The 48,767-nt window shown below is 51.5% G+C and carries 38 protein-coding genes, 1 tRNA gene and 1 riboswitch; of the genes, 21 read left to right on the plus strand and 18 right to left on the minus strand.

Annotated elements, in window-relative coordinates:
* Positions 1-77, plus strand: a tRNA-Asp gene (locus tag Q4551_RS14340).
* A gap of 868 nt (positions 78-945) precedes the next feature.
* Here the strand turns inward: Q4551_RS14340 and Q4551_RS14345 are convergent.
* Positions 946-1,950: an AraC family transcriptional regulator gene (locus Q4551_RS14345; protein WP_303434557.1), complete on the minus strand. Its 1,005-nt coding sequence runs from the start codon at positions 1,948-1,950 to the stop codon at positions 946-948.
* A 3-nt stretch (positions 1,951-1,953) separates the two neighbouring features.
* Positions 1,954-2,718, minus strand: a complete 765-nt coding sequence (locus tag Q4551_RS14350) for a hypothetical protein (RefSeq protein WP_303434558.1) — start codon at positions 2,716-2,718, stop codon at positions 1,954-1,956.
* A 507-nt stretch (positions 2,719-3,225) separates the two neighbouring features.
* On the opposite strand from Q4551_RS14350, the gene Q4551_RS14355 reads away from it, so the two are divergent.
* Positions 3,226-3,390 carry a hypothetical protein gene (locus Q4551_RS14355; RefSeq protein WP_303434559.1) on the plus strand — a complete coding sequence of 55 codons (165 nt, stop codon included), beginning with the start codon at positions 3,226-3,228 and terminating at the stop codon, positions 3,388-3,390.
* A gap of 80 nt (positions 3,391-3,470) precedes the next feature.
* Here the strand turns inward: Q4551_RS14355 and nirD are convergent, their stop codons facing one another.
* Together nirD and nirB are read right to left on the minus strand one after the other, a co-directional pair.
* Positions 3,471-3,815, minus strand: coding sequence for a nitrite reductase small subunit NirD (nirD, locus tag Q4551_RS14360; RefSeq protein ID WP_303434560.1), 345 nt, complete (start codon positions 3,813-3,815; stop codon positions 3,471-3,473).
* A gap of 11 nt (positions 3,816-3,826) precedes the next feature.
* Positions 3,827-6,388, minus strand: a complete 2,562-nt coding sequence (gene nirB, locus Q4551_RS14365; protein ID WP_303434561.1) for a nitrite reductase large subunit NirB — start codon at positions 6,386-6,388, stop codon at positions 3,827-3,829.
* An 801-nt stretch (positions 6,389-7,189) separates the two neighbouring features.
* Between nirB and Q4551_RS14370 the strand changes: the two genes are divergently transcribed.
* Complete coding sequence (locus Q4551_RS14370; RefSeq protein WP_368501404.1) at positions 7,190-10,066, plus strand: molybdopterin-dependent oxidoreductase; 2,877 nt, start codon at positions 7,190-7,192, stop codon at positions 10,064-10,066.
* A gap of 15 nt (positions 10,067-10,081) precedes the next feature.
* Here Q4551_RS14370 and Q4551_RS14375 read toward each other — a convergent pair whose 3' ends face one another.
* The gene (locus Q4551_RS14375) at positions 10,082-10,450 is read right to left on the minus strand and encodes an META domain-containing protein (RefSeq protein ID WP_303434562.1); all 369 of its coding nucleotides are present in this window, start codon (positions 10,448-10,450) and stop codon (positions 10,082-10,084) included.
* A 509-nt stretch (positions 10,451-10,959) separates the two neighbouring features.
* Between Q4551_RS14375 and rsxA the strand changes: the two genes are divergently transcribed.
* From rsxA to Q4551_RS14405, 6 genes are read left to right on the plus strand one after another with little or no spacing between them, the layout of a single operon-like run.
* Entirely contained in the window at positions 10,960-11,541 is a 582-nt protein-coding gene (gene rsxA / locus Q4551_RS14380; RefSeq protein ID WP_303434563.1) for an electron transport complex subunit RsxA, read from the plus strand.
* Between the two features lie 22 nt (positions 11,542-11,563).
* Positions 11,564-12,184 (plus strand): electron transport complex subunit RsxB, encoded by a 621-nt coding sequence (rsxB, locus tag Q4551_RS14385; protein WP_303434564.1) that lies wholly within the window; start codon positions 11,564-11,566, stop codon positions 12,182-12,184.
* Positions 12,181-14,499, plus strand: coding sequence for an electron transport complex subunit RsxC (rsxC, locus tag Q4551_RS14390; RefSeq protein WP_303434565.1), 2,319 nt, complete (start codon positions 12,181-12,183; stop codon positions 14,497-14,499). Before rsxB ends, rsxC begins: the two co-directional genes overlap by 4 nt.
* Complete coding sequence (gene rsxD, locus Q4551_RS14395) at positions 14,499-15,545, plus strand: electron transport complex subunit RsxD (protein ID WP_303434566.1); 1,047 nt, start codon at positions 14,499-14,501, stop codon at positions 15,543-15,545. Before rsxC ends, rsxD begins: the two co-directional genes overlap by 1 nt.
* Positions 15,545-16,213, plus strand: a complete 669-nt coding sequence (gene rsxG, locus Q4551_RS14400) for an electron transport complex subunit RsxG (protein WP_303434567.1) — start codon at positions 15,545-15,547, stop codon at positions 16,211-16,213. The genes rsxD and rsxG overlap by 1 nt, the downstream gene beginning before the upstream one ends.
* A complete protein-coding gene (locus Q4551_RS14405) occupies positions 16,213-16,926 on the plus strand; it encodes an electron transport complex subunit E (RefSeq protein WP_303434568.1) in 714 nt (237 codons plus the stop codon). Before rsxG ends, Q4551_RS14405 begins: the two co-directional genes overlap by 1 nt.
* Before the next feature lie 193 nt (positions 16,927-17,119).
* On the opposite strand, the gene Q4551_RS14410 is transcribed toward Q4551_RS14405, so the two are convergent.
* Positions 17,120-19,246, minus strand: coding sequence for a TonB-dependent receptor (locus tag Q4551_RS14410; protein ID WP_303434569.1), 2,127 nt, complete (start codon positions 19,244-19,246; stop codon positions 17,120-17,122).
* 279 nt (positions 19,247-19,525) lie between these two features.
* On the opposite strand from Q4551_RS14410, the gene Q4551_RS14415 reads away from it, so the two are divergent.
* Together Q4551_RS14415 and Q4551_RS14420 are read left to right on the plus strand one after the other, a co-directional pair.
* The gene (locus Q4551_RS14415; protein WP_303434570.1) at positions 19,526-19,963 is read left to right on the plus strand and encodes a BlaI/MecI/CopY family transcriptional regulator; all 438 of its coding nucleotides are present in this window, start codon (positions 19,526-19,528) and stop codon (positions 19,961-19,963) included.
* A complete protein-coding gene (locus tag Q4551_RS14420; protein WP_303434571.1) occupies positions 19,953-20,861 on the plus strand; it encodes a M56 family metallopeptidase in 909 nt (302 codons plus the stop codon). The genes Q4551_RS14415 and Q4551_RS14420 overlap by 11 nt, the downstream gene beginning before the upstream one ends.
* A gap of 95 nt (positions 20,862-20,956) precedes the next feature.
* Here the strand turns inward: Q4551_RS14420 and Q4551_RS14425 are convergent, their stop codons facing one another.
* The 3 genes from Q4551_RS14425 to Q4551_RS14435 all read right to left on the minus strand — a co-directional run bounded on the left by Q4551_RS14425 (position 20,957) and on the right by Q4551_RS14435 (position 23,291).
* Positions 20,957-21,748, minus strand: coding sequence for a sulfotransferase family 2 domain-containing protein (locus Q4551_RS14425; protein WP_303434572.1), 792 nt, complete (start codon positions 21,746-21,748; stop codon positions 20,957-20,959).
* Between the two features lie 407 nt (positions 21,749-22,155).
* Entirely contained in the window at positions 22,156-22,860 is a 705-nt protein-coding gene (locus Q4551_RS14430; RefSeq protein ID WP_303434573.1) for a cytochrome c biogenesis CcdA family protein, read from the minus strand.
* A 2-nt stretch (positions 22,861-22,862) separates the two neighbouring features.
* Entirely contained in the window at positions 22,863-23,291 is a 429-nt protein-coding gene (locus Q4551_RS14435) for a thioredoxin family protein (RefSeq protein WP_303434574.1), read from the minus strand.
* Between the two features lie 362 nt (positions 23,292-23,653).
* Here Q4551_RS14435 and Q4551_RS14440 point away from each other — a divergent pair, with 362 nt between their 5' ends.
* From Q4551_RS14440 to Q4551_RS14455, 4 genes are all read left to right on the plus strand, one after another.
* Positions 23,654-24,667 carry an amino acid ABC transporter substrate-binding protein gene (locus tag Q4551_RS14440; protein WP_303434575.1) on the plus strand — a complete coding sequence of 338 codons (1,014 nt, stop codon included), beginning with the start codon at positions 23,654-23,656 and terminating at the stop codon, positions 24,665-24,667.
* 67 nt (positions 24,668-24,734) lie between these two features.
* The gene (locus Q4551_RS14445; protein WP_303434576.1) at positions 24,735-25,931 is read left to right on the plus strand and encodes an amino acid ABC transporter permease; all 1,197 of its coding nucleotides are present in this window, start codon (positions 24,735-24,737) and stop codon (positions 25,929-25,931) included.
* A 2-nt stretch (positions 25,932-25,933) separates the two neighbouring features.
* Entirely contained in the window at positions 25,934-27,079 is a 1,146-nt protein-coding gene (locus Q4551_RS14450; RefSeq protein ID WP_303434577.1) for an amino acid ABC transporter permease, read from the plus strand.
* Between the two features lie 17 nt (positions 27,080-27,096).
* Positions 27,097-27,891, plus strand: a complete 795-nt coding sequence (locus tag Q4551_RS14455) for an amino acid ABC transporter ATP-binding protein (RefSeq protein ID WP_303434578.1) — start codon at positions 27,097-27,099, stop codon at positions 27,889-27,891.
* Positions 27,892-28,105: 214 nt separating this feature from the next.
* On the opposite strand, the gene Q4551_RS14460 is transcribed toward Q4551_RS14455, so the two are convergent.
* A complete protein-coding gene (locus Q4551_RS14460; RefSeq protein WP_303434579.1) occupies positions 28,106-28,510 on the minus strand; it encodes an STAS/SEC14 domain-containing protein in 405 nt (134 codons plus the stop codon).
* Between the two features lie 319 nt (positions 28,511-28,829).
* On the opposite strand from Q4551_RS14460, the gene yghU reads away from it, so the two are divergent.
* Entirely contained in the window at positions 28,830-29,690 is an 861-nt protein-coding gene (gene yghU, locus Q4551_RS14465) for a glutathione-dependent disulfide-bond oxidoreductase (RefSeq protein ID WP_303434580.1), read from the plus strand.
* Positions 29,691-29,834: 144 nt separating this feature from the next.
* On the opposite strand, the gene atzF is transcribed toward yghU, so the two are convergent.
* The 8 genes from atzF to Q4551_RS14505 all read right to left on the minus strand — a co-directional run bounded on the left by atzF (position 29,835) and on the right by Q4551_RS14505 (position 42,635).
* Positions 29,835-31,667, minus strand: coding sequence for an allophanate hydrolase (gene atzF / locus Q4551_RS14470; RefSeq protein WP_303434581.1), 1,833 nt, complete (start codon positions 31,665-31,667; stop codon positions 29,835-29,837).
* Between the two features lie 19 nt (positions 31,668-31,686).
* Positions 31,687-35,331, minus strand: coding sequence for an urea carboxylase (uca, locus tag Q4551_RS14475; protein ID WP_303434582.1), 3,645 nt, complete (start codon positions 35,329-35,331; stop codon positions 31,687-31,689).
* A 116-nt stretch (positions 35,332-35,447) separates the two neighbouring features.
* Positions 35,448-36,089, minus strand: coding sequence for an urea amidolyase associated protein UAAP2 (locus Q4551_RS14480; RefSeq protein WP_303434583.1), 642 nt, complete (start codon positions 36,087-36,089; stop codon positions 35,448-35,450).
* A 3-nt stretch (positions 36,090-36,092) separates the two neighbouring features.
* A complete protein-coding gene (locus Q4551_RS14485; RefSeq protein ID WP_303434584.1) occupies positions 36,093-36,809 on the minus strand; it encodes an urea amidolyase associated protein UAAP1 in 717 nt (238 codons plus the stop codon).
* 16 nt (positions 36,810-36,825) lie between these two features.
* On the minus strand, positions 36,826-37,647 hold the full coding sequence (locus Q4551_RS14490; protein ID WP_303434585.1) for an ABC transporter ATP-binding protein: 822 nt from the start codon (positions 37,645-37,647) through the stop codon (positions 36,826-36,828).
* A complete protein-coding gene (locus tag Q4551_RS14495) occupies positions 37,644-38,462 on the minus strand; it encodes an ABC transporter permease (protein WP_303434586.1) in 819 nt (272 codons plus the stop codon). The genes Q4551_RS14490 and Q4551_RS14495 overlap by 4 nt, the downstream gene beginning before the upstream one ends.
* Before the next feature lie 88 nt (positions 38,463-38,550).
* The gene (locus tag Q4551_RS14500; RefSeq protein ID WP_303434587.1) at positions 38,551-39,603 is read right to left on the minus strand and encodes a putative urea ABC transporter substrate-binding protein; all 1,053 of its coding nucleotides are present in this window, start codon (positions 39,601-39,603) and stop codon (positions 38,551-38,553) included.
* A 62-nt stretch (positions 39,604-39,665) separates the two neighbouring features.
* Positions 39,666-39,776: riboswitch (guanidine-I (ykkC/yxkD leader) on the minus strand.
* A gap of 537 nt (positions 39,777-40,313) precedes the next feature.
* Complete coding sequence (locus Q4551_RS14505; protein WP_303434588.1) at positions 40,314-42,635, minus strand: YgiQ family radical SAM protein; 2,322 nt, start codon at positions 42,633-42,635, stop codon at positions 40,314-40,316.
* A gap of 340 nt (positions 42,636-42,975) precedes the next feature.
* Between Q4551_RS14505 and Q4551_RS14510 the strand changes: the two genes are divergently transcribed.
* From Q4551_RS14510 to Q4551_RS14530, 5 genes are all read left to right on the plus strand, one after another.
* Complete coding sequence (locus Q4551_RS14510) at positions 42,976-43,542, plus strand: ANTAR domain-containing response regulator (RefSeq protein WP_303434589.1); 567 nt, start codon at positions 42,976-42,978, stop codon at positions 43,540-43,542.
* 2 nt (positions 43,543-43,544) lie between these two features.
* The gene (locus Q4551_RS14515; RefSeq protein WP_303434590.1) at positions 43,545-44,714 is read left to right on the plus strand and encodes a CmpA/NrtA family ABC transporter substrate-binding protein; all 1,170 of its coding nucleotides are present in this window, start codon (positions 43,545-43,547) and stop codon (positions 44,712-44,714) included.
* A 371-nt stretch (positions 44,715-45,085) separates the two neighbouring features.
* Positions 45,086-46,471, plus strand: a complete 1,386-nt coding sequence (locus tag Q4551_RS14520) for a CmpA/NrtA family ABC transporter substrate-binding protein (protein ID WP_303434594.1) — start codon at positions 45,086-45,088, stop codon at positions 46,469-46,471.
* A gap of 121 nt (positions 46,472-46,592) precedes the next feature.
* Positions 46,593-47,597, plus strand: a complete 1,005-nt coding sequence (locus Q4551_RS14525; protein WP_303434591.1) for an ABC transporter permease — start codon at positions 46,593-46,595, stop codon at positions 47,595-47,597.
* A gap of 24 nt (positions 47,598-47,621) precedes the next feature.
* Positions 47,622-48,410 carry an ABC transporter ATP-binding protein gene (locus Q4551_RS14530; RefSeq protein ID WP_303434592.1) on the plus strand — a complete coding sequence of 263 codons (789 nt, stop codon included), beginning with the start codon at positions 47,622-47,624 and terminating at the stop codon, positions 48,408-48,410.
* Positions 48,411-48,767 lie beyond the last annotated feature (357 nt).

Genomic DNA, 48,767 nt, shown 5'->3' on the forward strand with positions numbered 1-48,767 from the left:
GGACTGGTAGTTCAGTTGGTTAGAATACCGGCCTGTCACGCCGGGGGTCGCGGGTTCGAGTCCCGTCCAGTCCGCCATCTTTTCCGATGTAAAAGGAAATGGAAAGACCACGGATCATACGATCTGAACGTCTCTCTGGTTCGTCAGCTTTACTATTTTACCTGCAATAAACGATTCATCCCGCAAATACGATTTCTCTGAAACGGTTTACCGTTGCTTCCCTCAAAAGACAGAATGATTTCTCGGGCACAATAGCACCGGCCATGTCCGCCGGAATACTGCTACCGCCTGCATTGCCTACGCCTCGTTTTTTAGTTATTGATCTAGTCTGTTTGACGCTGGTTACTGCCTGAGCAGTAGCGCCGTGACCCTGTGCGTCACCCGGTCCTGATGCTGACAACCGACGGTTACAGTCGCTTGTGGTCAGTCATACCCGGCAATCAGAATGCTTCCGTTCACCTTCAGTAATAGCCGAACCAGCCACATCGCTGGCAGCTGTGCCTGAGGAGCCCATCGTCGTCCTGGTCACTTGATACTGGCAACAACACGCCAAAAACCCGGGGATACAAGCCCATGTGGTTATTTATGACACCAGTCTGATAAAACTGCCTTTCTGTGAAACGAGTCATGCACTTGTCACAGACAAAAGCTAACGTCAGCCCTGCTTGAAGAGATGGCAATACGGAACCTTCGCGGTTTCAGTGCATCTTATACAACAAGCAGAGAGTGTCGAAAGGATTTTGGCACACCAGCTGCTTGGTAATTGGTACCACAAACAACAATAAGTCGCTTCTGATTGCAGAGGCATAGTTCGAGTCAGCTAAAAAGAGCTGATCATAAAGGAAAAGGAGAAAGATATGTCGGATTACACAGATGAGCTGCTAGATACCAGCTACGACGAGTACGATGACGACGTCGATGACGCCGTAGAAATGTAAGTCCCGGTTACAACTGCCGATACTGGCGTGGTGTTTCATTCGTCCAACGTTTGAAAGCACGCTGGAAGGCAGTTGCTGAACCAAACCCCGTTAAATAAGCAATTTCCCCCATGGTCAACGGCGTTTCTCTCAGATAACACGTTGCCAATTCCCGCCTTGCCTCATTCAAGACCTCTTGAAAACAGGTATTTTCTGCCGCCAACAAGCGTTTGATCGTCCAGCCGGGTTTCCCCATTTGCGCCGCCACATCCGCCAACTCCGGTGTCTTGCCCTTGAGTAATGGCGAAATCGCCCGAGCCACCTGCTCTGCCATCGACAAACCATGCCGCACTTGCAGTAATTCGGCTTCAGCCAGATCACACAGATAACGAAACTGGGATGCACAAGGATGGCTCAACACTCGTTCAAGGGCGCCATCACGGAGCACCAGCGCATTACACCCCGCACCGAACTGCACCGGACATGGCACAAACCGGCCATAGGCCTCGGCATAATCCGGAGCCTCAAATTCAATACAAAGCGACGCCACAAGCTGATCACCACAGGCCTGGTTCAACACGTTCATCCAGCCCACCAGCACCGAATCAACAACAAAACGATTAAACTCGTTATAGGGGCTGATCGAATAAAACTGTAGCCGCCCTCGCCCCTGCTCAACCACAAATGCCGAACGACCACGGGCATTAAAGCTGAACAATAATTCATAACGCACCAGCGCTTCGCAGGCCTCACGCAAGGTTGACGCACTGTGAGCAATCAAACCCGCCAGCCCCAGATTGGCAGGCCCTGTTAACGACCCCATACGCAGCCCCAGCCAGGGAGCTGCCGACGCCTCAATCAAGGCATGACCAGCACGCATAAAGCGCGGAATACTGACGCGGTTACCGGGTAACGCCAGCCGCGAGGCCGGTAACTGATACCCTTCCAGCACGGCTGTCGGATCAACCCCCTCAGACCGGGCAGCACGGGCGAGTAATTCGACATAGGCGACGGACAGATCTCCCAGCTTCATGATTCAGGCATCAAAGCCATCCGACGAAGAGGACACGACCGGATGATCATTCCCCGACTCAAACGACGTCAGAAAACGGTAGGATAACGACATCATCACCAACGAGATCAGGCTGGTTACATAAGAACCAAAGGCGGCCAGATAATTCAGCAAGGTATTGTCCAGTAAAAACAGCAGCAGGAATGGCCCACTGATCAGTAGCGGCGCAATCCACACCACCATGACCAGCCGCGAACCGTTACCCTTGCTCAGCTTCCAGGCACGCTGGAAACTGGTGGTCTGGCCAACGGCGATTTCAGGCAAGGTTATCGCCAGCCGCGCACTCACATACAAGCCCGTCATAATGGCAAGCGCACCCCCCAGCACCATCATTTGCTGCACTTGCAGCAATGCAAACAGTATTACTATTGGCGTAATCACAACCGAAGTCGCCAGCCCCATCAGCATCAATCGCATCAGATAACGCCACTCTTCCCGACGCCAGATGCCTTTTTGAACCAGACTTTTTTCCGGCATCAGTGTCATCCGATGACAGGCTGTCGCAAACACAACGCCCAACAACATGGAGACCAGCATAAAACCCAGCTGCCCGAATAGATGAGACTCCGACATCCAGGTACTACTGACCCAGTCCAGCCCCGCCAACAACAGCATCACCGGCAAGAATCGAGCGCTGACAATGCCCCGCTTGACCCACAACAATCCTAGTGACTCCTGCACGATATCCATCACCGGCAAGTCTGCATCGAGACCCAGTGGGCTCTTCATTCCTTTCTCCTGCTTGTTATGTCAATAATCACCGTCATCGCCAGTATAACCAAAGCGGATAGGTGGCTCATCTGCATGGCGCCCCGATACAGACCCGGTTTATCCATAAATGACTCCCCGCCCATCGACGGCAAGATGCAATACCCGACGAGATTATCACGACATTGCGATCCCAGGTTCATCGGTGCGGCGGTATCGTTGACCGAACCTTCCGATGATATTCAACTCATAACAAGTCAGGGTGCTCTGCCATAGCGGGAGTTTTCCCCTGTTCTGTGCGGTTGGAGGGTTAGCCTGTCAGTAACCAAAACACAATCATTGCACCAGTCGTCGCACACCGGTAATGATTTGGCGCATTCTTAACCTGTCATTAACCCTTACGCGGTGAGAATAGAATCAATCGAGACAGACACATTCGCAGGAATAACCATGAGACAGGCCAGCCGGTCTGTTGATTGGGTCGGGAAGCTGATTGCACCAGCATTATCACAACCAGAGGAATTTACGATGCGTTTGAAATACAAAAATGTGGCACTGGCCATGGTAACGGCCGTTATGTTGGCAGCTTGCGCAGGCCCTCATCACGGTGGTAGTGGTGGCCACAGTCATGATGGCAAGGCACATGACGGGAAGTCACATAGCAGTAAAGATTACAAGGAAGACCACCGCTAATACCACTGCCATAACGATGCTGGCTCTGTCCATATCCGCGATAACGGACATGGACAGAGCCACAGATATGGACAAATCCGCTAAACGGACAACGCCGCTCCCTGCGCGAGTTCGACCTGTCCTGCAGCAATACGAACCGGATAAGCCTTGACCGTTACTGCGTCATCTTCCAGGCATTCCCCCGTCGCCAGATCAAAATGCTGCTTGTACAGCGGCGAAGCCACTACGTAGCGCTCACCGATAGAGCCAACAATGCCACGAGACAACACATTGGCTCTGCCTATCGGGTCGTAATTGCCAATTGCAAACACCTGTTCAGTCTGGCCAAGACGAAACAGCGCCACCTGCTCTCCCTGATGCAAGGCACACACCCCGGTATCAGGGGCAATATCGGTCAACGCACAAATCTGAGTCCACTGAGTCATGGGATTTTTCCTTATTTGCCAGAATTCAAATCAACGAGTTCGATACGTTCAACATCGGTGGCCGGACGGCGCTGCCCCCGCTCACGGACATACAGCAAGTTATCGTCTGCCGCATCGGCATTGATGTAATGTTGGAAACGCTTCATTTTTTCAGGGCTTTCGATGGTTGTTTTCCACTCGCACTGGTACGTACCCACCACTTTCGTCATGCCGTTTTCCAGCTCATCCGCAATGGCCAGCTTGTCGTCAATCACCACCTGTTTCAGGTAGTCCAGCCCTCCTTCCAGATTTTCCAGCCAGACCGACGTACGCTGTAAGCGATCGGCGGTGCGAATATAAAACATCAGCACCCGGTCGATATAACGAACCAGGGTTTCATCATCCAGCTCGGTCGCAAACAGATCGGCATGGCGAGGACGCATCCCCCCGTTACCGCAGACGTACAGGTTCCAGCCTTTTTCGGTGGCGATCACACCAATATCCTTGGATTGGGCTTCAGCACACTCACGAGTACACCCGGAAACACCGAACTTGATCTTGTGCGGTGAGCGTAACCCCTTGTAGCGATCTTCCAGAGCAACAGCCATCGACACCGAATCCAGCAGGCCATAACGACACCAGGTAGAGCCCACACAGGACTTCACTGTTCGCAGTGATTTGCCATAGGCATGGCCGGTTTCGAAACCGGCATCCACCAGTTTTTTCCATATTTCTGGCAGCTGATGTAGTTGTGCGCCAAACAGATCGATCCGCTGACCACCGGTAATCTTGGTGTACAGATCGTAGTCACGGCCGATTTCCCCCAGAACAATCAACTTTTCCGGAGTAATTTCACCAGCGGCAATACGCGGAACAATCGAGTAGGTACCGTCTTTCTGCATGTTACCGAGGAAAATATCGTTGGTATCCTGCAGGCCAATGTGCTCGTCCTTGAGAATGTATTCGTTGTTGAATGACGCCAGAATCGAGCCCAGCGCGGGCTTGCAGATTTCACAACCGTGGCCCTTGCCATGGCCTTCCAGCACCTGCTGGAAGGTCGTGTATTCTTGCACCCGGACGATATCGGCCAACTCAACACGGGTGTAGGCAAAGTGTTCACAAATATCGGTGTTCACTTCGACGCCCAGTGCTTCCAGCTCGGCATCCATCACCTGCTTGACCAGCGCCGTACACCCACCACAACCGGTTGATGCCTGTGTGGCACTTTTAATATCTCCCATGGTGCAGCAACCGCCTTGCACCGCCTCGCTGATGTCGCCTTTGCTAACGTCGAAACAGGAGCAGATCTGGGCCGTATCCGGCAAGGACGACACCCCCAGCCCAACCGCTTCCTGGCCATCCATCGCAGGCAGAATCAAGGCTGCCGGATTACCGGGAATATCCATGTCGTTCAGCATCAGCTGCAACAAGGTACCGTAGGCTTCGGAATCCCCAACCAACACGGCTCCCAGCAGTTTTTTTCCATCCTCAGAAACCACCAGTCGCTTGTAGACTTCGGTGACATCGTCACTGAACACATAACTGTGCGATCCGGCCGTGCGGCCGTGGGCATCGCCGATCGAAGCGACTTCAACTCCAAGCAGTTTCAGCTTGGTGCTCATATCCGCACCCTGGAAGGCGCTGGTGGCCGGTTCATGGGTTACGAGCTGGCTGACAATATGCCCCGCCGTCACCTTGGCCATCGCGTAACCCGGAGCGACCAAGCCATAGATTTTGTTATCCCACAGTGCACATTCGCCAATGGCGTAAATATCGTCTGCCGAAGTCTGGCAATAATCATTAATAACGATGCCGCCGCGCTCACCGATTTCAAGATTGAACTGGCGCGCCAGTTCGTCTTGCGGGCGAATACCGGCCGAAAACAAAATCATGTCGGTTTCCAGAAAGGTACCGTCCACAAAATTCATGCGATAGCGGCACTCTTCACCGGCCACAATCTCTTTGGTGTTTTTCTCGGTATGTACCTGGACACCCAGGCTTTCGATTTTGCGCCGTAACAGCTTGCCGCCGCTTTCGTCCAGCTGCACCGCCATCAGGCGTGGGGCAAACTCGACAACATGGGTTTCCAGGCCGGCAGCTTTCAAGGCATTGGCCGCTTCCAGACCCAACAAGCCTCCTCCCACAACCACACCGGTCTTGCTGACTTTGGCGGCAGCAGAAATTGCTTCCAGATCTTCAATAGTGCGATAAACCAGACAGTGAGGCTGGTCTTTACCGGGAATCGGCGGCACAAACGGATAGGAACCGGTTGCCAGTACCAGCTTGTCGTAGCCTTCTTTGCGGCCACTGGCGGTGGTAACGGTTTTTTCGTGGGCATTAATCTCCACCACCTTGTCGTTCAGCGTGTAAATAACACCCTGGGACTGGTAGTCAGATTCGGTGGTCAAGGCGAGGTCTTCAGCGCTGGAGCCGGAGAAATACTTGCTCAGCTGCACCCGGTCATAGGCCAGACGCGGTTCTTCTGAGAAGGTAATAATATCGAATTCGGAGGAATGTTCTGAGGTGGCCAGTGTGTTGATAAAATTATGACCGACCATGCCGTTGCCAACAACGACGACGCGTTTCTTGCTCATGAGGGGAATCTCTCTATCTCATCATACGGATATGTGTCTCCTGTGTGCGTCGTTGCTCTGACCTTCTTTTTGCTCCATTGCAAAAAAAGGCATCGATTCAAAACAGCAATTAGGGTGCCAAGTCATAATAACGACCTGCTGTCTTCATAACCCAGTAGCCCGCCTGCTGGCAGCACCGCCACCTGCAATCCGCATAGTGAGTGCTTGAACACCCGACCTTCTCCTGCATCATGGTTGTAGTGATCAGCATAAACAGCTCCCGATACAGCGACCCCTCACTCTCCTTTTCCCGTAATCAGACACCTTGTCTCGCACCATCAGCAAACACTGACAACCCCAAATGCGCCATGAGCGTGCAAGAATTCTCCCTGATTGGCTTGTCAGCCAGCAATATCTGGCACCACTGCCCCGCCGCCTCTTTTCTACCCTCGTATTCCCTGCTTTCTCCTCTATCAACCGCCGGAACCCCAGCCTGCTGACCCATAGGGGGCATCTATTTAATCCGGTGCTCACTCTGGGCTACCGGATGGTTTCGAATCACGAAGCCGACTTGCAGGCCTGACGGGTCAAGTCAAAAGTCGGCGACACCGAGTCGAGATCATCCGGCAGCCCCCGAAGGGCGCGGGTTGCCGCCGTCCAGTGCAGTGTTGACGAATTTGAAAAGGACTCGTCATTTCGCTGCATTCATCGCCTTGCCCTGAACAACGGCAACACTCGCGCAGAGCCGTGCAGGATTAAATGGATGTCCCCCATAGGCCGCTTCTTCACACCTCACCAAGCGCGCCACCAGCATCACGATTTATGGCAATTCAGAATGATCAGACAGCCGTTGGCATTTTTCTTGAATGTTTACTTTCTGAAATCTGTCGACGCTTTGGCTCGACCATGTGCATTGCCGGTACCAGCGTAGGTACCGCTCATCATTGTTTTACTGTTGTGCAAACAGAGCATTGGCGCTCACTGACTTATGTCAGTGGGCGCTTTTTTTTTGCGTATTGGAAAGCCTTTATGACCCAGACTCACAGCACCGCCAGCATTACCCACACCACTTGCCCCTATTGCGGCGTAGGCTGTGGCGTAACCGTCCGTCAGCATGGCAATGTGCTCTCACCGGTATCCGGTGACATACAACATCCTGCCAATGCTGGCCGCCTGTGCGTCAAAGGGTCTTCATTACATGAAACCGTCGACCAGATTGACCGGCTGCTTTATCCCACGGTATTGGGTAAACGTACCAGCTGGGACAACAGCCTCAATCTGGTGGCCGACAAAATGCAGCAAGTCATTCATGATCACGGCCCGGATGCCGTAGCCATTTATGCGGCCGGACAAATCCTGACGGAAGACTATTACGTTGCCAACAAACTGATGAAGGGGTTTATCGGCAGCAGCAACCTGGATACCAATTCCCGCCTTTGCATGGCATCTGCCGTGGTTGCCCACAAGCGGGCTTTTGGCTCCGATACCGTGCCCGGCTGTTACGACGATCTCGAAGAAGCCGACCTGTTGATTCTGGTCGGCAGCAATGCCGCCTGGGCACATCCGATTCTGTTTCAACGTATCGCCGCCGCCAAGCAGGCCCGCCCCGAGATGAAAGTAGTGGTCATTGACCCACGCCGCACCGCCACCTCTGACCTGGCCGACTTGCAGTTATCGCTTCGTCCCGGCAGCGATGCCCTGCTGTTTAACGCCCTGCTGTGCTGGCTGAGTGATCACGATGCCCTCGACCACGATTTTATCCAGCAACACTCGGAAGGCTTTGCCAGTACATTACAAGCGGCTCACGACAGCACCCCGGACTCATTGCAGGAATGCGCCCAACAACTGGGCCTGGACAAACACGATCTGGAAACGTTTTTTCAATGGTTTGCCAGCACCGCCAAAACCGTCAGCGTTTTTTCACAAGGCATTAACCAAAGCAGCAGCGGCGTCGACAAGGGTAATGCCATTATTAATGCCCACCTCGCCACCGGACGGATCGGCAAACCCGGCGCCACTCCCTTTTCCGTCACCGGGCAGCCCAATGCCATGGGCGGCCGTGAAGTCGGTGGTCTGGCCAACCAGCTGGCAGCGCATATGGACTTTTCTGCCCCGGAGGTCGACCGGGTACGGCGCTTCTGGCAGGCTCCCAACGTTGCCACCCGCCCGGGCCTTAAAGCCATTGAGCTGTTTGATGCCGTCAAGCGCGGCGATATAAAATTCCTCTGGATCATCTCCACCAACCCGCTGGTCAGCATGCCGGATGCCGATGACGTCAAGGCCGCCCTGGCCCGTTGCGAACTGGTGGTCGTCTCTGACTGCATGGCCAATACCGACACCACGGCCGCCGCCCATGTGTTATTACCCGCCGCCAGCTGGGGAGAGAAAAACGGCACCGTCACCAATTCCGAACGCTGCATCTCCCGCCAGCGCAGTTTCTTGAGCCCTGCCGGGGAAGCCAAACCGGACTGGTGGATACTGGCCCAGGTCGCTCAGCGCCTGGGATTCGAAAAAGCCTTTGACTACCAGCACCCAGCCGAGATTTTTGACGAATACAGCCGCCTGACCGGCTTTGAAAATAACGGTGAACGCGACCTCGACCTGTCTGGCCTGAGCGGCCTGAGCCGGGACCAGTACGATGCCATGGCCCCCACACAATGGCCGGTCAATCGCCAGTACCCACAAGGCCGCAAACGCTTTTTTGACGACCAGCGGTTTTACACCCCCAGCCAGAAGGCCCAATTTATTGCGATCACCGCGGCACTGCCCGCCTCCCGCCATCAGGATGGCAGCCTGATCATGAACACCGGCCGGGTACGCGACCACTGGCACACCATGACCCGCACGGCAAAATCAGCCCGACTGGCGCAACATATTCGGGAACCTTATGTGGATATTCATCCAGACGACGCCAAGCGCCTGACATTGGTCGATGGTGCCCTGGCCCGCATCAGCAATCATCGGGGGAAAATACTGCTGCGCACCAATATCACCACTAACCAGCGAGCGGGAGAAATCTTTGTTCCGATGCACTGGACCAGCCGCTACGCCAGCGCCGCCCGCATGGGCGTATTAATCGATAAAAGCTGTGACCCGTTTTCCGGCCAGCCAGAACTGAAATACACCGGTGTCGAAGCCGAACCTTTCCCGACCGCCTGGCAGGGCATGATACTCAGCCGCCATGACCTCGGCGCCGTTCCTTGTGACTATTGGGTGTACGGCCTCAACGACGGCTGTCACGGCTATGAAATCGGCGGCAACCAGCCTCTTGAACAGATACAAGACTGGGCACAACAGCAACTCCCCGACGCCGAATGGCTGACCCTGCATGACCCGGACACCCAACATATGCGGCTACTGGCGATTGTGGATCAACAACTGGCGCTGGTACTGTTTGTTCATCAGGATCAGGCCATTGGCACCCGCCAGTGGCTGGTGGAACAGTTTGCCCAGACCAGCCTGACCATTACGGAGCGTAAAGCGCTGCTGGCCGGACGACCCCTAGAAGGTGTCGTTGATCAGGGGCGTATTGTCTGCTCCTGTTTCGGTATTGGTGAAAACACCATTCGCGACGCTATTCGCAGTGGCTGTCACTCCGCCGACCAACTGGGTGACACGCTTAAATGTGGCACCAACTGTGGCAGCTGTGTACCAGAACTGAAGGCCCTGATTCAAGACACCCACAGCGAATGCAGTTAATCTGAACGACCTTGTTCAGCTTTTGGTCGACTTGGGAATCAGCTTCAGTAATGCCCGACCCTCGTCATCGGTCAAGAGCAGCCAGGTATCATGTAACCAGCGGTACTGGCTGGCTCCCTGTAAGGCCGCCAAAAATCTCTGTTCCTGCATCATCAGGGCCGGAGCACAGGCTTTGCGGGTACTGATCAGTTGATCAAAACGGATATCACCATTATCCAGCTGCTGCCAGCGCCCGGAGTACTGATTGCAGCCGGAGGAACCGCTCACCTGGCCATCCATTCCAAAATTCACGGTAATCATGGAGTAATCGATGATGCCGCCCTGGTTAATATCCTCCACCTGCCATTCAAGCGCCGACGCCAGACTGGTTGACGCCGATGCCACAGCGTCTTGCTGACCAGCCGTGGAATCGTTACTGACAGAGGCAGGGACTGGACTCTGACTGCTGCAAGCCCCCAAAGCGGCAACCATTATTATTGAGGAACATAGCCTAACGATCGTTTTCACAGCGACTCCCGATACCTTTTGTCAGTAAATTGAAAAGACCGATTATGACCGATACCATCCAGAAAATATCCGGATTATATAACCGCGGCCATGATCAAATCAGCGCCCCATGACGTTAAAGCAACAGTGTCGAGGGGGGATATCGAGGGTACGTCGGGCCAACATCGCAAGCAGACCTGTGGAACTCCAGTTCAGCCCAAACGACGGATGCGTGATACTTTTGTGTCATTCTTGTGCCCGAAAGTGATCACCACCTCTAAGGTTATTCCTAAAACAACTTAAAACTATCCCTTTTAATACTTGAGGGAAATAATAGAAGTTTGGGATAATACGCCCCCTGATTTTCAGGCTTGGCTACTTTTTAATCACAGCGGAGCAACCACTGCATGACCGAGTATTTACTGATTCTGGTCAGTACCATTCTGGTAAACAACTTTGTACTGGTACAGTTTCTCGGTTTGTGTCCATTTATGGGCGTTTCCAACAAGCTGGAAACCGCCATCGGCATGGGTGCCGCAACCACCTTTGTGCTGACACTGGCTTCGCTGTGCAGTTATCTGGTGTACACCTTCCTGCTGGTGCCACTGGAGCTGGTATACCTGAAAACCATCAGCTTTATTATGGTGATTGCCGTCGTTGTCGGTTTTACCGAATTGGCTATTCGGAAAACCAGCCCATTGCTGTATCGGGTTTTGGGTATATTCCTGCCCCTTATTACCACCAACTGCGCCGTTCTGGGCGTCGCCTTGCTGAACATCAAACGCGATAACAGTCTGGTTGAATCCATCCTTTATGGCTTTGGCGCTGCGGTTGGCTTCTCTCTGGTTATGGTGCTGTTTGCCGCCATGCGTGAACGTATTGCGGTCGCGGATGTACCCAAACCTTTTCAGGGATCGGCCATTGCCATGGTCACCGCCGGTTTGATGTCACTGGCATTTATGGGATTCACCGGCCTGGTCAGCATCTGACCGGAACGAACAAGGCACTACTATGACAACAGTTCTGATTGCAGTAACCGTACTGGCGATTCTGGCCCTGATTTTTGGTGCCATTCTTGGTTTTGCGGCAGTACGTTTCAAGGTTGAAGGCAACCCCATCGTTGACCAGATCAACGACCTGCTGCCGCAAACCCAATGTGGCCAGTGCAGTTACCCTGGCTGCAAGCCTTACGCCGAAGCCATTGCCAACGGCGAGAAAATCAACAAGTGTCCTCCCGGTGGCGAGGGTACGATTCAGTCTCTGGCGGATTTACTTGGTGTTGAGCCAGAACCACTGGATGCCGAACACGGTGCTGAAAAAGCCCTGCCCACCGTCGCGGTTATTCGTGAAGCCGAATGTATCGGCTGCACCAAGTGTATCCAGGCTTGCCCGGTAGACGCCATTATTGGTGCCGCCAAACAAATGCACACCGTCGTTGCAACAGAGTGTACCGGCTGTGATTTGTGTGTTGAGCCGTGCCCGGTGGACTGCATCGATATGGTGCCGTTAACACCGACGACCAACACCTGGTATTGGCAAGCACCCACCCCCGGGGTTGAGTTGATTGCAACCGATCGTCAGCCCAATACCCACGACACCAGCAGTAATGACCACAAAGGACAAGCCGCATGACCCATCAGATTCAGCTGCACAGCTTTGATGGGGGCATTCACCCGGCAGAAAACAAACAGCAAAGCACCCGCACACCGATTCGCCCTGCACCACTGCCCGCCCTGCTGACGCTGCCACTGGGCCAACATATCGGCGCACCGGCAGTGCCTTGCGTTGCTGTCGGTGAACGCGTGCTTAAAGGTCAGCTTGTCGCGCACGCAGATGGTTTTGTCAGCGTGCCCCTGCATGCGCCCACTTCCGGTACGGTGGTGGCGATTGAAGACCGGCCGGTTCCCCACGCTTCTGGCTTGACCGCGCTTTGTCTGATCATCGAGCCGGATGGCCAGGAACAGTGGATCGACCACCAAAGCCTGCTGGATGAACTGGGGGTCACGTCTCTTGAAGATATCGCCGCCAGTGATCTGGTTGAGCGTATTCGTGGCTGCGGTATCGCTGGTATGGGTGGCGCGGGTTTTCCGACCGCGGTCAAACTGGCCGTTAAACGTGACGATAACGGCAACAGCCCGATCAATACCCTGATCATCAACGGCGCCGAGTGTGAACCTTATATCACCGCCGACGATATGTTGATGCGTGAACGGGCCGACGAGGTGATTCATGGTATCCGCGTATTGCTGCATATTCTGGGTGCCCAGCGTTGTCTGGTAGGCATCGAAGACAACAAGCCAGAAGCGATTGCTGCGTTAAACAACGCATGCCAGTCGCTCGACCAGTCCAGCCAGATCAGTATCGTTGCCATTCCGACCAAATACCCGTCGGGTGGTGAAAAACAGTTAATCCAGATTCTGACCGGCGAGGAAGTACCCTCTGGCGGCATTCCCGCCAACCTGGGAATCGTCTGCCAGAACGTCGGCACCGCCAGCGCCATTTATCGTGCGGTTTACCATGGCGAACCACTGATCAGCCGCATCACCACCGTCACCGGTGACGCCGTCAGTGATCCCGGCAACTGGGACGTCATGCTGGGAACACCGGCATCGCACCTGTTGCAGTTATCCGGCTATCAGCCACAGCCATTGCCACGCGTCATTATGGGAGGCCCGATGATGGGCTTTACCCTGCCGGATGACTCGCTGCCGCTGGTCAAAACCAGCAACTGCCTGTTAGCCCCCAGCGTGACAGAAATGCCCGTTAACGAAGCCGCCATGGCCTGTATTCGTTGCGGTATGTGTACTCTGGCCTGTCCAGCACAATTATTGCCACAGCAATTGTACTGGTTCAGCAAGGCAGAAGAATTCGACAAGGCCGAACAGCACAACCTGTTTGACTGCATTGAATGTGGTGCCTGCTCGTACGTTTGCCCCAGCCAGATTCCGCTGGTGCAGTATTACCGCCACGCCAAAGGGGCGATTCGTGAAGAACGCGCCGCCCATCAAAAATCCGAACAGGCCCGTGAACGGTTTGAACGTCGCCTGGCTCGACAAGAGCGTGAAGCGGCTGAAAAAGAAGCCAAACGCAAGGCCCGGGCCGAAGCCGCTGCTCTGGCAGCAGCCAATAAAAAAGCCGCTGCCGCGGCGGAGAACAGTGCTTCAGCCACTCCCGCTGCCAGTGGTGGCTCAAGCAGTAGCCCAGTGGCGGCGGCCTTGACCTCGCCAGCGCTGGAAAAACTACAAAAGCAGCTGACTGCCGCCCAGACCGCGATCAGCAAAACCAAAGAAAAACTCTCGGCTGCACAACAAGCGTTGTCCGCCGGGGACGAAGACCAGCAAACCAAGGTAGCAGCCCTGGAAAGTGCACTGGTCAAGGCCCAGACACGGATGAAAGATCTGGCCAAAGACATTGCCGCCGAGAAAAAAGCCCTCAAGGCGCAACCGGCAGCCGCGACAGATACCGCCGCCGGCCCCGACAAGGGCGACCCCAACAGCCCGGAACGGCTGCAACGCAAATGGGAAACCGCCCAGGCACGCCTGGATGCCGCCATCAAGCGACTGGAAGAAGCCAAGGCTCAAGGTCTGGATACGGTCGCAGCACTGGAAACCGGCATCGTCAAACAGCAACAGCGAGTCGATGAAGCCAAGGCCGCCTGGCAAGCCGTAACCGGCGCGCCGGTAGCGACAAACACAGACAGCACCGAACCCAGCAGCCAGTCCTCCGCAGAGGCCGACGCAGTACGTAAAAAAATCCGTGCCGCCCAAGACCGCCTCAACAAGGCACAGGAACGACTGGCCATGGCCCGAGAGCAACAACTGGATACCGTCGATGCCCTGACTCTCGGTGTTAACAAACAGCAGGACAAGCTCAACGCCCTGACTCAACAGCTGGCTGAGCTGGAGCAAACGGCCAGCCAAACGACTACCACAAGTGGAACCGACTAATGGCGTTGATGACCCTTTCTTCCCCTCACGCACACGGTAACAACAGCACCCAAAAGGTGATGCTGACGGTCACTCTGGCCACCCTGCCAGGGCTGGCGGTAATGACCGCCTTGTTCGGCTTTGGCACACTGATTAACGTGGTGCTGGCGGCACTGTTCGCGATCGCCACCGAAGCCCTGATACTCCGGATTCGTCAACGTCCGGTGATGTTCTTCCTGAAAGACAACAGCGCCCTGCTCACCGGAGTACTGATTGGCCTGGCGCTGCCACCGCTGGCTCCCTGGTGGATCACCCTGGTGGCCACGGCGTTTGCGATTATCTTCGCCAAACAGCTGTACGGCGGTATGGGCAACAACCCGTTTAACCCGGCCATGATCGGTTACGCCCTGGTGCTGATTTCCTTTCCACTGCAGATGACCACCAACTGGGCACTGTCCAGCCAGATGGGAGCTTCCGTTGCCGGGTTGGGTGATGCCTTGTCGGTGATTTTTGCCGGTGGCAGTGCCGACGCCTTTAGCGGCGCCACACCGCTGGATACCTACAAGCACCTGATCAGCAATAAAACGGCCACAGAAGTCCTGACCGACACCACCTTTAATGGCTGGCTGAACGGTGGTTGGGAATGGGTCAATCTGGCCTTTCTGGCCGGTGGTCTGGTGCTGCTCTGGCGACGTATCATTACCTGGCATATTCCGGTGGCCATGCTGGCCGGACTGTCGCTGTGCTCACTGATACTGGGATGGGACGCCGATATGTACACCCCGGCTTCACTGCACTTGCTCAGTGGCGCAACCATGTTGGGAGCCTTTTTTATTGCCACCGACCCGGTATCGGCGGCTACCACGCCACTGGGAAAACTGATCTACGGCGCCGGCATCGGGATTCTGCTCTATATCATCCGGACCTGGGGCTCCTACCCCGACGCGGTGGCCTTTGCCGTGTTGCTGATGAACTTTGCCGCTCCCTTTATTGATGCCTACACCCAGCCACGCACCTATGGTCATGCCAAGGCCAATCGCGGCCTGAAAAAACCGGAGGCCAAATAATGAAAGAGTTACTGGCTTCCATTCAGCGTAATGCCATTGGCCTGGGACTGTTTGCCATCGTCACCGCGGGTGCCATCGCCATCGCCCAGGTCGGTACAGCCGACCGCATTGCCCATAACATGCGTTTGGCGCAGTCCCGTGCGCTCAACGAAATCATCCCAGCCAACCAATACGACAATGACTTGCTCACCGACGTGATCAGCGTAAACCGGAACTTTGATACCCGGCTGTTGGGCCCTCTCCCCGACGATGCCAGTATTCATCTGGCGCGCCACCAGGGACAGGTGACGACCGTGATTTTGCCGGTGGTCGCGCCAGACGGTTACACCATGGAGATCGGCTTGCTGGTCGGTATTCATGCCGATGGCCGCCTTGCTGGCGTACGGGTAATCAGCCACCGCGAAACCCCTGGGCTCGGTGACAAGATCGACCTGAAAAAATCCGACTGGGTCATGGCATTTAACGGCAAGTCATTGCTATCCCCAGCAGAAAGTGCCTGGGCCGTCAAAAAAGATGGCGGCGATTTCGACCAGTTTACCGGTGCCACCATTACCCCAAGAGCGGTCGTGACTGCGGTCAAACACGCGCTGCAGTTTTTCGAACGACACCAAACCCAACTGCTGAGCTATCCGCTGCCTGCATCGGCCAGCCGTGTGGAGAATCATTAATGGCTACCAAATCCCTGCGGGATATTTCCCTCGACGGCTTATGGAACAACAACCCGGCACTGGTCCAGTTACTTGGCCTTTGTCCATTGCTGGCGGTGACCGGTTCGGTTGTGAACGCCCTGGGCCTTGGCCTGGCCACCATGATGGTGCTGATTGGCTCCAACTTTTCGGTCTCGCTGATTCGTAACCACGTACCGGATGCGGTGAGGCTGCCCGCCTTTGTGATGATTATCGCCTCCTTTACCACGGTCGCCGAACTGGTGATGCAAGCCTTTACCTACGAGCTGTATCAGGTGCTGGGGATCTTTATTCCCCTGATCGTCACCAACTGCGCGATTCTGGGCCGCGCTGATGCCTTTGCCTGCAAAAATCCTATCCTTCCCTCCATCGTCGACGGCTTTATGATGGCGTTGGGCTTTACCGCCGTCCTGGTGGTGCTGGGTGCCATGCGTGAAATACTGGGTCAGGGTGTGATTTTCTCCAATATGCAGCTGCTGTTTGGAGCGGATGCCGCACACTGGAAAATAGAGCTGTTCAGCGATTATCCCGACTTCCTGTTTGCGATTCTGCCACCAGGTGCCTTTATGGCCATGGGCTTGCTGATTGCGGTGAAAAACATCATTGATGGCCGCATCAAAGCGGCGGCAGAAGCGGCCAAGGCACCAACGGAAGTCGGTGGCAAACGGGTACGAGTGACCGGCAAGATCGGCTGACCCATACAATATCACCGCAGGGCCCGGCTTCGTCCGTGGCCATGTCACCCTGGAATAACCGGAGCGGGAAATAACCAGAGGGAAACAACCGGGACACCCAAATCAGGATGGACTCAATACACGGCTGCCCATCAGCGGAGCAGCCGCATCGCAATAACAGTCCCAGTCTCCAGCCCCTCCAGCAACCCCGCCGTTAAAACATCAGTGCCGCACTCATCCGTACCGTGCGCGGCTCCATTACATGGTAGTGCAAGCCTTCCTGCGCTTCGCTTTCTCCAGCCAGCTGGCTTTCGTACCAGTAGTCGATGTCATGGTCATCGCTATCGAGCAGATTGAGCACTTCCAGACCAAACTGCCAATTCTGTAACTCCAGCTGTGTGGCGGCATTAAGCACCAGGTTGCTGCCTGCCCGTTCCGAGTTATCTTCAAGCAACGCACGAGGGCCAATGTAGCGCATACGCAAGCTGCCAGACCATGGCTGAGCGGACGGCGTCGCGCCAATATAGGTCAAGCCAGCCTGAGCGACGGATTCCGGAGCACCCGGAATATAGTCGCCATCATCCGAGCTGTCGCGAAAGCGGGCGCGGGTATAAGCGTACTCCAGGTCGGCGTTCCAGGCTTCGGTAAGGTTGAGGTAGCCGGTCATTTCTATCCCTTGCCTGCGTGATGACCGGGTGGCTTCCGTGTTACCGGCGTCACCAACAAACAGCAGCTCGCTATCAAGATCCAGTTGCCACAACACCAGTGAAGCATTCAGGCGTTCGGCTATCAGACCACGCACGCCCAGTTCATAACCGATGGAGTCCACCAGTGGATCAACGGCATCAACGTCGCTGCCATCCGCCGGATCCACCTGAATAGTGGTACCGCGCGTATCGTTGGAATGCAGTCCTTGCCCGATCGACAGATAGATTTCCCGGTTTTGATCCGGTGCGTAGACCAGGCTGCTTTTCAACGACAGGTTAGTATCATCCGCAGTGCCGCTGTTGGCGCTCAGATCAACGCCGTTCTGGTTCACATCCACCCGGCTGTCTACGTCAAAATCAAAGTAGTCGTAACGTACGCCAATCATGGTGCGCCATTGCTCGTTCCAGTACAGCGTGGTATCGGCAAACAAGCCCAGGCTTTGCTGGGTCACTGCGTCGCTGCGAATGGTACCAAGGCGCTGGCGCTCAGTGGTGTGATACAGACCCACTTCATCAATATCATCAAGCTGGTAATCCGCCCCGATGCGGGTACTGGCAACCACACCGGCCAGCTCGGATTGCTGCCGATATTCGATCTGGCCGCCGTAGATCCAGCGATGATCGACCTGTTCAAACTGGTCACCATTGTCGCTGTCATCCAGGTAATAAGTGAAGTTCGACCACAGGTTCATATTGTAGCGAATAGCGTAGGCCGACAGGCTCAGGTTGGCGCTTTGCCATTGGCTATTGATGCTGTAGCGGTCACTCTTGCCGCCGACAGTGTCGTCAAGCGAACCCAGTTCATCAATCTGGCCGCTGGCCACTGCCCGTTCCGGGATCTGATCGGCGCTGTTCCATTGGTTGTCGTAACCCATCAGGCTGATCGACCAGTCGCCACCGGCTAACGGCTGGTGGTATTTCAGCCATACATTGGTTTTATCAATGTCTTCGCTCACATCGGTCCAGGGGCCGTCGTAACCCTGTTTTTCCAGGGCGTAGAAGAAGTCCCCCGTACCGGTGTTAACACTGTCCATCAGCAAGCCGCGCTGATAGGCATCCTGCCCCAGGGTGATTTTGGCGAGGCCATTATCCAGCCGGGAAGCCGTCGTGAACGCTGCGTTGCCGGAGCTACTGAAGTCACCAACGCTGGCGTCGTAACTGCCCTTCTGGTATTCCAGCGATTGAATTGCTTCAGGAATCAGGAAGTTCAGGTCGGTGTAACCCTGACCATGGCCGTGACTGCGCATATTGACCGGCATCTCGTCTACCAACACGGCAAAGTCGGTACCATGGTCAAGATTAAACCCCCGCAGGAAATACTGGTTGGCCTTGCCCGAACCACTGTGTTGGGTCACCACCATGCCGGGGACCAGTTCCAGCACTTCACCGGTGCGCAGCAACGGGCGCACCTCAATGGCATCCTGATCAACGTACCCTTCGGAAGCAGAAATGGCCTCTCCCAGCATCGGTTTGCGGCCAAATACATGAATACTTTCCAGGTCATGATAGCTATCGTCCATGTCGACGCCATGCGCATGGACCATCGCTGACAAACAAGCCAATACCACAGCCTGCGGCAAGACAAGCAGTGTATTAACCGCTGAATAAATAGAGGCGGAGCGTTTACGATTCATAAAGATTCCCGGATTACGGCCGTGCTTGCAACGGCTTGCCAGCCACGGTGTGGACAGTGTTATCCGGGGGATTGAAGCATTACAGGCCAATACCGATAACAGCTCGGTGTTGGTCATCGGTTATTAAAGATTTGCTTTCCAGATTTGCTTTCCAGGTGCGTCTCTCCGCTAACACCAGCTCCAGTCTGGGGCTGGCAGCAAAAAACACCCTAACAAACACCTTAACAAACAACGGAAGGTGTAAGATTGGGTCATCAAGTGGAAAATACTCAATCTTTTATGACCGTCTCACTGAAACGCTGGCTTGGTTTTCATCGCTGTCACTCCCGCACCCCAACGCTGGGTGAACGGGAAATTCTGGTGATGGAGCTGCTTTGGCAGCAGAGTCCGCAATCAGCCCAGTCTTTACAAGTACAGCAAGAAAACATCAGCCTCAGTACAGTGCAGAGTACCCTTGAGCGTCTGCACCGCAAACACCTGCTGGCACGGGAGAAAAGCGGCCGCTCCTATCTATACCGGCCGCTGCTGCAGAAAGCTGATCTGGTGGCCTGTTTATTGTCTGATATAGCTACAGATCTCGGCGATGCCAACGGCCAGGCACTGGTCGCCGGGTTTGTCGACTATCTGTCGGCCACGACTCCGGAGGCTCAAGGACAGTTGCGCCAGGCACTGGAACAAGACACCCCCTCAGCCGCCAACCCAAGCAATGATCAATAATCTGGCTCCTGAACTGACCGATGTATTTCTTGGTGGAGCCGTGGCGCTTTGTGGCTCTGCCTGGTTGTGCAGCCTTCTCACCGACCGGCTGTTACGTTTCGGCACCAGCTCATCTGCCCAGCAAGAGCGCTGGCTCTGGTATTGGAGCCTGATGCCCTGGATGGTTGGCTTGTGTGCAGGCCTTTGGCTGGCCAATCCCGACTGGCTTGGCTTCTGGTTTATCCCCCACTGTCACGGCGATCTATGCGGCGTCCATGCACCAGAACTGATTGAGTATTCCGCAACGGCAATTAACAGCCTGCTGGTCCTGAGTCTGATATTGGCCATGGTGCTGGGGTCGCGCCTGTGGCAGTTACAGCGGCGGCATCGGCAACTGCAATTGATGCAGCACCTTTCAACTCTGGATCGCCAGCGCAATATTCGACTGGTGCCATCGACAAAGCGTCTGGCCTGGTGTGTTGGCTTTTGGCAGCCGGTGATTTACCTGTCACAAGGTTTGTTTGATGAACTGACCGAACGCGAACGCCGACTGGTGTTGATTCATGAACACAGCCACCAATGGCGGCGCGACAATCTCAGGCGCTGGTTGCTGCAACGGCTGCTTTGGTGCTGGCTGCCACAGACCCGCCGTCGATTAATATCCATGTATCATCAAGTAACTGAACATATCGCCGACGAACTGGTGCTACAGCAAGGCTTTCAGCCACACGAGCTGACCAATCTGCGCGATCGCATGGCGACGAGTGATCCAGCATTGGCCTCCGAAACAGTTCTGCCATCAGCGTCGACAGCAACTGGCCGCTATCTGACAACCCTGCTGGCGCTGTTGGCCATCGTACAAATATTGCTGTTCGGGATGTTGCTGCACCCACTGCTGGATTATCTGTTTCTGCACTGAGTGATCCGCCACTCATAAACAGACATCCATTGTTGAAAGGATGCCTACATTCAGCTGAAATGGGTGTCCATCTTTAGTCGTGACACAGCAGGAAATTAAAACAACAAATCCCTGGCATCACATCTTTTTTTATAAAGGGTAAAGTCTTTGGCATAAACACGTTTTACCACCTCTATTAACTTGGGTGTATATAAAGAAGCAGGGCTAGGGCACTTCCCTTGCCTCTTTAATATCGAAATATCAAAAGCATTCATTTGACTATAATCTTTATCATCCAATAGTTCATAACCATCAATACCATGCATGGTCAGTGGTCGAGCATCGATCACATCAAGAGAAATCTTCTCTTTTAATGTGCTCATCGCTTTGGAAAAATTTTCCAAAGAAAAATAATCAGAATATTCTTTATACAATAAAAAGTCACTTTGTTGACACCAGTGAATATCACTATTCAAAATATCTTTCTTTTGCAAAGATAAAACAAATGACTCAAAGGTCAAATCATCTAATTCAATGTTTCGATTCAGAACATCTCGATACATCCAGGCATTTATCTCTTTCGCAACAAATTTATCAAGAAAAACGCTTGCCAGGCGCCTGAACGGGCAACGTAAAACAACAAATTTATAGTTGGCTCGCACTGCTTCTGCCAAAGAAGGCATAAATGTACCATTATTATTATGTATCCAATGGCCTTGCTCTATTCCATCAATACAACCATTAGCGACAGCAACAGATAGACGCATAGTTGAACAGCCATTTTTAGGTATAAAACTATAAATAGCATTAGCATGAAACAACGTCATTGCATGTTGCATCGCAAACTGGTGTTGATCATTTTTCGGCAGGGATAGCTGACTTCCAGATGAGTATTTAAACAATGACATAATAATCCTGATTCTGGTTCGAGTAATTTATTTTAAAATAAAATCACAAGAATTTACATAATACATTTCTGATAATCAAGCCATCTTTTTACAATAGAGCCAGACGAACGAAATAAATCCGAGAAAATCTATTTCAACTTATGGTTATTGGTTCTATTCTTTAATTGTCATCCAACATTTTATTTGTAAGTTTCAGCAGTGATTTCTGGGATTTTCATGAATAAACAAGCGATCAATCCGGACGAATAAGCCGGATAAAAACAAGCCGGACACCCACTATTAAACAGATACCTATATTTCATCCTTCCAATGGGTATCCATTCAAGAGCGTTAGTGGGTGTCCACCTTCAGCATCCACCTTCAGCATTAGTCCATCAATTCAAGTGCATTCAAGTGGGTGTCCATCTTCAGAAACTGACCATCCAGGTCGGCAACCAGCCCACCGCCCAGCGTTCTGCCAGTTTGTCGATCCCCAACAGCACCGCCAGACCCAGCAACAGCATCATGCTGCCCAACAGGTATTTGCCAGCACGACCACCGGAAATCATCCGGTTATTCAACCGTCGTAATGCCGCCGATGAGGTCAGCCCGGCAACGATCATTACCGCTGCGGTTCCCAAACCAAAGGCCAGCATAATCACAAAGGCCAATGCCAGATCCTGCCCTACCGACGCCAGTGCAATCGCCGCTCCCAACGTTGGCCCCACACAGGGCAACCAGACAATACCGGTTAACAAACCAGTGCCAAATGGCCCCATCCAGTCGAGTTTGGCGCTGTTGATATTGCGTCGCGACATCCACATCGACAAACGCAGGGTCAGCGCATCCGCCAACGGCCGGATCACCAGAATCAGCCCCATCACAATCAACAGTGCCGCCGAGAAGTAACGGAACAGTTCCGGGTCCAGACCCAGACTGACCAATACAAAGGTCAGCAGCGAACCGGCAATCGCAAACGCCAGACTGAGTCCGGCTCCCATCGCCAGCACGCCCATCTTGCCATTGGCACGGGCAACCCCGACAGTCATCGGCAATAGTGGCCAGACACAAGGAGAAAGAATGCTGAGCATACCGGCAACAAATGCCAGCGGAATCGACGAAAACTCCAGCATGATCAGCAGCCGATCCGTTGTTTCAAGGCATCTGTGATCACATTTTGCCGTGTTTCAGCGACACTGAACCAGCTACGTTCACCGCCGGTATACAACACAAAAGTGGACTGCCGTGGTGCCTTGAAATGACGCACCCATTCTTTTTGATCATCAAAGTCGACCTGTAAAATGGTCAGGTCACACTGGGCATGCTCTTTCTGGAAGGCAGACAGTACTTCGCCCTGCAACTTGCAGGTCGGACACCACACCGCATGAATATCAACCAGCACCGGGGCTTGCTGCTCGACCAGTGCCTCAAACCGCTCTTGTGTGAAGGGTTCAAACAGGCCTTCGGCGGCGGTGGCCCAATGGGAAAAAAATGCCAGACAAGCCATCAATAGCCAGTTATTCCGGCTCGTCGTCGAGCGCAGGAAGTTAACAGAACGGGACATAAACATACTCTTGTAGTCAGGGAATTTACTTTACAGTCGTTTATCAGACTGTTTTCTTACAGGTAATTCCTGCTTCAACGCAAAAACCCCACAAAAAAATCGCTCCAAAACAGGGCAAAAAACAATCCCGATCGCCCAGAATTAATGCACAGCCAGTACAGTTCTGGATAAAAATGCCAGAACTGCGTCTTGTATTGCCCATTGTATTTTGCCGACCTAGCCACGATGCTGATCACAAGGGGTCATGAACGATTTCAGTGCATTATTTGAGCAACAGTAACTTATTGGCACTTTTATTGAATAACAGAGCGAAGCAAGCAAACGCTTTTATTACTCGATACTACTCACACAGGGAGCACACTATGTTGAAACAAGTGACGATGGCTGCAACAGGCCTCGTACTCGGTCTTTCTATGACAGCACAAGCCGGAACGCTGGAAGATGTACAGAAACGAGGTTCCGTATCCTGTGGTGTCAGCACTGGACTGGCCGGTTTCTCTCAAAAAGATGAAAAAGGCAAGTGGAGCGGTATCGACGTTGATGTCTGTCGCGCCGTTGCTGCTGCCGTACTGGGTGACTCTGACAAGGTTCAGTACAAGCCACTGACCGCCAAGGAGCGTTTTACCGCGCTGCAATCTGGCGAAGTCGATATGCTGTCCCGTAACACCACCTGGACCCTGACCCGTGACGTATCACTGGGCCTGAACTTTGCCGGTGTCAACTACTACGATGGCCAGGGCTTTATGGTTTCGAAAAGCCTCGGTGTCAGCAGCGTGAACGACCTTGACGGTGCTGCGGTTTGTATTCAGGCCGGTACAACTACCGAACTGAACCTGGCGGATTATTTCCGCGCCCACGGCATGAAATACACCGCGATCACCTTTGATACCTCCGACCAGACCCGTTCCGGTTTTGAAAGTGGCCGCTGTGACGTACTGACTTCCGACCAATCCCAGCTGTATGCCCTGCGTATTGGCCTGAAAAAGCCATCAAGCGCCATGGTATTGCCAGAAGTCATCTCCAAAGAACCTCTCGGACCCGTAGTACGTCAGGGTGACGACGCCTGGTTCAACGTTGTGAAATGGTCACTGGCTGCCTTGATTGAAGCTGAATTCCTCAATGTCACCAGCAGCACGGCATCCAAACTGGCCAAGTCCGGTACACCGGAACAACAACGTCTGCTGGGTAACACCGGCGACGCAGGCTCCAAACTGAGCCTTGACGCCAAGTGGGCCTATAACATCGTCTCTCAAGTAGGTAACTACAGTGAAGTCTTCGAGCGTAACGTCGGCTCTGGCTCACCACTGAAAATTGCCCGCGGCCTCAACGCCCAGTGGAACAAGGGCGGCATTATGTATTCCAACCCGATCCGCTGATCGCCACGATGACATTCACCCGCCTTTTGGCGGGTGAATGCGTTTTACCGGATACAGAGAGAGACCTATGACCAACGGTACGCGCCCTACCCAGCCTGCGGGCTCGGCTCCCGCGTTTTATAATAACCCCCGTTTCCGTGCCTTGTTTTACCAGCTGCTCCTGGTAATCGGGATCGGATATCTTGTATTTCTGATCATCAGCAATACCCTCGCCAATATGGAATCCCGGGGTATTCAGACCGGCTTTGATTTCCTCAGCACCACGGCCGGCTTCGACATTCTGATGACCCTGGTGGATTACGACGCCACCCATACCTACTTCGATACATTTATTGTTGGCTTGCTCAACACCATACTGGTCGGTGCCATTGGTATTGTGTTGTCCACCATCATTGGCTTTTTGATGGGTGTTGCCTATTTTTCCAGCAACTGGCTGGTACAGCGCCTGTCAGTGGTGTACGTCGAAATATTCCGCAACATCCCTCTGCTGCTGCAAATTTTCTTTTGGTACTTCGCTGTCCTGGCGGCGTTACCCAGCGCCCGTAACAGTTACAGCCTTGGAGACGCTTTTTTCCTGAATATCCGCGGGCTGTATTTGCCCAAGCTGATTAGCGAACCCGGTGCCGGTCTGGTGTACGGCTCGATCGTTGCGGCCATCATCGGTGTTTTTGCCCTGTACCGCTGGGCCAAACGCAAACAGGAACTGGAAGGTGTACAACTGCCGGTATTACGTCTGTCACTGGCCTTGCTGATCGGCTTACCACTACTGGCAACCCTGCTGTCCGGTATTCCTTTCACGCTGGATTACCCGCAATTAAAAGGCTTCAACTTCCGTGGTGGCATCACCGTTATCCCCGAACTGATGGCGCTGGCGGTTGCCCTGAGTATCTATACCGGTGCCTTTATTGCCGAAGCCGTGCGCGCCGGAATCCAGGCCGTACCTCATGGCCAGACCGAAGCCGCACGCAGTATCGGCCTGAAAGACAGCCAGATCATGAAGTTGATCGTTGTACCACAAGCCATGCGGGTTATTGTGCCCATGCTCAACAGCGAATATCAGTCGCTGGTGAAAAACTCGACCCTGGCAACAGCCATCGGCTATCCCGACTTGTTTACCGTCTTTGTCGGTACCAGCCTGAACCAGACTGGGCAAGCCATTGAAATTGTCTTTATGACTCTGGCCGTCTACTTCGCCATCAATATGACCATTTCGTTCACCATGAACTGGTTCAACAGCAAAGTCAGCCTGGCAGAGAGGAAATAACCATGAGTCACCCGGTCGTACCCTCTGATACCACAACGCCAACTGGCGGTCGTATCTTTCATCCCAAAGCCGCTGAGCCAGCGCCCGTTACCGTTGTTGGCAAACAAGCCTGGCTCAAGAACAACCTGTTCTCCTCGCCACTGAACAGTGCCATCACTCTGGTTCTGCTGGCACTGCTGGGGTCATTTATCCCGGCATTGGCCGACTGGCTGTTTATTTCAGCCCATATCAGTGGCCAGACCCAGGATGCCTGTACTGGCGACGGTGCCTGTTGGGTATTTATCAAGGTCTGGATACAACCGCTGATGTATGGCAACTATCCGGATGCCAGCCTGTGGCGGGTCAATCTCAGCCTGATATTGCTAGGGGCTGTATTATCCTCCCCTTACTGGTTGCCACCGAAACTGCGCAACAAGGTCGATATCATGTTGCTGCTGGCCTTCCCCTTTATGGCCATTATCATTCTTGATGGCCGTTTACTGGGTCTGGAATACGTCAGCACCGCCTACTGGGGTGGTTTTTCTCTCAACCTGTTCCTCGCGTCTGCCAGTATTATTCTGGGGATGCCACTGGGGTTTCTATGGGCTCTGGGACGACGTTCCAATATGCCCATGGCCCGCAGCATCTGTGTGGTACTGATCGAATTTTTCCGTGGCGTACCGGTACTGGCACTGTTCTTTATGGGCTCGGTCATGTTGCCGCTGTTCTTCCCGGAAGGCACCAACGTCGACAAGCTGTTGCGGGTCTGGATCGTACTGACGCTGTTTATGGCGGGGTATATGGCCGAAGTGTATCGCGGTGGTTTTCAGGCGATTCCATCCGGACAGTATGAAGCCTCCGCCGCCATTGGCCTGAGCTACTGGCAAACCACCTTGCTGGTGATTTTGCCGCAGGTGATCAAGGTCTCCATGCCGAATATTCTGGCCACCTCGGTCATGCTGTTCAAAAACACCACCTTCCTGATGATCATTGGTATTTTTGAAATTCTCAGTACAGCCCAGAATGCCCTTACCAATTCCAACTGGCTGGGTGGCTTCTCCACCGAAGCGTACCTGTTTGTTGCGGTGATTTACTGGATCTGCTGTTTCAGCATGTCGATGGTCGCCACTCGCATTGAACGCAAACTAGACACCAGCCACAAGTCCTGACTTACGGAAACCAAGCGATGAGTACCAATCTGAACAACAGCAACGTCTCTCAGGGCACAGCGCCGATACAGGCTCCCGGCGATGTCATCACCCTGGCCAGCCTGAACAAGTGGTACGGTGATTTTCATGTTCTCAAGGACATTAATTTCACCGTCAAGAAAGGCGAACGTATCGTTATCTGTGGCCCCTCCGGCTCGGGTAAATCGACCATGATCCGCTGCATCAACCGCCTGGAAGAATTCCAGCGCGGCGCGCTGATCGTCAACGGCATCGAAATGATCGATGACGTCAAAAACATTGAAGCCATTCGTCACGATGTCGGTATGGTGTTCCAGCATTTTAACCTGTTCCCACACCTGACCATTCTGGAAAACCTGACCCTCGGGCCGATCTGGGTGCAAAAAAAGCCCAAGGCCGAAGCAGAAGCCATGGCGATGAACTATCTGGAACGGGTCAAGATTGCAGAACAGGCGCTGAAATACCCAGGCCAACTGTCTGGCGGTCAGCAACAGCGGGTAGCGATTGCCCGGTCACTGTGTATGGCACCAGAAATCATGCTGTTTGACGAACCCACCTCCGCCCTCGACCCGGAAATGGTCAAGGAAGTGCTCGACGTGATGGTCGAACTGGCGGATGAAGGCATGACCATGCTGTGTGTTACCCATGAAATGGGCTTTGCCAAAAAAGTGGCTGACCGTGTGATCTTTATGGACGGTGGCGAAATCGTTGAAGAAAACACACCGGTTGAGTTTTTCGAACAACCAGAAACCGATCGCTTGCAGCTGTTCCTCAGCCAGGTACTGCAGCACTGATCAAACCCTCGATCGATGGGCTGCATTGCAGCCCATCACGCTGACCAATACCAACGCTGGCTATCCTTTTATTCTTTTATTCTTTGTATCCCTGGCTTCGGCCTCCCACCTTATAGCGTCGTCATAGCGCCCTAACCCTGGTGGCTCAGTCGTAACAAAGACAAACCAGACACAGCATACCGACACCACCCTATCGTAGGTTTATTTCGTGGGTTTATTTCCTGGTTGCACCCACCTTGTTATCACAGAGCCAATCCAGCGCATCGATATAATTATCAAAAAAGCGCACTTCCCCAGCAATAAACCAACTGGCAGTTCTGGCAATCCACTGCTGCCAGTCGGCATTACCATAGATGGCAATCCGCTCAAATTCGGAGCCGTGCTTCAACCCCAGTTTGAGATCATCCCAGGCGGCCTGTAACTCCCAGCCTTCAAATTCGGAACCATCGATCATGATTCTGACCTTGGGATCATTGACTTCCGCCAGCGCCCCATCCAGCAACGGAGTAATGGTTTCATAATCGCGATGCGTCAGGATTCCCTGAGCCTTGAGAGAGATAAAAAACCGCTCATTTTCACGGTTGATTCCAATCGATAACCCATGCTGTTTACGCGTCATTGCAGCCTCCTTGATCAGACAGTCATGAAGAGATAAGTATCAGATTACCCAAGAATAAAACGACCACAAGCAGCTGCATCAAGCCAACTGCAACTCATCGTGCCAGAAAGCACCGTAGTCAAACCCCGCTAACTTCATACACTGTAGGAGACATCTATTTAATCCTGCACGGCTCTGCGCGAGTGTCGCCGACTTGTGACTTGACCCGTCAGGCCTGCAAGTCGGCTCCGTGATTCGAAATCATCCGGTAGCCCAGAGTGAGCACCGGATCAAATGGATGTCCCCTGTACACTTTTACCCTGTCGATGGAGACTGAATCATGAGCGATACGACCTATACGCCTCCCAATGTCTGGACCTGGGAACCTGGCAATGGCGGCAAGTTTGCCAATATAAACCGCCCGGTAGCCGGAGCCACTCACGACAAGGAATTGCCTCGGGGTGAACACCCATTGCAGCTTTACTCCATGGGAACACCTAACGGCATCAAGATCACCGTAATGCTGGAAGAGCTGCTGGCAGCAGGAAAAACCGCCGCAGAATACGACGCCTGGATGATCCAGATTGTTGACGGCGACCAGTTCAGTTCCGGTTTTGTCGGCGTTAATCCGAACTCCAAAATTCCAGCGCTACTGGATTACAGCGTCACACCACCACAACGAGTATTTGAATCCGGCTCCATCCTGATGTACCTGGCCGAAAAGTTTGATGCCTTTATTCCCACCGATGCCGCTGGCCGCACCGAATGCTTTAACTGGTTATTCTGGCAAATGGGCAGTGCCCCCATGCTGGGCGGTGGCTTTGGTCATTTTTACGCCTACGCCCCAGAAAAATTTGAATACCCCATCAACCGCTTCACCATGGAAATCAAACGTCAGCTCGACGTACTCGACCAGCACCTGGCACACAACACCTTTATGTGTGGCGACGAATATACCATCGCCGATATCGCCATCTGGCCCTGGTATGGCGCATTGATTCTCGGACGCCTGTACGATGCCGCCGAATTTATTGAAGCCGAGGGTTACACCCACGTGATGCGCTGGGCCAAAGCCATTGATGCACGCCCGGCGGTTAAACGCGGCCGTATTATCAACCGCAATTTTGGTGAGCCAAACGAACAACTGTTAGAACGGCATAACGCCAGCGATATTGATACCGCTTTGAACGCGGGTAAATAAAAACCCCCGAAGTGCTCTAGGAGACACAAACGGCACTGTTGTAGTGGTTCAATAATCCCGTACACCTCTCTTATGGTGGTAATCTTACCACTTACGTTGGTGCCCGAAATTATTGAACCACTACAGGTATGCTTTCTTAAGCATTCATATTGAACTTAAGTAAGCTTTCCAACCTTTAAAATTGGTGATTTCTTCCGCACCTTCTATTCCAGAAGGTTCACATATAAACCCGCTCACTTGACTGCCATTCGCAAGAATCACTTTACCTATACCTAGTGGCGCTGGAATGCATGCCACAAAGCTACCGAAGTTTTCAGTAGGTATAGACCAAACTTCCACTTCAATCGCTGAGCCTTTTTCTTTGTCTAAAACAAGCCCGGGCCTTAACGGCGGGCCACCGGCTAAGGCGTACATGCGATAACTGGCTGCAGTTTTTGTTTTGGCTTTCAACATGGCTCCACGCTCAACAAGTTGCCAATTCAATGGCTGCCCTGTTAAATGAGCACCACAAACCATCACATCAATGGTTTTAGTGCTTGTCACTGGTGTCGTATTTTTCGGTGTGGCGATGCTGTCTAGAGCCCCTTTTTTCAAAGGTAAAGCTTGCTGAATACGGTTAGCAATCGACATCAACTCTCTATCACTAAAAGTCGAACCGACTAAAGTAATACCAAAAGGCATACCACTTTCCGTCATCATCATCGGCACAGCGATAGAAGCGAGGTCTAATAGGTTCATGAAGTTGGTGTAATAACCCAGCTCGCTATTATGCTTAATCGGCTCTGCCAACATTTCTGCGACCGTGAAATGACGACCTGCGGTTGGCGTTAGCAAACAATCGACCTGCGCTATTTGTGCTAAACAATTTTGTTTTAAATCATTAATACGATACTGCGCTTTAAACAAAGACGTAGCAGGTGGTTTTCCACCAGGCGCAATGATTTCTCGAACCACAGGAAATATCGCCTCTGGTTTTTCGTCAATCAAAGGTTGAGCGGCAATATAACGCTCCGATACCCATGGACCTTCATACAAGAGTTTGGCGATTTCATCGAATGGGGCAAAGTCAATTTCTTGGAATGAAAAACCTTCGTCCTTGAGTTTTGCCAAAGTGGCTTCATAAGCTTTTTGATAACCTTTGTCACCAAAGAATTTCAGCTGATGTTCTGGGATCACACCGACCATTAATGGCCCTGTTCGCAATCCATATTGCCTTGCTTGGTTCAAAAATGGATTAGCACGGCTGTAACCATCTCTTTTATCAAAACCTTCTGCTACTGATAAAACAAGATTCGCATCGTCTGTGTTGTAAGAGAAAATGGTGATGCAGTCCAAACTACGGCATGCTGGTACTAAACCGGTTGCCGATAACAAACCGATACTTGGCTTCACACCGACAAGATTATTAAAACAAGCTGGTATACGACCAGAACCTGCCGTGTCGGTTCCTAAACTGAATGAAGCTAACCCCAATGCAACCGATACCGCAGAACCTGAACTAGAGCCACCGCTCACATAATCGTAATTAAACGCGTTATGGCACGCGCCATAAGGTGAACGTGTACCATTTAGCCCTGTTGCAAATTGGTCTAAGTTCGCTTTACCAACAGGTATAGCACCAGCATCAATAAGCTGTTGTACAACTTTAGCAGAAACGTCCGGTGTATAAGCAAATTCTTTACATCCTGCCGTCGTCGGAATACCTGCAAGGTCAATATTATCTTTAATAACAAAGGGAATCCCCCACAATGGATGAGTATCCAAAGGTTTTTCTTTTAGACCTTCTAACCAAACAGATTGCTCTGCTTGCGATAGCTGATGAATCCAAATATTGTGGTCTTTATACTGCTCTGCACGCTGTCGAATATCTTCCATAATTTTCTCTGGTGTGTCTTTTCCTTCTGCATATTGAGCGCGCAGTGCATCAATGCCCATATCAAGGCTATGTTCTATTTCGTTATTCATCGTCATACTCATAATTCTCAGTTCCCATTCTCTACTTATTTGCAGCTTCTAACACGACAATGGCTTGCCCTGCGCTGACTCGACTACCGTCGGTTAATAACAAATCCGTCACGACACCGGCTTCTGTAGCGTATAAAGGAATTTCCATTTTCATCGACTCTAAAATAACCAATAGTTCGCCTGCTTGTACTTCTTGTCCTACTGTCACCTCTGTCTGCCATAAGCTGCCAGAGACAGGGCTATCGATAACAATCGCGTCTTCATTCCATGTCACTTCACTTGCTACTACATCCGCTTCTTCACTATCAAAATGGAATTGGCCATTGGCGTGCCAATTCGCCAACTCCGTTTCGAAGGCCTCATTGCGTTGCTGCTTAAAAGTATCGATGCTGTCGCTTTGTTCCTCTATAAAAGCTTGATAGTCAGCCAGAGAAAATTCACTTTCCTCAATACGAATTGGGCTTTTGTTATTAGAAAAGCCACCATGAGGGAAATCGTCACGAATTTGTTGTAGCTCTTCATGACTCACCTCGTAGAAACGAATTTGATCGAAGAAACGTAATAGCCAAGGCTTGCTGAATTCTGTCGTTTGGCGGTAGCGGTTCCACATTTGCAGCGTTCGTCCCACGAATTGATAACCTCCAGGTCCTTCCATGCCATACACACACAAATAAGAACCGCCAATGCCAACGGAATTTTCTGCGGTCCATGTTCTCGCTGGGTTGTATTTGGTTGTCACCAAACGATGACGAGGATCCACTGGCGTTGCGACTGGTGCGCCGAGATAAACATCCCCAAGCCCCATTACCAAGTAACTCGCACTGAAAAGAATGTCTTTCACATCATTTATGCTGTCCAAGCCATTAATACGGCGGATAAATTCCAAGTTGCTTGGGCACCAAGGGGCATTCGATCGTACGGATTGGCTGTATTTATCAATGGCTTCTTGGCAGGCTTTATCGTCCCAAGAAAGCGGTAAATACACGATACGAGAAGGCACAGATAATTCCGTGAGTTTTTCGCTGAGTGCCATTTCAGCTTGCTCAAGATGCTCAAGTAATGCGGTGTAACTTAATACTTGGCTATCATAGTGAATCTGCAAAGAGCGAATACCTGGAGTGAGTTCTCGCATGCCTTTTAACGGATTTTGTTCTAGCCATTGCATTAAAGCATGAGCGCGAAAACGTAAACGAATATCTAAAATTTGTTCGCCGTATTCCACTAACAAGAAATGATCGCCAGCAGCACGATAAACAATCTCGTCGCCAAAACGATCAGCAGGTAAGGTTTTCAGAATAGGACTCAAAACAGGACAAGGCATCGTCCTGTTTTGAATGCTTGTTAATTCAGACAAACCTTTATTTTGTTCCGCTTCTAACGCGACAGCATCTTCAATACTGACAGAGACAAAACGAATTTTATCTCCCGCACGCAACTGCCCAAGCTTCCATAAATCAGCCGTAATGACGGTTGCAGGACAAACAAAGCCACCCAAAGAAGGACCATCAGGTCCAAGAATCACCGGCATATCTCCGGTAAAATCCACGCTGCCAAAAGCATAAGCGTTATCGTGAATATTCGAAGGATGCAAGCCAGCTTCACCACCGTCTTTACGAGCCCATTCAGGTTTAGGCCCGATTAAGCGTACTCCCGTTCGGCTGGAGTTATAGTGAATTTCCCACTCTGTTTCAAAAAAGGTTTTAATGTCTTCATCGGTAAAGAAATCCGGTGAACCATGAGGACCATAGATAACACGCAGTTCATATTCATTAGTAAGTTCCCGCAGCAAACCAGACGGTACAACGGTGTTTGGTTCTTCTGTCACGGGTTCCAGTACATGAAGTACGTCACCCGTTTGAATCGCACGCCCGTTGTGGCCGCCAAATTGTCCTAGCGTAAAGGTGGACTTTGAGCCCAAATAATCTGGACAATCAAAGCCACCTGCCACCGCAAGGTAGCTTCTTGCACCACCGTCTTTGATTCTACCTAACGTCAATGTTTGACCCGCTGATAGCTCGATGACTTGATTAAGAGGAATCGGCTGACCATCTAACTTAGCGTCAATTTTTGCCCCTGAAAGCGCAATTTTTGTGTCATAACTGAAACATAACGTTGGCCCTTGGAGAGTAATTTCCATCGCAGCCCTGTCTATTGGGTTGCCTAATAAACGATTGGCTAAGCGGAAATGATAATTATCAAACGGACCAGAAGGTGGTACGCCGACATTCCAGTGATGCTCACGACCTGGAAAGTCCTGTAGAGTGGTTTGCGTGCCGCCACTTTGCACATCAATACGTTTTGGTTGATATTTAAACTCATTAAGATAACGGGTACTGACCTCTCCCTTTAAAAGAACAGGATCAACAACAAGATTACGTAGGTAATCTAAATTGGTTTCCGTACCATAAATAATACTCTCATCTAATGTGTTTTTTAGCGCTAGAAAAGCACTGTCTCTATCTTCTTTGTGAACAATAACCTTGGCGAGCATTGGATCAAAATAAGGCGATACTTGTATGCCTGTTTCTATCCAATAGTCGATACGTACTTCATTGTCTTGGTTCTCAGGAAAGGACACCTGACTAAGTAAGCCAGACGACGGCTGAAAGTTTTTATAAGGGTCTTCTGCATAAACTCGAACTTGTACTGCATGGCCTTTGGCCACCAGATTATGACGTTTATCGTCTAAGGCCAAATCTTCCCCAGCGGCTAAACGAATCATCCACTCTACAAGGTCAACACCGTAGACTTCTTCTGTCACACCGTGTTCAACTTGTAAGCGAGTATTTACTTCCAAAAAGTAGAAGTCTTCACTGTCCATGTCATAAATAAACTCGACCGTCCCTGCATTACGGTACTTAACGGAAGACAGCAAAGATTCTGCTGTGGCATGAAGCTGTGCACGAACTTGTTGAGTTAAATGTGGGGCAGGACATTCTTCCACGACTTTTTGGTTGCGGCGCTGACTGGAACAATCTCGCTCCCCTAAAGCCAATGCTTTACCTTTACCATCGGCAAAAATTTGAACTTCTATATGACGCGCACGAGCGATGAATTTTTCTAAAAACACACCGTCATCGGCAAAGTTATTCGCGCCCAAACGCTTCACTGAATCGAAGCCGTCTTGAAGCTCCTTTTCATTGTGGCAAAGCTGCATACCGATACCGCCACCACCAGCGGTACTTTTCAGCATAACGGGATAACCAATATTATTAGCTGTCTCGCAAGCGGAAGTTAAATCTTTTAATAAGTCTGAGCCTGACAATAAAGGCACATTCGCTTGTTCCGCTAACTCACGAGCACGATGTTTCAGACCAAATTCCACCATTTGCTCTGCAGTAGGGCCAATAAAAGCGATACCTTCTTCTTCACAACGACGAACAAAGGTCGCATTTTCACTTAGAAATCCGTAACCGGGATGTATAGCGTTCACGCCAGATTGTTTCGCAATGGAAAGGATTTTCTCCATATCCAGATACGTTTCGCTGGCACTGCCTTCACCCAATGAAAAGGCTTCATCGGCCTGTTTAACATGTAAACTCTTAGCATCTGATTCCGCATAAACGGCTACGGAGCCAATCTGCATTTTTTTCAGCGTTCGCAGAATACGGGTCGCGATCGCGCCACGATTAGCAATGAGTACCTTGTGAAACTCATAATTGGTTTTGCTCTGCATACTTTAACCTTGTTCGGGCCGTCCCGATTGCACTCTCATCACAATGGCCGTCCACTGTGCGTGTTATTATTCAAATCTCAATATGCCTCTCTTTTACTACCTTAAGCGAGACTCAATTAAGCTTCCCAAACTAATAAATTAATCGGTGTTGGGTTGTAACCATTACAAGGGTTATTTAATTGCGGACAGTTCGAAATCAGTATCACTATGTCCATCTGAGCTTTCATTTCCACATACTTTCCAGCACCAGAAATGCCATCTTCAAACGTTAAACCACCCTCTTCCGTAACAGGCACATTCATAAAGAAATTGATATTGTGGCTGATGTCGCGTTTCGATAAGCCATACTCTGGATTTTCCGCAATCGCCAACATCCAGCTATCACGACAGGCGTGCATACAACGCTTTTCTAGGTCATAACGTATGGTGTTACTTTCTGTTGCACAGGCACCACCTAAGGTGTCATGTCGACCACAAGTATCTGCTTCAATGGTGATCATTACGTTATTTTCGTTGGTACGAAGCTCTGATCCAGCGGTCAAATAAACATTCCCTTGTTCACGAATAGTGTCAGTTGCACTATAACGCTCAGACGGTTTATTGGCGTTGTAAAAAAGTGTGTCCGCTGCTTGGTTACCTTCCAGGTCAACGATACGAAAATAACTGCCTGATTTGATAGTAGCGATAAAATAATCGCCCGCTTCAATATGAAAAATTTGGCTTGCTTCATTGGTATTTAATACGCTTTCTTTGATCATGGATTAACCCTCATAGCCAAGATAATAAAGTTCGTTGTTCGCAAAACCTCGTTCATTTTCTGGGCGAGAAATTTTGCAAAAATCGTCTGCTTCAACTGGCGCTGCTTTTTCTAATAGAATTGAAACTGGCTTTTTCGGATAGGTCGTTGCTTGACTCAAAGGATGAGCACAAGTGTGCAGCATAACCAAAGTATCCATTTCAAAACGCAAAGTGATACGACTACCCGCTGGGCTGTTGTCTTCTACTAAACGCATATTACCGTCAGCATCTGTGACAACTTTGCTAAACAAATTTAAGTTCGCAGTACTGTCCGCTTGAGTTAATCCGTATTTTGCCATCTCGACTAATAAAGCATCCGTACCATTTTGCAGCCATTCATTATGATCTTTTTGATAATCACGCTTACCCCATTTCGCTTCCACATGAGAGGCATGGCTGTTTCCGCTCACAGTTTCATGCCAACCTACTGAATCTTCGATGATGGAAGCGAAAATACGCCCCATATCGGAATACAGACAATGACCTTTTGTTAGCTTGAAAGTATGTTGTCCTTTCAATGTATCTGGCGCGTTATAACGCTCTAGCAAGTTCTCAGGGTTGTAAAAAACCATGCCAACATTGGCACCGCCTTCCACATCTGTTAGCGTCATTTGCATACCGCGACGCACTTTCAAAGACCAATGACTGGCCGCTGGAATAATAGTTTTGTAATTTTTCATTGCTTTTCCTTTTCAACTAATTACCAGTCATCAAACTGGCGCTTGGATCTACAGGATGAAGTCGGTCATCAATTTCCTCATAAAGGTCTTTTGAACCATGACCAAGCGGTAAATCGTAAGTAATGGAAGCCCCATAAGCATTTGGAGAATGCGGATCGTGGCGCACTTTATCGAATACCCAAAGTCTTGAGCCTAGATAAAACCCTTCTTTTAAGTCATGAGTCACCATAAAAACGGTTAGATTGTGCTCTCGCCATAGTTCCAACACTAAAGCGTGCATATCGGCTCGGATACCAGGATCAAGGGCACCAAACGGTTCATCAAGTAGTAGAATTCTTGGTTTGCATATAAGCGCTTGGGCAATAGCAAGGCGCTGCCTCATACCGCCAGACAGTTCATCGGGATAACGATGTAACGCATGATCTAAACCGACTTTTTCTAACATTTCTGTTGCTTCTTGCTTCGCTTGGCTCTTTTCTTTACCGAACAAGTAGCCCGTTAAAGAAGACTTTTGGAAACCTTTAGCAGCGATCACATTTTCCAAAACGGTCATATGAGGAAACACAGAATATTGCTGAAATACGATGCCACGATCTGGACCTGGCTCATTAGGTATCGATTTTCCATCCATCAACAACTCACCTGAACTTGGATCTTCAATACCTAAAATCATTTTCAAAAACGTACTTTTACCGCAACCAGACGCGCCGACTAAAGTAATAAACTCACCTTCTTGAACCGTCACATCAACGCGTTCGAGAATGACATCTTTTCCGTATTTTTTACCGATTTTCTTTGCTTGAATAATCGGATTAATCTGAGTATTAATTTGGCTCATGATTTCGCCTCCTGACTCCAAGGAAAGAGTTTTTTATTCACTAGTCCCAGTAAGTAATCAAACAAAAATGCCAATAAAGTAATCCACGCCACATAAGGTAAAATGACATCCATAGATAAGTAACGTCGTACTAAGAAAATTCGATAACCTAAGCCGTCCGTTGACGCGATGGCTTCAGCAGCAATCAAAAACAGCCAACCAGATCCTAATGACAAACGCACCGCATCGATCAATTTCGGCATCACTTGTGGCAAGAGAACACGGATTAAAATTTGGAGAGTACTCGCACCTAACGTTTGCGCTTTCACCAGCTGTTCGCTGGGAATCTCTTGTGTTCTTCGCTGAATATCCCGGGCGATAAAGGGCGTTATCCCCACGGCAATCAGAACAACTTTAGACATTTCCCCTAATCCCACGACGATGAATAAAATCGGTAAGAGAGCCAGAGGTGGTACTAACGAAATCACAGTTAAAAGAGGAGAAAAACCAGCAGAGACTAGAGGTAAAGCCCCTGTTAACAGGCCTACCAGCAAACCGATTACCGCCGCTATCGCAACACCTGACGCCAGGCGAATCAAACTGCTTAATGTGTCTTTCCAGAAAATGAGCTCCCCAGTTCGTTTACTGGGCTCAAATGCCATTCTGTACATGGCATCTCCCATTTGACTGAACGCTGGTAACAATTTGTCATTGGAATTAACCGCCAACCTTGCTTCCGATCCCATCATATAAACGATGATTAAAAGAAGAAAAGGAAGCAAACCCAGCAAAATCCCACGGGTTCGAGTCGGCTTATAATTGATCAGTTTTTTCATGCTATTACTCCTCAGTGTTTCCCACTTACCATTGGCGCTATTACCGTAACGCCAATGGTCGTATTGGAAATAGATTATGAGCTAATGCTTATAACTGACCGTTTTTGGCCATTTCCATATAAGTAGGATCAAAGCGAAGTTTTATATAGCTTGGGTCACCGAAAACGCCTGCAGGGGTTTCAATACCAATCACGCCGGCATCGGGTGCACCATCGCCTAGCAAGCCATGTTCAAAAGAGAACTCAGCGACGTTTTGCATTGTCGCGATAAGTTTTTCACTATTGGTTAGAGATAAAGCCGCTTCGGGTGTGTAGAACATCTCTGTGCTTGCTAACTGTGCATCATAACCAGCAAGATCCGTTTCAGAGGCTTCTGCCATGAAAGTACGTGTATCGATTGCTACTTTATCGCTGCCACTCATTAACTCCATGATTTCATACCAAGCGCCCACTAAAGCTTTACCTAGATTAGGATTCGCGTTTAGCGTGTCAGTATTGATCACCAATAGGTCAATAATTTCGCCTGGGATTTGAGAGGAATCAAACACCTTGTTGCTATTAGGCTGAGCTAGGATTTCACTTACTAGAGGGTTCCAAGTCACAACAGCCGTAATATCGTCAGTACCATAAACAGAAACCATGTCAGCATCAGATGTGTTAACAACATTCACATCCGCTTCTTTTAGACCAACTGTGTCTAATCCACGAGCCAATAAGTAGTGAGACACACTTAATTCAACAAGGTTAACTATTTGACCTTCGATGTCTGCAAGAGAGATTTTATCTTTTAGAATGATGGCGTCATTGCCGTTGGAGAAATCACCTACGATTAACGCCGTGCTGTCCACACCACCTGCAGCAGGAATCGTCAATGCGTCCATGTTTGTCATGGTACAAGCATCGAACTGGCCTGTGGTGTATTGATTGATAGATTCAACGTAGTCATTAATTTGCACGACATCAATATCGATACCGTATTTGTCGCCCCATTTTTCGACGATACCTTCTTGAGCGCCATATGCCCAAGGCATCCAACCGACATAAATAGACCAACAAACTTTAAAAGAATCAGCCGCCATGGTATTGGCAGAAACAAGAAGGGAAAATAGTAGAACGGTTACTTTTTTTGAGCAGTATTTCATTAGAAGTCACCTTTTCAGTTTTAAAGTTACACATGGAGTACCCTTGGCAATAACGCCATGCGGTCTCCCGGGCTTTTATCCCGCCGTGTAACCCTGAAACATCAAGGTCGAAAGCTCTCGGACCAGTCTTCACTAAACTTTTCAGCCTAGCCGGAACCCTAGCTTTCTATTGAATTCTAAATTGTCTTGTCCGATATCACCAAAGATACTAACAAAAAAAATTCAAGCATATAGTGTGCCAAATCAAAAACCACTTTAAAAACAAAGTGTTAGATTTTAATCATATCTATTTCACTCTACTCAAAGACAAATATTGCTCTAAAATAGAGCAATACTGATAAGCATTGCTCTATTTAGGGTCTACTTGTAGTGGTCAACTAATCCCGGACAGTGTTTTGAGTTTTTCCTCAGCCTGCAACGGGCGAAATGCCACCATTGAATGCGTGAGATCGCTGTCGGTTGTAGTACCCCATCAAGTAGCTCCCAACATCTTTCTGGTCATCCGGCACCTCATTTATGGTGGCGATCTCACCACCTACGTGGTGTCCCGAATCATGGGACCACTACATACCACCCCGAATCGTAGGGACGCCCTCCATGGCTGCCCCAATATCTACTCCAATACCCGCTCCAATACCCAATCTAACAAACACAAACGGCACTGGTATGGCCACGGACGGCGCTGTTCCCTACCGTTCTGTCGCCATCGGTTATTTCAGTTTACGCACGCGTTTGGCAAATGGTGCCTTGCCTGCGCTGCCTTTTCCTGCGCCAGCGGCCTTGCCATTGACCACGCCTTTGGCTTTTTTCGCTGCGGCGCCTTGAGAGCGGGCTTTGTTATTGCCGCTGTCGGCTTTTTGCGCAACCGGTGCTTTGGTGGCCTTGCCTTGCACACCACGTCCTTTGGCGTGGTAGCCAGGACGCTGGCGGCTACCGGAGGGAGCATCTTCGGCGGGGATCAAGGCATCCGGGCCTTTACCAATCAGGTCATGGCGTCCCATACGTTTGAGTTCTTCACGCAGCATCGGCCAGTTTCGTTCGTCGTGGTAACGCAAGAAGGCTTTTTGCAAACGACGCTGTTCAATGTCGCGGGGAATGGTCATTTTGGCGGTTTTGTAGCTCATCCGTTGCAACGGGTTACGTTCGGAGTGGTACATGGCCGTGGCCAGTGACATCGGTGATGGATAAAAAGTCTGCACCTGATCAACACGCATTTTCTGGCTTTTAAGCCAGCGCGCCAGGTTCATCATGTCTGAGTTTTCGGTGCCTGGATGGGCGGCAATAAAATACGGCACCAGATATTGCTCTTTACCGGCTTCTTTCGAGAACTTGTCGAACATGCGTTTGAAGTTGTCGTAGGTGCCCATCCCCGGTTTCATCATTTTGGTGAGGACGTTTTTTTCCGTATGTTCCGGGGCAATTTTTAACAAGCCACCCACGTGGTGGGTCACCAGTTCACGTACATATTCCGGGTCTTCTACCGCCAGGTCGTAACGCAAGCCAGAGGCAATGGCGATACGTTTGACGCCGGGCAAGGCCCGCGCAGCACGATACAACTCGGTGGTCGGTTTATGGCTGGTTTTGAGGTTTTTACAAATACCGGGATACACACACGACAGCCGACGACAGTTTTTCAGGATCGTCTCGCTTTTGCAGTTGAGCATATACATGTTGGCGGTTGGGCCGCCCAGGTCGGAGATGGTGCCTGTGAACCCTGGTACCTTGTCACGGATTTCTTCAATCTCGTGAATGATGCTTTCCTGCGACCGACTCTGAATAATGCGGCCTTCGTGCTCGGTAATCGAGCAGAAAGTACAGCCGCCAAAACAGCCACGCATGATATTCACCGAAAACCGGATCATATCGTAAGCCGGAATGCGGGCGTCACCATACGCCGGATGTGGAATGCGCTGGTACGGCAATGCAAAGACGGCGTCCATTTCGTCGGTTTCCAGCGGAATGGGTGGTGGGTTGACCCACACTTCCTGGGTACCGTGTTTTTGCATCAGCGGGTGCGCGTTATAGGGGTTGGATTCCTGGTGTAACACCCGTGAGGCATGGGCATACAGGGCGCTGTCGTTGCGTACCTTGTCGAATGAGGGCAAGCGAATATAGGTGCGGCTGTTGTCGTGTTCGACCTTGCGCTGCAATGGCATCGGGACAATTTTGACCGGCATGATATCGGTGTCGGCGTCGGCACCTGCTTCAAGCGCTTGCTGGTCGGAAGCACAGCTGTCGCTGTTGGCTTCTTTCATTTCATAGGGGTTGGCAATAACGTCGATTTTCCCCGGCCAGTCGATGCGGGTTGAGTCGATTTCAGTCCAGCCTTGTGGCGCGGCATCACGCAAAATGGCGGTGCCACGCAGGTCGATAATATCCTTGATATCGCGCCCTTCGGCCAGTTTGTGGGTTAGATCCACCAATGCCCGTTCAGCGTTGCCGTACAGCAGGATATCCGCTCCGGAATCGATCAATACCGACCGCCGTACCTGATCGCTCCAGTAATCGTACTGGGCAATCCGGCGCAGGCTGGCTTCGATACCGCCAATCACAATCGGAATATCCTTGTACACTTCACGGATTTTTTGCGAATAGACAATTACGGCCCGATCCGGACGCTTGCCCGGTTCACCGCCGGGCGTGTAAGCGTCTTCCGAACGTACCTTGAGATCCGCTGTGTAGCGGTTGATCATCGAGTCCATATTGCCCGCTGATACCCCAAAGTAGAAATTGGGTTGGCCAAGGCAGGTAAAGGCATCGGGATCGTTCCAGTCTGGCTGACAAATCAGGCCAACACGGAAGCCCTGGCTCTCCAGCAGCCGTCCGATGACAGCCATCCCGAAACTGGGATGATCGACATAGGCATCACCACACACCACAATAATGTCGCAACTGTCCCAGCCCAGCTGATCCATTTCCTCTCGCGTCGTTGGCAAAAACGGTGCGGTGCCGAAACACTCGGCCCAATAGGGAAAATGCGAAAACAGGTGTGGCACCTCGGTCGTGACCGGCTGCTGGTTGGACTGCGACATAAAATTCAAGCTCTTGTATACACGGACTGGCGGACGCCAAAGATTGGCTATTCTCCCAAAATTCGGCCCAAGACTGAAGAATAACCCAGTCAAATAGTCGGAAATTGGCGGTAATATCCCTATTAATTAACACCTGACCGCCTCAGCCGTGCAAAAGACCAGTATCTGATCACAAAAGCGTCATTGGCCGCTGCGTCCATAACAACAACAGGGAATCCCTGCGCGCTTCTGTTATTCCAGCAAAAACTGCTAACATCCTTATTAACTTATCGAGATACAGCCCAACATAATGGCCCACCGTGAATCCCGAGCAAAACAGGGGAGCCCTCCGCCCCGAATCATGGTTGTTGATGACCAGGCCCCTCGGGCTGCCATCCTGCAACAGGCATTATCGGACGCCGGTTGTGAAGTCGTTGCCTGCCTCGCCAGTGCCCAGGGCCTGATGAAAAAGGTGATGGAACACCAGCCAGACGTCATTATTATCGACATCGAAAGCCCGGATCGGGACATGCTGGAGCATATGACCGTGCTGAATCAGCACAACCCCAAGCCGGTGATCATGTTTTCTGATGAAGACGACCCCGCCACTATTGAAAAAGCCGTACGGGCCGGAGTCAGTGCTTACGTTGTCGATGGTCTCAACCCCGCTCGCGTCAAGTCCATTATGGATGTGGCCGTCGCCCGCTTTCGGGAATTCCAGGCTTTGCGTGGCGAGCTGGAAAAAACCAAAAACCAGTTGGCCGACCGACGTCTGCTGGACGAAGCCAAAGCCTTGCTGATGAAGCAAAAAAACATGTCGGAAGAAGAGGCGTATCACGCCATGCGCAAAATGGCCATGGATCGCGGCCAACGTATGGTGGATGTCGCCAAAAACATTATTTCGGTAATGAACCTGCTGAACGGTTGACTATGACAGACTCTGATCCACTGGAAAAATCCAGCCTGATACTGGGCTACATGCCACTGAGCGACAGCCTGCCCCTACTGGTAGCCGATGCCCAGGGTTACTTTGCCGCAGAAGGCCTCAACGTCGAGCTGCAACAGGAAGTCTCCTGGGCCAATATTCGCGACAAGGTACTGGTCGGCCATCTCGATGGTGCACAAATGCTGGCCCCGATGTTACTGGCGACCCATTTGGGTCTGGGTGGTCTGAAAAAAGCCATGATGGCTCCCTTTGCCTTTGGCCTGAACGGTAACGCCTTTACGATCTCACGATCGTTAGGCCAACAGCTGGAAGAGCAGGCCTCCGGGCAATCTCCTGCAGGGGATGCTATCGCCTCAGGCAAAGCACTCAAAAAGCTGGTTCAGAGCCGCCGTTCCCGGGGTGAGTCGCCGCTGATTTTTGCCACCGTTTATCCCTACTCCATTCACAACCTGTTGCTACGGGACTGGCTGGCCGCATCGGGCGTGGACCCGGATCAGGATGTGATTCTGGTGGTACTGCCGCCATCACAAATGGTTGATCATTTATCGCTGTCTCATATCGATGGGTTTTGTGCCGGTGCCCCCTGGAACTCAGTAGCGATCCAGCAAGAAGTTGGCGAATGCTTGCTGACTGGCCCGGACTTGTGGCACAGCGCCCCCGACAAGGTACTGGGACTGACCCAGGAGTGGGCCAATACTCACCCCAACACCACCCAGGCCCTGATCCGGGCACTGGACAAGGCCACTCTCTGGCTGGACGATCACCGCGAAGCCGCAGGAGCCTTATTGGCCGATGCGATTCAGATTCCGGTTGCGGCGGCTCTGCCGGCACTGGTAGGCGAGTTTGTTTACCGCCCCGGAGAATCCCAGCAGCAGCAGCCGGATATGCTGGTGTTCCACCGCTCATTGGCCAACTATCCCTGGCAAGAGCATGGCGTCTGGTTCCTGCAACAAATGCAGCGCTGGGGCTGGGTCAGTTCCGCCCTGGACTGCGAAGAAACTATCCGCGAGTGCTACCGTAGCGACCTGTACCAGCAAGCATTACAGCGGCCTGCACTCGTGGCAGAAGGTACCCGGCTGGCGCTGGATCATCGCGACCCGTGGCAGCTGGATGGTGTAGCCATGGCACCAACGGCGTTTAGTTATCATCGTTAATCCTGTCACCAGAAACTACGACCAGTGACCAGAAACCACCGTCAGAAAACGCCCAAAACCGGGCTAACCTGGCCCGTTATTGCACCAGTCTTGTGCCGATTGATCAGGCGATGAGGGATTACCACTTGTTGGCCCAGCCTTGAGGTATTCACAAAAATACCACCCAAGGCCCGCTGTATGGGCGTGACAGCGGTTTTTGTTTCTTTTTCCGGGTGATGCTCAGGTTTTGGCACATCGTTTGAATATCAGTCCTTATACAAGTCCAATGGCGGACTGCATTTAAAACACAGAATTCAAGCAAAGGCGCTACAACGTTTACACGTTGTGGCGCTTTTTTTTTGCTTCAAAACCTGCTTCAGAGAGGAAATATGATGCGAGTAATTACTCCATTACGCCGAACATTACTGACCAGTGCTGCCATTCTGGCAACCGGACTGGCGACGCTGGCGGCACCCGCTGCGCTGGCAAAGCAGTACCCCGAAAAAGAAGAGCTCACGTTCGGCTTTATCAAACTGACGGACATGGCGCCTCTGGCCATTGCTTATGAAAAAGGCTACTTCGAAGACGAAGGCCTGTACGTCACACTGGAAGCCCAGGCGAACTGGAAAGTGCTACTGGATCGTGTGATCGACGGCCAGCTGGACGGTGCTCACATGCTTGCAGGCCAGCCGTTGGGCGCCACCATCGGTTTTGGTACCAAGGCCGATATTATCACCGCCTTCAGCATGGACCTGAACGGCAACGCCATCACCGTCTCCAACGACATCTGGCAACAAATGAAGCCTTATGTCCCCATGGGAGCTGATGGCAAACCGATCCATCCAATCAAGGCCGATGCCCTGAAGCCGGTCGTTGACAAGTACAAGGCAGCAGGCAAGCCCTTCAATATGGGCATGGTATTCCCGGTATCGACCCATAACTATGAGCTGCGTTACTGGCTCGCAGCCGGTGGCATTCACCCCGGCTACTACGCCCCCGCCAAAGGCGATACCTCGGGCAAACTCAATGCCGATGCCTTGCTGTCGGTTACGCCACCACCACAGATGCCCTCCACCATGGAAGCCGGTACCATTTACGGTTACTGCGTGGGCGAACCCTGGAACCAGCAAGCCGTGTTCAAAGGCATTGGCGTACCGGTGATTACCGACTATGAAATCTGGAAAAACAACCCGGAAAAAGTCTTTGGTGTAAGCCAGCAATGGGCCGATAAATACCCGATCACCCACAAGGCCGTGGTCAAGGCACTGATTCGTGCCGCTGCCTGGCTCGATGCCGACAACAACGCCAACCGTCCGGAAGCCGTTAAAATTCTCTCCCAATCCAACTATGTGGGGGCTGATTACGACGTGATCGCCAACTCCATGACCGGCACCTTTGAATACGAAAAAGGCGACACCCGGGACGTACCGGATTTCAATGTTTTCTTTCGTTATAACGCAACCTACCCTTACTACTCCGATGCGATCTGGTACCTGACCCAAATGCGCCGCTGGGGACAAATTGCCGATGCCCAACCGGATAGCTGGTACATGGATATTGCCAAAAAAGTCTACCGTCCAGACATCTATGCCGATGCAGCCAAAGCCCTGATCAAGGAAGGCAAGCTGGATGCTGTGGATTTCCCGGACTTCACGACCGAAGACGGCTTCAAAGCCCCACAGACCCAGTTTATCGACGGCGTAACCTATGACGGTAAAGCCCCCAACGCCTACCTGAAAAAATTCAAGATTGGTCTGCAAGGCAACGACAAAATCTAACACTCGATAGATTTATCAGACCCCGTATCGACCCATACCAACAACAACGGTCGATGCGGCATACACGGCGGGGCGATGCCCCGAACGTCAGCAACCACCGTGCGACCCGGAGATATACAACATGAATATGGCACTGTCGAAATTGCCGTGGCTTGAGCCTATAGTGAAAATCCTGCAAGGCGACAACATCGGTCTGAATTTCCAGATCATCGCCAAAGCCATTGGTGTGCCGCTGGCCGGTATCCTGGTGTTCCTGATGATCTGGCACGGAGCCGCCAGTAATATCGAAACCTCGTTGGGTAATTTCCCCGGCCCAGCGGATGTGTACGAACAGAGCAAGGGCCTGATCAGCGAACACATTGCCGAGCGCGAAAAGGCAGAGGCCTTTTATGAACGCCAACAGCTGCGCAATGATGCCCGCGTGGCCGAAGACCCTGATTATGTGCCAAAGATTCGGGACTACACCGGCAAAGCCACGTATTTTGATCAGATCCTGACCAGCCTGATAACCGTCATGACGGGCTTTATTCTGGCCTCGCTGATCGCTATTCCACTGGGAATCCTGACAGGCCTGAGCGCCACGCTGAACGACGCGTTTAATCCGATTATCCAGATATTCAAACCCGTATCCCCACTGGCCTGGTTGCCACTGGTGACCATGGTGGTCAGCGCCGTATACGTCTCGGATGACCCGGCGGTGCCCAAGTCGTTTGTGAACTCCATGATCACGGTCATGCTCTGCTCGCTCTGGCCTACCTTGCTCAACACATCCGTGGGCGTTGCGTCCATTTCACAGGACTTGCAAAACGTCAGTCAGGTGTTGCGCCTGAACTTCATCACGCATGTCACCAAAATCGTCCTGCCCTCTGCCATTCCCATGATTTTCACCGGCTTGCGACTGTCATTAGGGATTGCCTGGATGGTACTGATTGCTGCCGAAATGCTGGCCCAGAACCCCGGGCTGGGCAAGTTTGTCTGGGATGAATTCCAGAACGGCTCATCCGACTCTCTTGGCCGCATCATGGTAGCGGTAATCACCATTGGCCTGATCGGTTTTGCCCTCGACCGTCTGATGCTCAGCCTGCAAAAAGCAGTGTCCTGGGACAAATCAGCCAACGTACGTTAAGCCATTAACACCGGAGAATTTATTATGAGCGTGATCCTCGACATCAGCCGCGTTGGCATCGAATTTCCAACCCCTAATGGCGCCTTCCGCGCTTTGCGCGACGTTGACCTGAAAATCAGACAGGGCGAATACATTTCCCTGATTGGGCACTCGGGCTGTGGCAAGTCCACGGTGCTGAATATCGTTGCTGGCTTGCTGCAAGCAACCGAAGGCGGCGTCATGCTCCACGGCCGTGAGGTCAACGAACCGGGGCCGGAACGGGCGGTTGTATTCCAGAACCATTCGTTGCTGCCTTGGCTAACGGCCTATCAAAACGTTGAGCTGGCGGTCAAAACCGTCTTCCAGGGCAAAAAATCCAAAGCCGAGATGCGCGCCTGGATTGAGCACAATCTGGAGCTGGTACATATGACTCACGCCATGCACAAGCGCCCGGACGAAATTTCTGGCGGCATGAAACAGCGGGTCGGTATTGCCCGGGCACTGGCAATGGAACCCGACATTTTGCTGATGGATGAGCCGTTCGGGGCGCTGGACGCCCTCACCCGTGCCCATTTGCAAGACTCGCTGATGGACATCCAGAAAGAGCTGAACAACACCGTTATCATGATTACTCACGATGTCGATGAAGCTGTTTTGCTGTCGGATCGTATCGTGATGATGACCAACGGCCCGGCGGCGACCATTGGCGAAATTCTCGACATCGATCTGGAGCGGCCACGTAACCGCCTGGAACTGGCCGACGACCCTCGCTATAACCACCTGCGCCATCAAGTGCTGCGGTTTCTTTATGAAAAACACAAAAAAGTCGCCTGATCCGTCCTGATACACCTGCCCTCCGTCTTGTCCCAATCGTCACAGCAGCCACCGTTCTGATACTTTTATGTCAGAACGGTGGCCTGAAATCATGTCGTAATTCCTACAAACCCATCCTTTTGTCTTACAAAAAACAACAGTAAACGTTTGTTCTGACGACTTTATCCGTTTAAAACAGCGCCATTAAAGGTTTTTCACTCTGGTATGTAATTTGCCGTTATATAAATATATATATAACGAAACCATGGCTCAGATAATATTCACGAGCCAGGCAGCCACTAGGGGACATCTATTTAATCCTGCACGGCTCTGCGCGAGTGTTGCCGTTGTTCAGAGCAAGGCGACGAATGCAGCGAA

Source organism: Oceanobacter sp. 5_MG-2023 (assembly GCF_030548165.1).
In the GTDB taxonomy this organism is placed as follows: Bacteria; Pseudomonadota; Gammaproteobacteria; order Pseudomonadales; family Oceanobacteraceae; genus Oceanobacter.

Excerpts from the sequence above, each read along its gene's own strand:
- Q4551_RS14345 (WP_303434557.1), bottom strand. The coding sequence starts at position 1,950 with ATGAAGCTGGGAGATCTGTCCGTCGCCTATGTCGAATTACTCGCCCGT.
- Q4551_RS14350 (WP_303434558.1), bottom strand. The coding sequence starts at position 2,718 with ATGAAGAGCCCACTGGGTCTCGATGCAGACTTGCCGGTGATGGATATC.
- Q4551_RS14355 (WP_303434559.1), top strand. The coding sequence starts at position 3,226 with ATGCGTTTGAAATACAAAAATGTGGCACTGGCCATGGTAACGGCCGTT.
- nirD (WP_303434560.1), bottom strand. The coding sequence starts at position 3,815 with ATGACTCAGTGGACTCAGATTTGTGCGTTGACCGATATTGCCCCTGAT.
- nirB (WP_303434561.1), bottom strand. The coding sequence starts at position 6,388 with ATGAGCAAGAAACGCGTCGTCGTTGTTGGCAACGGCATGGTCGGTCAT.
- Q4551_RS14370 (WP_368501404.1), top strand. The coding sequence starts at position 7,190 with ATGGCAATTCAGAATGATCAGACAGCCGTTGGCATTTTTCTTGAATGT.
- rsxA (WP_303434563.1), top strand. The coding sequence starts at position 10,960 with ATGACCGAGTATTTACTGATTCTGGTCAGTACCATTCTGGTAAACAAC.
- rsxB (WP_303434564.1), top strand. The coding sequence starts at position 11,564 with ATGACAACAGTTCTGATTGCAGTAACCGTACTGGCGATTCTGGCCCTG.
- rsxC (WP_303434565.1), top strand. The coding sequence starts at position 12,181 with ATGACCCATCAGATTCAGCTGCACAGCTTTGATGGGGGCATTCACCCG.
- rsxD (WP_303434566.1), top strand. The coding sequence starts at position 14,499 with ATGGCGTTGATGACCCTTTCTTCCCCTCACGCACACGGTAACAACAGC.
- rsxG (WP_303434567.1), top strand. The coding sequence starts at position 15,545 with ATGAAAGAGTTACTGGCTTCCATTCAGCGTAATGCCATTGGCCTGGGA.
- Q4551_RS14405 (WP_303434568.1), top strand. The coding sequence starts at position 16,213 with ATGGCTACCAAATCCCTGCGGGATATTTCCCTCGACGGCTTATGGAAC.
- Q4551_RS14410 (WP_303434569.1), bottom strand. The coding sequence starts at position 19,246 with ATGAATCGTAAACGCTCCGCCTCTATTTATTCAGCGGTTAATACACTG.
- Q4551_RS14415 (WP_303434570.1), top strand. The coding sequence starts at position 19,526 with ATGACCGTCTCACTGAAACGCTGGCTTGGTTTTCATCGCTGTCACTCC.
- Q4551_RS14420 (WP_303434571.1), top strand. The coding sequence starts at position 19,953 with ATGATCAATAATCTGGCTCCTGAACTGACCGATGTATTTCTTGGTGGA.
- Q4551_RS14425 (WP_303434572.1), bottom strand. The coding sequence starts at position 21,748 with ATGTCATTGTTTAAATACTCATCTGGAAGTCAGCTATCCCTGCCGAAA.
- Q4551_RS14430 (WP_303434573.1), bottom strand. The coding sequence starts at position 22,860 with ATGCTGGAGTTTTCGTCGATTCCGCTGGCATTTGTTGCCGGTATGCTC.
- Q4551_RS14435 (WP_303434574.1), bottom strand. The coding sequence starts at position 23,291 with ATGTCCCGTTCTGTTAACTTCCTGCGCTCGACGACGAGCCGGAATAAC.
- Q4551_RS14440 (WP_303434575.1), top strand. The coding sequence starts at position 23,654 with ATGTTGAAACAAGTGACGATGGCTGCAACAGGCCTCGTACTCGGTCTT.
- Q4551_RS14445 (WP_303434576.1), top strand. The coding sequence starts at position 24,735 with ATGACCAACGGTACGCGCCCTACCCAGCCTGCGGGCTCGGCTCCCGCG.
- Q4551_RS14450 (WP_303434577.1), top strand. The coding sequence starts at position 25,934 with ATGAGTCACCCGGTCGTACCCTCTGATACCACAACGCCAACTGGCGGT.
- Q4551_RS14455 (WP_303434578.1), top strand. The coding sequence starts at position 27,097 with ATGAGTACCAATCTGAACAACAGCAACGTCTCTCAGGGCACAGCGCCG.
- Q4551_RS14460 (WP_303434579.1), bottom strand. The coding sequence starts at position 28,510 with ATGACGCGTAAACAGCATGGGTTATCGATTGGAATCAACCGTGAAAAT.
- yghU (WP_303434580.1), top strand. The coding sequence starts at position 28,830 with ATGAGCGATACGACCTATACGCCTCCCAATGTCTGGACCTGGGAACCT.
- atzF (WP_303434581.1), bottom strand. The coding sequence starts at position 31,667 with ATGAGTATGACGATGAATAACGAAATAGAACATAGCCTTGATATGGGC.
- uca (WP_303434582.1), bottom strand. The coding sequence starts at position 35,331 with ATGCAGAGCAAAACCAATTATGAGTTTCACAAGGTACTCATTGCTAAT.
- Q4551_RS14480 (WP_303434583.1), bottom strand. The coding sequence starts at position 36,089 with ATGATCAAAGAAAGCGTATTAAATACCAATGAAGCAAGCCAAATTTTT.
- Q4551_RS14485 (WP_303434584.1), bottom strand. The coding sequence starts at position 36,809 with ATGAAAAATTACAAAACTATTATTCCAGCGGCCAGTCATTGGTCTTTG.
- Q4551_RS14490 (WP_303434585.1), bottom strand. The coding sequence starts at position 37,647 with ATGAGCCAAATTAATACTCAGATTAATCCGATTATTCAAGCAAAGAAA.
- Q4551_RS14495 (WP_303434586.1), bottom strand. The coding sequence starts at position 38,462 with ATGAAAAAACTGATCAATTATAAGCCGACTCGAACCCGTGGGATTTTG.
- Q4551_RS14500 (WP_303434587.1), bottom strand. The coding sequence starts at position 39,603 with ATGAAATACTGCTCAAAAAAAGTAACCGTTCTACTATTTTCCCTTCTT.
- Q4551_RS14505 (WP_303434588.1), bottom strand. The coding sequence starts at position 42,635 with ATGTCGCAGTCCAACCAGCAGCCGGTCACGACCGAGGTGCCACACCTG.
- Q4551_RS14510 (WP_303434589.1), top strand. The coding sequence starts at position 42,976 with ATGGTTGTTGATGACCAGGCCCCTCGGGCTGCCATCCTGCAACAGGCA.
- Q4551_RS14515 (WP_303434590.1), top strand. The coding sequence starts at position 43,545 with ATGACAGACTCTGATCCACTGGAAAAATCCAGCCTGATACTGGGCTAC.
- Q4551_RS14520 (WP_303434594.1), top strand. The coding sequence starts at position 45,086 with ATGCGAGTAATTACTCCATTACGCCGAACATTACTGACCAGTGCTGCC.
- Q4551_RS14525 (WP_303434591.1), top strand. The coding sequence starts at position 46,593 with ATGAATATGGCACTGTCGAAATTGCCGTGGCTTGAGCCTATAGTGAAA.
- Q4551_RS14530 (WP_303434592.1), top strand. The coding sequence starts at position 47,622 with ATGAGCGTGATCCTCGACATCAGCCGCGTTGGCATCGAATTTCCAACC.